Consider the following 47,538-nt stretch of genomic DNA (forward strand, 5'->3'; position numbering starts at 1 on the left):
GCCTGGGTGGTGGACGTAAAGCGAAGCAGTCCACCACCCAGGCCCCGGAGGCCCGCCACCGGCACCCACCACGAACAGCAAGCGGCCCCCGCCCAGACAACACCCTCCGCCGGAGGCGACCCGAGGGCCCCCGAACGTCACCCCGCCGCCGAAGGCGGCCCCGCGACCCCGAGCCGCAGGGGCCGTGTCCCCAGCACCAACGTCCCCAAGGCCGCGTCGAGGTCGGGCCCGAGGTACCAGTCGCCGGTGTGATCGAGGCTGTAGACGCGGCCCTCGGCATCGATGGCGAGGGCCGCCTGCGTGTAGGTGGTGCCGTCGGCGGTGAGCTCTTCGCGGCCGAGGGGGGCGACGTCGGTCTCCAGGGCGCGGCCGAGGTCGCCGAGGGTGCGGGCGAGGTGGAGGCCGTGCAGGGGGTTGATGGCGAAGGGGGTGGGGGCGATGTGGCGGCCGGGTCCGGGGCCGGTGAGGTGCAGGTCGCCGAATTCGGCCCAGGCCTCGACGGCGGCGGGGAAGACGGTGTGGCGGTGTCCGGCGGGGGAGGCGTGGGCGCGGAGGGTGTCGGCCCAGTGTTCCGCCTGCTTTATGTCCCAGCGGCCGGGCTGCCAGCCGGCTTCCTGGAGGGCGACGTCGACGGCGGCGGGGAAGCGGGTCGAGTCGGCGCGGTCGTGGGCCGGGGTGCGGGGGCCGGGGGTGGTGGGCGGCATGGTGACGGTCAGCTTCCTGTGGGCGTGGTGCCGCTGATGGGCATGACGCCGAAGTGGGCGAGGAGGGCGTCGCAGGAGCGGCAGGGCGGGGCGTAGCTGCCGTGCTGGGGGTCGCCGTCCTCGCGGATGTGGCGTGCGGTGATCTTGGAGTGTTTCAGGGAGCGGCGGGCTTCGCCATTGGTGAGGGGTTTGCGGGAGGCGCGTTTGCCGCGGTTGCCCTCGACGGCGGTGAGGTGGCGGGAGAGCAGGACGGCTTCGGGGCAGCGTCCGGTGAAACGTTCGCGCTGTGCGGTGGCGAGGGTGTCGAGGAAGTCCTGGACGAGCGGGTGGAGGACGGGGGGCTGTTCCGCCTTGCTCGCGGTGCAGGTGAGGGTCTGTCCGCGTACGGAGAGGGCGGCGCCGATGGTGGGGAGGATGCCGTCGCGGCGGTGGTGGAGGGCGGGCGCGCGATCGGCGTCGGCGGTGCCGCTCCAGCCGATGCGGGGGTCGCCGGCGGCGGTGCGGGGATCGCCTGCGGCTGAGTTGTGGTGGTGTGCGGTGGTGCTCATGGTGGTGCTTTCCCTCCCCGGATCCCCGTTGTGCTGGGGGTCTCCCCGCCGAAGGCGGGGGAGGGTCAGCCTGCCAAATGTGCTGGGTGTTGCGGTAGTCGGGCGGCCTGTCGGCGATGTCACGGTGAGCTGACGGGGCGTCGGCCGGGGTGGAACGGGGCTGGTCGGCGGGGTGGTGCGCGGGGGGCTCGGGGGTGGTGTGCCGGTGGGTGACGCCGGTGTGTCGCGGGGCTGACGTGTGGGGGCGGGCGGGCGGGGGCGGGTGTTGCGGTACGGCATAGGCTGTGCCCCAAAGCCAGCTTCAGCCAGGGGGCAACCGCGATGACGACAGGTCGGCAAGGGCTGGGGGCACACCCCGGCCCCCAGGTGGCGGGGGACACCGCCCCACCGAATGCGGCCTATGCCGGACAGGTCGTGCATTTTCCGGACCCGGTCCGAGCGACGCGGTACCCCGCCGGCGTGCGGATGGACGCGCGCGGCTTCCCGGAGTTCTCGCCGTATGCGCGTGCCGCGGCGGAGATCGCCGAGCCGCCGGAGGGCTTCGGCGTCGACGAGCTGCGGCTGACGGACTATGTGTCGGCGAACGCGGCGCTGCACGCGCAGGGGCACGAGCTGTGGATAGATGTGCCGGCCGTGGCGACGCCGCACGGCTGGACCTGGCATCACGTGGCCGGCACCCGGCGGATGGAGCTGATCCCGGTCGAGGTGAAGGCGCTGCTGCGCCATCACGCCGGGCTGGCGACGGCCGCGGCGGCGCACGACAGGCGCGGTACCCGGCCGTTGCAGGAGACCCGGCCGGTGCATTTCGGGCTGCCGCACCGTGATCTGTCGGTGGGTGAGGAGCAGGTGGCGCAGGCCGAGGAGGCGTTGGGCTATCGGCTGCCGGGTGCCTACCGGTCGTTCCTGAAGGCCGCGGGCGGCTGTGCCCCGGTGGGCGCGGCGCTGGACGCGGAGTTGGGGCTGCTGGTCGACCAGCCGTTCTTCACGGTGCGCGACGACGCGGCGGTCAACGATCTGATCTATGTGAACAAGTGTCTGCGGGACCACTTCACCAAGGACTACCTGGGCGTGGCGTTCGTCCAGGGCGGTGTGGTCGCGGTGAAGGTGCGCGGCGAGGCGCTCGGTTCGGTGTGGTTCTGCCCGTACGACGATGCGCGGGACCGGGACGGGTGGACGGTGCAGGAGCGGGTGGAGCGGCTGTTGTTGCCGTGCGGCACGGACTTCGATGACTTTCTGCAGCGGCTGGCGGGCAATCCGCCGGAGCTGGACACCGTGGCGAACCTGATGGTCGACGGCGGTTTTGCGTACGCGGTTGCGGTGGGGGGCTGAGCACGGTGGTGACGTTCGCGCAGGCGCAGGAGCGCGCGGAGCGGTGGGTGAACGGTGACGTCCCGGCGCCGCTGCACCGTGAGGTACGGGTGCGGGAGTTCGATCTGGGCTTCGTGGCCTGGGCCGAGGACCGGGAGGAAGGCCCCTCGACGGAAGGCGGCCGGTCCCGGCTGGTGATCGCGCGGGACAGCGGGGAGACCACGCTATGGCCGGGGCTGCCGGTGGGCGAGGTGATCCGGCGTTACGAGGAGGAGTACGGCGCCCCCGCGGACGGCGGGTACGCGCCCGAGGTGCCGCCGCAGCGGATCGACCTGGAGGCCACGTCGTTTCTGCTGACGCCGCCGGAGTGGCTGCAGGAGGCGGCCGACACGATCGGCGGGTCGGTCCGGCGGGGGGCCGGGGGCACGGGGGCCGGGGGTTCTGTGGGGTCCTCGGGCCCTGCGGGGTCTTCGCGCCCGGCGGGATCTGCGGGTGAGACCTCCGGTGTTTCGTCGGCGCCCGCTGCCGCGGCGTCGGCCTCGGACGCCTGGGCCGAGGTGAGTGTGAACGGCACCGAGGGCGGGGCCGTCGCCGGTGCGCAGGCGGATGCCGGTGCGCCGGAGCCGTGGGCCGGGGCGGACACGACCGATGGTGCGGGGGAGGACCGGTCGGTGGGGCTGCCCGAGACGGTCTTCGCGCCGCCGCTGGCCGGTTCCGACGAGGAGGACGCCGCCGCCCGGACGCCGCGTGTCCGGCCGGAGGCCAAGACCGAACTGCTGCAGGGCGGCAGCCAGTTGCCGCGTACGCAGGTGGCGCCCGCGCTGGAGATGCCGGACGCCGGTCGGCCGCGGCCGGCCGGCGGGCCGGGCGCGGTTCCGCTGCCGCCGCCGATGCCGCCCGCGCCGCCCGCGGGTGCGGGGCTGCCGGATCTGCCGCCGCCGTCGGGGCCGCCGGCCGTCGACGTACCGCCGCCCCCGGGTGTCGCCGTGCCCGGTGCCGGTACGCCCGCCGCGGCCGGGCCGGCCGCTCCCGGCCCCGGGACGCCGCCCCCGCCGCCCGCGGCCGGTGGGGTGCATGCCGCGGCCACGATGCTGGCCGACGGTTCGTCGCTGCCCGGGAACGCCGCCGCGGGACCGCCGCCGCCTCCGGGTGTGCCCGGTCCGCCCGGCGCGGGCCGTGACGGTGCGCCGCAGGACCCGCCGCAGGCCGTCCGGGCCGATGCGGGTGGTCCCGCGGCGTCCGGTCCGGGTGCGTCCGGTGCCCCGGCCGGTGGCTATGTACCGACGCAGATGGTCTCGCAGCTGGACGCGGCGGATCTGGATCTCAGCGCGGTGGACGGGCCGGGCGGGACGGGTGCGGCCGGTGGTTCCGACGAGGCCGGTGCCTCGGGTTCCGGATCCGGCGGTACGGGTTCCGGCGGTACGGGTCCCGGCGGCACGGATGCCCCCGGTCCCGTCTCCGGCGGCCCCGGCTCCGGTGGGGTGCACGCCGCCGCGACGATGCTCGCCGACGGCGCGTCCCTGCAGGCCGGGCTCGCGGGCGCGGGCGGGCCGGACGGCGCTGCCGGCGGCCCCGGCGTGGCACCGCCCGGTCCTCCCGGCCCCCCTGGTGCGCCCAGGCCTCCCGGTCCGCCCGGTCCTCCCGGCCCGCCCGGTGCTCCCAAGCCGCCCGGCCCGCCCGGCAGGCCCACCGCGTCCGCGGGCGGCCGGGGCTCCGGCGGCCAGGACGGTCCGCCGCCTCCGCCCTCCGCACCGCCCGCCGCCGGCGGCGGTGGTGGCGGGGTGCACGCCGCGGCGACGATGCTCGCCAGTGGCGCGGCGCTGCCCGGCGACGGCCCGGGCGGCCCCGCTGTGCCGCCGTCGGCCGGTCCTGCCGCTCCGCCCCAGGCCCCGCCCGGTCAGCCCACCCCGCCCGGGCCGCCGCCCGGCCCGCCCGCCGCGCAGGGCCCCGGTGGCTACGGCTATCCGCAGGCGCCCGGTGGTCAGCCGACCGTCGGCCCGGGCTATATGGCCGTGCTCAGCTACCGCGCGCCGGACGGCTCCGAGCAGAAGATCGTGCGGCGTTCGGCGCCGGGTACGCCGCACCCGGAGTGGCAGCTGCTGCACGAGCTGCGGGGGATGAACGTGCCGCCGCAGCAGGTGCTGGAGCTGCACACCGAGCTGGAGTGCTGTGATCTGCCGGGTGGCTACTGCGCGCGGATGATCCGGGACAACTGGCCGCAGGTGCGGATCAGCCACACCGCCGCGTACGGCAGGGACCACGCCTCGCGCCAGCAGGGCGTACGGCACCTCGTCGAGCACCAGGGCGAGTTGCACCAGGTCGCGGACGGTCCGGCGCGGCCGGCGCCGGTGCGGGCGCCGTTGCCGCATCCGTCGCAGGTGCAGCCGGTGCCCCCGGTGCCGCCGCAGCTGATCGGGCAGGAGCTGGAGCAGGCGTTCGGGCCGCAGGGGATCTTCCGTTTCGACCAGCGGGCGGTCTCCCGGCACGGGGTGCCCGATGTGGTGGCGCAGACCCTGGTGTGGTCCGGGCTGCCGGTCGACTTCGGGCCGTTCTTCTGGGCGCAGGCGCAGCCGGGCCGTCCGGTGCCGACGCTGGCGGAGCTCGCGGCGGAGCGGATGGTGCAGCCCGCCTCGGATGCCGGGTCGTACCTGGTGATGGGCAATGACTTCGGCCGTCAGCTGTGTGTGCAGTACGGGACCGCGCACATCGTGGCGGTGCCGATGGAGGCCGGGCCGGGCGGTGCGCCCGCGACGCCGCAGTTCGTGAACTCCGGTCTGCCGGAGTTCGCGCGCTGTCTGGCGATGCTGGGGCGGATGTGGCGGCTGCGCTACGGGCTGACGCCGGAGCAGGCGGGCCGCTGGACGGTCGACTTCCAGGCGCAGCTGGTCGCGCTGGATCCGCCGGCGCTGGGTTCGCCGGAGACCTGGTGGTCGGTGCTGCTGGAGCAGATGTGGGACGGGCTGCTGTAGGAGCGGTGCCGGGGTGCGGCCGGCCCGCCCGCGGGCCCGGCGCCGGCGCGCTCGACCTGCGGGACGGGCCGGGTGCCCCGACCATGCCTATATGGGCCGCCCGATACCCCCGCTGTCGCAGTCGTCGCCGTCGACGGCCGCGTACCGTTCGGGGCGTCCGCGCTGGTGGCACCGGCGGCGGACGGCCAGGTCGCTGCGCGGCCCGGGCCCGCCCCGGCGGCGCTGGGCGTGGCTGGTGTGGCTCCTGGTGGCGCTGCTGGTGCTGGTCGTCGCGGTGGTGGCGGTCGGCGCCTGGCTGTACGTCTCGGCGGGGCGGCAGTTGCGGCACATGGACGCCCTGGGCGACTACCCGGGGCGGCCGTCCGCGGGCAAGGGCACGAACTGGCTGCTGATCGGCTCGGACAGCCGTACCGCGCTGACCCCGCAGCAGCGCAGGGACCTGCACGTCGGCAACAACGACGTGCGCAACACCGACACCATCATGGTGCTGCACTACGGCGATCACGGGCCGACGCTGGTCAGCCTGCCGCGCGACAGCTACGTCCCGATACCGGGCCACGGCAACCGGAAGATCAACGAGGCCTTCGCGGACGGCGGGCCCCAGCTGCTCACCCGAACGGTGGAGCAGGCGACCGGTCTGCGGATCGACCACTACGCCGAGGTGAACTTCCTCGGCTTCGTGCGGGTCGTGGACGCGCTGGACGGGGTGCGGCTGTGCCTGGACAAGCCGCTGCGGGACGAGCGGTCGGGGGCCGACTTCCCGGCGGGCTGCCGGCGGATGAACGGCACGCAGGCGCTGGCGTATGTACGGGCCCGGTACGCGGACCCCGAGGGTGACCTCGGACGGGTGAAGCGCCAGCGGCAATTGCTCGGTGCGGTTGCCGACGAGATGGCCTCCCCGGACATCCTCCTGGACCCGACCCGGCTGCAGCGGGTGCTGGACACCTCGCTGGCGGCGCTGCGGGTGGACGACGGCACGGATATGGCGCGGGTGCTGGATATGGGCTGGTCGATGAAGCAGATCGCCGGGGGCGAAGGGCACGCGACGACGGTTCCGGTGATGCGGCCCGGGGTGATGGTGAACGGGGTCGGGTCGGTGCTGCGGTGGGACGAAACCGGGGCGAGGCGGCTGTTCCAGGCGCTGCGCGCAGATGATCGGATTCCGACTTCTGACACCAAATAACGCATCCTGGTGGGGTGGATGGGGTGGAGTGTCGTGAGCGTGCGGCTTCGGCCCGGTCCCCGGCAAGTGCGCGTCACTGCACGGTGCTGCACGGAAACATACGGATGGAAGCGGAACGCTGCGGGTCGCGCGCGTGCTGTGCGCGGCGGAGAGGGGCTTGAGGGATGAGTGCATCGGTTTCGCCTCACGGGTTCGAGACCGTACGAGGGCGTGGCTACCGGCCGGAGGACGTGGACCGCCGGGTCACGGGGCTCTCGATCGACCGCGACTCCTGCTGGGAGCGGGCCGCACGGCTCACCGTCCTGTCCAACGAGATGGAGGCCGAACTCGCGGAGCTGCGCGCCTATCTGGCACAGCAGCCGCCGCAGACGTACGAGTCGCTCGGCCGCGAGGCGCGGCTGATCCTGACGACCGCGGAGTCCGAGGCGGCGCGGCTGCGGACCGAGGCGGAGCAGGCGGCCGGGCAGGTGCGGGACGCGGCGGCCGAGTACGCGGACGAGGTGCGGGACGCGGCCGAGCGGGCGGGCTCGCAGGTGCGGGCCGAGGCGGACACCCGGGCCCGGCGGACGGACCGGGCGGCGCGCGGCGAGGCCGCGGAGCTGGCGGCCGTGGCGGCCGAGGAGGCCGAACGGCTGCGGAGCGAGGCGGCCGACGGGCTGGCGGAGGTGCGCCGGCGCACCGCGCAGCTGCTGAGCGACCAGGAGAAGCGGCAGACGGAGGAGTGGGAAGCGGCCGGGCAGGAACTCGCGGCGCTGGAGGAGGAGACGGACCGGCGCGTCGCGGAGCTGGACGCCCGCGGGAAGGCGGTCCGTGCCGACGCCCGGCGGCAGTACGCGGAGGCGGAGGAGACCGCCCGGCACCGCCAGGAGGACGGTGAGGACCGTGCTGCCGGGCTGCTGGCGCAGGCCCGTGCGGAGGTGGAGCGCCTGGAGCGGGGCACGGAGCGGATCCTGCGTGCGCACGAGGCGGAGCGCGAGGAGGCGCGCGTCCACATGACGCATGTCCGCAACAGCCTGGCGGTGCTGACCGGGAAGGCGCCGGTGGCGGAGGAGGACGACGAGGGCGCCGGGGGGCCGCAGGGCGGCGGCTCGGACGAGGCGGACACCCTGGAGACGCAACTGCCCCGCCGGGGCGGCGGCCCGGACGCCTGACCTCACCGGCCGCCGCGCGGCGCCTGCTTCCCGGCGGGCTCGCCGTCGTCCGTACCGCGGGCATCGGTGTGCACCGGGAAGTGCCGCGGCGCGAGCAGCAGCAGCGCGGCCAGGGCGAGTGCGGCGGCCGCCGCGGCGCCGAGGTAGACGTGGTCGACCGTGGTGGCGACGGCGCGGCGGAGGTAGTCGGTGGCGTGGGCGGTGAGGGCGCCGGGGTGCTGGAGGGTGTGCGAGACCGCGTCGAGGTCGCCGGGCAGGCCGGGGCGGATGTCCGAAGGGGCGTGGGCGAGGCGGTCGTTGAGGGTGGCGTTGGCGAGGGCGCCGAAGAGCGCGGCGCCCAGGGACTGGCCGACCTGGCGGCAGAAGAGTATGGAGGCGGTGGCGGTGCCGCGCTCGGCGTAGCCGACCGAGGACTGGACGCCGATGATCAGCGGGAGCTGGAAGAGGCCGAGGGACGCCCCCAGCGCCAGCATGATCAGGGCGGGTTGCCAGGCGGCGCCGGGGTGGGGCAGCAGGGGGAAGGCGAGCAGGACCAGTCCGGCCGCGCCGATGCCGAGCGCCGCGCAGGTGCGGATGCCGAGGCGGTTGTAGACGTGGCTGCTGAGGGCGGCCGAGACCGGCCAGCTCAGGGTCATGACGGAGAGCACGAAGCCGGCCGCCGTCGGGCCGAGGCCCAGTACCGCCTGGGCGTAGGTGGGCAGGAACACGGTGGGCGCGACCATCAGCAGGCCGAGGGCGCCGAGCGCGACGTTGACGGCGGAGATGGTGCGGCGGCGCCAGACCCAGCCGGGGATGATCGGTTCCGCGGCGCGGCGCTCGATGAGGACGGTGAGCGCGGCGCACAGCGCGCTGCCGGCGAACAGCAGCAGGGACGGCGCGGAGTGCCAGGACCAGGCCACGCCGCCCTGGACGAGGGCGGTCAGCAGCAGCCCGCCGCAGGCGAAGATCGCCAGTGCGCCGGGCCAGTCGACCCGGGCGCGGCGGGCCGGTGTGCCCGTCGTTTCCCGTGCCGGCTCGGAGAAGTGCCGCACGATCAGCCAGAGGGCCACCGCGCCCACCGGCAGGTTGACCAGGAAGATCCACCGCCAGCCGGCGTAGGCGGCGAGCAGTCCGCCCAGCGCGGGGCCGGCGACCGCCGAGGCGGCCCAGACGCTGGAGATCCTGGCCTGGATCTTGGGGCGTTCCTTCATCGGGTAGAGGTCGGCGGCGATGGTCTGGATGGTCCCCTGGAGGGCGCCGCCGCCCAGGCCCTGGACGACGCGGAAGGCGATCAGCGAGGCCATGTTCCAGGCGCCCGCGCAGGCCAGTGAGCCGGCGAGGAAGAGCGCGATGCCGGTGAGCAGGACGGGCTTGCGGCCGAAGGTGTCGGAGAGCTTGCCGTAGACGGGCAGGGTGACGGTGACGGCGAGCAGGTAGCCGGAGAAGAGCCAGGAGAAGACGGCGAAGCCGCCGAGGTCGCCGACGATCTGCGGGATGGCGGTGGCGATGATCGTCGAGTCGAGGGCGGCCAGCGCCATGCCGAGCATCAGGGCGGCGACGACGGGGCGCCGCCGCGGGTCCGCGGGCGCCGGGCCCGTCGTCCGTACGCCGTCGCGTTCGCTGTGGCCGGCAGGTCGCGCGCTGTGGCTCACCGTTCCCCCTCCGCAGGTCCTTGTACGCTGCACCCTTCCATGCGGCGGCGGACTGCGGAACCGCGCCGCCGGTCGCGGGGTGGCGCAACGGGCGGTGCGGCAGCTGCGGTCCGGCGTCCGCGGGGCGGGGAGTGGGCCACGTCACAGCCGGGACCGGGCGGCTGGAATTTGGGGGTATTGGTCCCGCTTCGCCTGTCGGGCGTATCCGGACATAGTGATCGACTTCATCCTTAATTCGCCTTGTCCGCTGCTGCGGAACATGGGATTCCTTCGAGGGGGTGCCGGGGCATTTCCTGTAATTCCCTCTGCGGTGCCGCGCCGGCGCGCTATTTTCCTCCCCGAAGCCGATTTCGTATACGGCTTCCCATGCAGCATGAAATCGGGGAAGGGAAACAAGTGAACACGATACGGACCTCCTTCGGAGGTGTCGTACTGGCCGGTGTCCTCGCTCTGGGGACGGCGGCACCCGCGCTCGCCGAGGCGCCGGCGGAAGGGGCGGCCACGACCGGGCCGTCCTCCGTGACGCAGCGGGCCTTCGCGGCGGACGTGGCCGGTCCCGCGGTCGGCGGGGCGTACCGGCTGAGGAAGCTCAAGGCGCTGACCAGCAAGGGGAAGACGTCCCAGGACGAGTGGTACAAGTACCTCGGGCTGTACCGCACGGGCTCGAACTACTTCCGGTTCAACTGGAGCACCAACGGCTGCAACAGCTCGCCGGAGAAGCTGCCGGGCGGCTACAACTTCTACCTCTCCTGCTACCGCCACGACTTCGGTTACCGCAACTACAAAACAATTGTGGGCAAGCCCGCCTGGCGTCGGGACCACAAGAAGCGTATCGACGACGTATTCCTGCAGGACATGCGCGGGGCCTGCCAGTACAAGCCGTGGGCCGACCCGTTCACCCCGGCGATGCGGAAGAAATTGAAGGCTGCCTGCCTCAAGACCGCGAACAAGTACTACACCCGCGGTCCGGGTCGCCGGCTGCCCCCGCCGCTCGCGGCCCGCGGCGCGCGCCGCGGGCCGCGAGCACGGCCCCGGCGCGTGTCCTGCCGGCGCACGCCGGGGCCGCTGCGGGCATGCGGCCCGCCCGGGTGACGGGCGGGCGTACGCTTGGCAACCCCGGCCCGTGCGACGTGTCGGGCTGCTGTGTTGTTCGCCTCGCTGGGACGGAAACCTTCTGATGAGCCTGACTGGCCTGCTCGACGCCGTCGTACGGGACCCGGCGCTCGCCGAAGCGCTGCAGGCCGCGGCCGACGGCAACCGGCCGCACGTGGACCTGGTGGGCCCGCCCGCCGCCCGCCCGCTCGCGCTCGCCGCGCTGGCCCGCCGGGCCGACCGGCCGGTCCTCGCGGTGACCGCCACCGGCCGGGAGGCGGAGGACCTCGCCGCCGTCCTGCGCAGCCTGATGCCGGCCGGCGAGGACAACGCCGTCGTGGAGTTCCCGTCCTGGGAGACGCTGCCGCACGAGCGGCTCTCGCCCCGCTCGGACACCGTCGGCCGGCGCCTCGCGGTGCTGCGCCGGCTCGCCCACCCGCGCACCGACGACCCGACGGCCGGCCCCGTCTCCGTCGTCGTCGCCCCCATCCGTTCGGTGCTCCAGCCGCAGGTCAAGGGGCTGGGCGACCTGGAGCCGGTCAGCCTGCGCACGGGGCAGACCGCCGACCTCGAAGAGATCGTCGACGGTCTGGCGGCGGCCGCCTACGCCCGCGTCGAGCTGGTCGAGAAGCGCGGTGAGTTCGCGGTCCGCGGCGGGATCCTGGACGTCTTCCCGCCGACCGAGGAGCACCCGCTGCGGGTGGAGTTCTGGGGCGACGACGTCGAGGAGATCCGCTACTTCAAGGTCGCCGACCAGCGGTCCCTGGAGGTCGCCGAACACGGCCTGTGGGCGCCGCCGTGCCGTGAGCTGCTGCTGACCGACGACGTCCGGGAGCGGGCAGCGGCGCTCGCCGAGCAGCACCCCGAGCTGGGCGAGCTGCTCGGCAAGATCGCCGAGGGGATCGCGGTCGACGGCATGGAGTCGCTGGCTCCGGTCCTGGTGGACGACATGGAGCTGCTGCTGGACGTGCTGCCGGCCGGGAGCATGACGGTGGTGTGCGACCCGGAGCGGGTGCGTACCCGGGCCGCCGACCTGGTGGCGACCAGCCAGGAGTTCCTGCAGGCGTCCTGGGCGGCCAGCGCCGGCGGGGGGCAGGCGCCGATCGACGTGGGCGCGGCCTCGCTGTGGGGCCTCGCGGACGTCCGGGACCGGGCGCGCGAGCTGGGCATGATGTGGTGGTCGGTGAGCCCCTTCGCGGCCGGTGAGGCGCTGGAGGGCGACGGCGACACCCTCAAGCTGGGCATGCACGCCCCCGACACCTACCGCGGCGACACCCAGCGGGCGCTGTCCGACACCAAGCAGTGGCTGGCGGACGGCTGGCGCACGGTGTTCCTCACCGAGGGGCACGGCCCGGCGGCCCGCACCGTCGAGGTCCTCGGCGGCGAGGGCATCCCCGCCCGCCTGGACGCCGACCTCCCCGAGCTCTCCCCGTCCGTCGTCCACGTCTCCTGCAGCTCCCTCGACAACGGCTTCATCGACCCGGAGCTCCGGCTCGCCGTCCTCACCGAGACCGACCTCTCCGGCCAGAAGGCGGCCGGCAAGGACGGCGCCCGGATGCCGGCCCGCCGCCGCAAGACCATCGACCCGCTGACCCTGGAAGCCGGCGACTTCATCGTCCACGAGCAGCACGGTGTCGGCCGCTACATCGAGATGGTGCAGCGCACGGTCCAGGGCGCCACCCGCGAATACCTCCTCGTCGAGTACGCGCCCGCCAAGCGCGGCCAGCCCGGCGACCGCCTCTACATCCCCACCGACCAGCTCGAACAGGTCACCAAGTACGTGGGCGGCGAGGCCCCCACCCTGCACCGGCTCGGCGGCGCCGACTGGACCAAGACCAAGGCGCGCGCCAAGAAGGCCGTCAAGGAGATCGCCGCCGACCTGATCAAGCTCTACTCGGCCCGGATGGCGGCGCCCGGCCACACCTTCGCCCCGGACACCCCCTGGCAGCGCGAGCTGGAGGACGCCTTCCCGTACGCGGAGACGCCCGACCAGCTCTCCACCATCGCCGAGGTCAAGGAGGACATGGAGAAGTCGGTCCCCATGGACCGGCTGATCTGCGGCGACGTCGGCTACGGCAAGACCGAGATCGCGGTCCGCGCCGCCTTCAAGGCCGTCCAGGACGGCAAGCAGGTGGCGGTCCTGGTCCCGACCACCCTCCTCGTGCAGCAGCACCTCGGCACCTTCACCGAGCGCTACGGCCAGTTCCCGGTCAACGTCCGGGCGCTGTCCCGCTTCCAGACCGACACCGAGGCCAAGGCCGTCCTCGAAGGACTGCGCGACGGCTCCGTCGACCTCGTCATCGGCACCCACCGGCTGTTCTCCTCCGAGACCAAGTTCAAGGACCTCGGGCTGGTCATCGTCGACGAGGAGCAGCGGTTCGGCGTCGAGCACAAGGAGCAGCTGAAGAAGCTGCGGGCCAACGTCGACGTCCTGACGATGTCGGCCACCCCCATCCCGCGCACCCTGGAGATGGCGGTGACGGGCATCCGCGAGATGTCGACGATCACCACCCCGCCCGAGGAGCGCCACCCCGTCCTGACCTTCGTCGGCCCCTACGAGCAGAAGCAGATCGGCGCCGCCATCCGCCGTGAACTCCTGCGCGAGGGCCAGGTCTTCTACATCCACAACCGGGTCGAGTCGATCGACCGGGCCGCCGCCCGGCTCCGCGAGATCGTCCCCGAGGCCCGGATCCAGACCGCGCACGGCCAGATGGGCGAGTCCCAGCTGGAGCAGGTCGTCGTGGACTTCTGGGAGAAGAAGTTCGACGTGCTGGTCTCCACCACCATCGTCGAGTCCGGCATCGACATCTCCAACGCCAACACCCTGATCGTCGAGCGCGGCGACAACTTCGGCCTCTCCCAGCTCCACCAGCTGCGCGGCCGGGTGGGCCGCGGCCGCGAGCGCGGCTACGCCTACTTCCTCTACCCGCCGGAGAAGCCGCTGACCGAGACCGCCCACGAGCGGTTGGCGACCATCGCCCAGCACACCGAGATGGGTGCGGGCATGTACGTCGCCATGAAGGACCTGGAGATCCGCGGCGCGGGCAACCTCCTCGGCGGCGAGCAGTCCGGCCATATCGCGGGCGTCGGCTTCGACCTCTACGTACGGATGGTGGGCGAGGCGGTCGCCGACTACCGCGCCTCCCTGGAAGGCGGCGTGGAGGAGGAGCCGCCGCTCGAAGTCAAGATCGAGCTGCCCGTCGACGCGCACGTCCCGCACGACTACGCCCCCGGCGAGCGGCTGCGCCTGCAGGCCTACCGGGCCATCGCCTCCGCCTCCTCGGAGGAGGACATCGCGGCCGTCCGCGAGGAGCTTCTCGACCGCTACGGCAAGCTGCCCGAACCCGTCGAGAACCTGCTGCTGGTCGCCGGACTGCGGATGCTCGCCCGCTCCTGCGGCGTCACGGACATCACCCTGCAGGGCTCCAACATCCGCTTCGGGCCGGTGGAGTTGCGCGAATCGCAGGAGCTGCGGCTCAAGCGGCTCCACCCCCGTACGGTCCTCAAGCCGGCCACCCGCCAGATCCTGGTGCCGCGCCCGGCCACCGGAAAGATCGGCGGCAAGCCGCTGGTCGGCCGCGAACTGCTGTCGTGGGTGGGGGAGTTCCTGGCCACGATCCTCGGTTCGTAGGCCACGGCCCGTGCCGCGCAGGGCGTGGAGCGCGGGACGTACGGGAGAAACGGCAGCGGCCGGGCGGTGGTCCGTCGATCCGCATCGACGGGCCGCCGGCCGGCCGTTCCGCGTTCCCGGGCGGGCGTCGATTGTCAGTGGTCCCGGCGAGAATGATCCGTATGACCTGGACGGTTCGGACGGCAGCCGGACGCCGCCTCCCGCGCGCACGCGGGGGCGGCGGCCTTCGGTTTTCCGTCGATTCTTCCGCCGATGTCCGACAGTGTCTGAGTATCCGGCACTCTCCTGCGCCATCGGCGGATGACGCCCCGCCGAACCCTTCGTCATCGCAGGTCAACTGGCGTCTGCTGAGGTCGGGAAGAGTCCCGCGAACTAGGTACGGCTACTCATGCGGGGCCGCTCGCAGGGATGTGACGGTGGTGTCGGTGGGGGAGCGGGCACGGCGCGGGACGACCCGGACCGGCCGGCGCGGAGACGCCGGCGAGCCGAGGTGCCGTACGGGACCGCGCCCTCGGCAGCACACGGGGAGACAGGAGGTGCTCCCAGCGAAGGAGGCCCGGGTGTGACGGCACCCGGGCGCGCGACAGCGGCAGTGGGACGGGGCGGCGCCCCGGACCGGGGGACGGTGCCGGACCACTGACGCGCCATCAGGGACCGGACGCGCGGTGTTCCGTCGTGCCGGGCCCGGACCAGGGGGAAAAAATGAAGACGTCCTTGCGTGCAAGGAACGGCATGCCGTGCCCGTACCAGGGGTCGGGCGACGGCCCGCTCGAAGGCCCGGTGGATCTCAGCCGGTTGACCGAGCGGGAGCGGCAGGTGCTCCTGCTCCTCGGCGGCGGGCCGTCCAACGGCGAACTGTCCCGGCGGCTGAGGATCTCCGAACGCACGGTCAAGGCGCATATCTCGCGCATCCTGATCAAGACCGGCCAGAGCACCCGGCTCCAGGCCGCCATGGTCTCCGCACTCCATCACGATCAGCTGTGCCCGTCGCCGAACTGCCGCTGGAGCCTCGCGGCCGGCTCGCCGCCCCATGACCCGGGGGCCGACGAGGTGTCCGCCGCCTGAGGGGTTCCCGGCCGGACGCGGGCGGCCCCCGCACCCGAGGGGGCGTCCGGTCCGGCCGCCCGCCGTGGGCCCCGGGCCCGGCTCCGGAACCCGGGCGGCGGCCCCGGATCCGGCCCCGGGCGCCCAGGAACCGGCCCCACCGCAGCTCCCGCGTCCCGCCCGCACGTGGTCCCGCAGGGAGGTGCACCAAAGGGCATCGCCCCAATGGCCAATATCGCCAACTACGTGCCGTTCTTAGGCTCTTGCTCCCATCGCCGGATCGAGAAGGGCACGCACCATGCATGTCTCACGCCTCACCCTCGCCTCCCTGGCCGGAGCGAGCCTGATCAGCCTTGCGACGGCGGCTCCCGCCCTGGCCACGGACGCGTCCGCCGGCCGGGCGGCGGCGCCGGCCCGCGCGACCACCGCCCCGGCGGCCGGGCACGACCGGGCGGCCCAGGCGGGTCCCAGCAAGAACACCAGGCTCAAGCGCCTGTACCAGCTGACCCGCGGCACCACCCAGAGCGCCGGCGAGTGGCGCCTGCTGCGCGCCCAGGCGCAGTCCGGCACCAACCCCTACCGGTTCATCTGGTCCACCGACTACTGCACCCGCCTCGCGGACAAGCCGGGCGGCTTCGACTTCCGGCTCTCCTGCGCCCGCCACGACTTCGGCTACCGCAACTACAAGGCGCTCCTGGGCAAGGAGGCGTTCAAGGGCTCGGCCCACGAGAAGCGCGTCGACAAGGCGTTCCTGTTCGACATGAACCGCCAGTGCCGCACCCAGTCAGGCAAGACCGCCGAGCAGCGCCGGAAGTGCCTGAAGACCGCCAAGGCGTACTACGACAGAGTCAGCTGACGGGGCCTCGGCGGTGTGCCGGCGGGCCGGGTGGCGGGGGTGCCCGCCGTCCGGCCCGCGTCCGCGCGGGCGTCGCCTCGGGAGCCAGGGGTCAGCGGGCGGAGGTCCGGTGCAGGACGAGGAGGTCGGAGGCGCCGCCGAGGATGACGTAGGTGGACCTGGGATGGCGGGCGGCGGCGTCCGCCAGCGCCTGGCGCGGGGTGCGGCCGTCGCGCAGCTGCACGGCGACGTAGTCGGGCGCCAGCCCCCCGGTGTCGCCGGTCCAGAAGACCCGGGTACGGCCGGTGAGACGGCTCAGCGGCCGGATGTCGGACTCCACGCTCGCCCCGTCCGGTATCCGGTCCAGCAGCTTCCCGGCGGCGACGGCGTCCGGCGGAGTGCGGTAGGTGGCGGCCTCGGTGAGGCGGGCCAGCGGCAGCGTGGTCGTCAGCGCGAGGGCCACGGACACCACGGCGGCCGGCAGGTGGTGGGCGTAGGAGCGCAGCCAGGGGCGGGTGGAGACCCGGGCCCGGGGCAGGGCGTCGATCAGGGCGAGGAAGACCACCGGCATCAGCACGGCGTTGTAGTGCCAGTCGATGCCCCAGTAGTGGGGTTCGTGGGACAGGAAACGCCAGCCCAGGGTGGGCAGCGCGACCAGCAGAAGCGGGGAGCGCAGCGCGAGCAGGCCGGTGGTGGGCAGCAGGACCCACAAGGTGGTGCGCACGGCCGTGTCGAGCGGAATGGTCAGCCCGCCGCCGTCGGAGCCGAACTTGCTCCAGTAGTCGTACGAGCCGGAGCCGTTGAACGCCGGTATGAGCACGCCGAGGGTGACGGCGGTGGCGGTGATGCCGAAGGCCACCAGGGCGATGGCCAGCGGGCTGGCCCGCCGGGTGCGTATCAGGGCGAGCGCCCCGATGACGGCCGCGGTCACCCCGAGGTCCTCCTTGACCAGCACCAGGGGCGCGGCCCAGCACACCACCGCCGTCCACCGTCCGCGCAGCACCGCTTCGAGGGCGAAGGCGATCAGCGGCAGCGCGAAGGCGATCTCGTGGAAGTCGAAGTCGACGGCCTTCTGCACGCCCCAGGACGTGCCGTAGGCGAGGCCGAGCGCCAGGCCCGGGACGCGGCCCAGCGTGCGGGCGGCGGCGCGGGTGACCGGTATCGCGGACACCGCGAACAGCGCGGCCTGCGCGATCAGCAGGGTCAGGGACGAGGGGAACAGCCGGTAGAGGGGGGCGAGCACGATCAGCACGGGGCTGAAGTGGTCGCCGAGGATGTTGGTGCCGGGGCCCTTGAGGTCCACGATCGGGGCCCGGAAGTGGGCGTAGCCGCGTATCGCCTGCTCGAATATCCCCAGGTCCCAGGAGGACGTGGACAGCGTGCGGAAGCGGCAGACGGCCAGCAGCGCGTAGGCGGCGAAGAAGAGCCCGGCCGTCCAGTAGGGGTCGAGGCGAGGGGCGCGCAACGGGGCGGTCCGGGTGCGCAGGCGGTGCGCGGCGTGCCGCAGCCGCCCGGGCAGGTCGGGCGGAGGCGTGCCGGTGCCGGCCGTCCCGGTGCCGTCCGGCCCGGCGGACCGCGGTGCCGGTACGGTCCCGGCCGAGGGGGCGGTCCGGGGCGGCGGTACGGCGCCGGTGTCCTCCCCAAGAATCCGTCCGGGGGCACCCCCGGCCGTTACTGCGGCCGTGTCCATGCGGATCCTCACTCTCAACTGTCGAAAAGATACTCGAAGCGGAGCCCCGGACCGCCCGGCGGACGAGGTGCTGCGACGGCGGGGTGGCAGTGGGTCAGACGCCGGTGCGGGCCGGTCCGTTCCCGGGAGGGGCGGGCGGTCGGTGGTACGGGAACGGCGGGGTCCGGCGCGGTGCGGCGGTCACCCGGAGCGGGCCGGCGGACCGGAATTGCCGCCTCCGCGCACCAGAAACCGAGCCCGCCCCAGATCGTTGGCCGAAGCAGTGGCCTGGGCCACGCCGACTCCATAGCATCGATCCACCAAGGTCGAGACTCCGTCGCACGATCTGCCGGGAGGCCATGTGTTCCGCCGTAGGACAGCGCTCTCCGTATCCGCCACCGCCGCCCTGCTGGCCGCGGCCCCGTTGCTCGCGGCCTGCGGCAGCGACGCCCGCCCCGGGGCCGCGGCCCTCGTGGACGGGAAGCGGATCACCGTCTCGCAGTTGCAGGCGAAGGTGAAGGACGTGCGTGCCGCGCAGGCCAAGTCCCCGCAGGGCGGCCAGCTCATCATGAACACCGGCCGGCTCAGCCTGGCCACCCTCAACGGCATGATCTTCGACGAGGTACTGGCCCGCGGCGCGCGGGACGCCAAGGTGACGGTCACCCGCCGCGACGTCCAGCGCTGGCGGGCCCAGGCGGAGCAGCAGGCCGGCGGCGCCGCGCGCCTGAAGGCGATGTGGCTCCAGCAGGGCGTCGCCCCCGACGAGATCGACGCCATGGTCCGCAACCAGCTGCTGCTCGACGGCGTCGCCCGGCACCTCGGCGCGGACCGCGGCAAGCCGCAGGGCCAGCAGAAGCTCGCCCGGGCGCTGGCCAAGACCTCCCGGTCCATGGGGATCGACGTCAATCCGCGGTTCGGCAAGTGGGACGACCAGCAGGTCATCCTCGGCGAGACCAAGGAGCCGTGGATCACCCGGGAGCCCGCGAAGCAGCAGGCCTGAGAGGCCGGGGCCCGGACCGGTCCGGGGCGGCCCGTACGGGGCGCGCGGCGCGGGGAACCGGGTGTGCCCGGGCCGTCGCCCACCGGCGCCGGGCCCGTCGGCGGGGTGCGTTACGTTCGAGACGTGAACGCTGACGCCTCTGCCGCCGACACCGGCGCCGCAGCCCGCCCCGAGGGCACCGGCACCGGACGCCTGGTCCTGCTCACCACCAGCCACCGGGTCGCCCCCGGGCTCCTGTCCTGGCCCGCCTGGCAGATCCTGCGCGGGGCGGACCGCGTGCTGTGCGCCGACCCCGACCACCCGCAGCTGCCCTATCTGCGGGAGGCCGGCATCGCGGTCGAGACGGCCGCCCCCACCGCCCGCGACCTGGTCGACTACTGCGTGCCCGGGGGCCGTACGGCCGTCGTCCTGACCTCCGCGGACGGCGAGAGCACGCTGACCGACGGCCTGGCCAGGCTGGCCGGCTCCGGCCGCGAGACCATGCCGGACCTCGAACTGCTGCCCGGCTCCTACGACCTGCCCGGCGCCCGGCTGCTCGACCTCGTCCAGGTCATGGACCAGATCCGCGCCGCCTGCCCCTGGAGCGGCATCCGTACGCACCGCGACCTCGCCAAGTACGGCATCGAGGAGGCGTACGAACTGGTCGAGGCCATCGAGGAGGGGGACCGCGAGGCGCTGCGCGAGGAGCTGGGCGATGTCCTCCTCCAGGTCGTCTTCCACGCCCGGATCGCCCAGGACGATCCCGACGAGCCCTTCTCCCTCGACGATGTCGCGGGCGGCATCGTCGACAAGCTGATCCACCGCCATCCCCATGTCTTCGGCGAGGCCGACGCGGCGACCCCGGAGGACGTCCGGGCGCACTGGTTGCGGACGAAGGCGGAGGAGAAGCGGCGCGACTCGGTGACCGAGGGCATTCCGCTGGCCCAGCCCGGTCTGGCGCTGGCGGCGAAGCTCTCCTCCCGCGCCCGCACGGCCGGGCTCGACGTCGCGCCCCCGGCGGGGGAGGGCATCGGCTACGAACTCCTGGCCCTGGCGATACGGGCCGAGACGGAGGGCGTGGACCCGGAAGCCGCACTGCGGGCGGCGGCGCGGGCCTACCGGGACGCGGTGGTCGCCGCCGAGCGCGGCGCCGGTCCGTGACCCTCCGGCGCGGCGGGGGCGCGTTCCCCGCCGCGGGGCCGGGCCGGCCCCGCCGCGGCGGCGCCCGGCTCGTCCGAGGGGCGGCCGCCGGGTTCCGGGCCCTCAGCGAGCCGGCGAGCCCGCCGCCTGTGCGGCGGTCACCGGCTCCCCCTGCCCCGTGGCGTGCGCCGCGGGGCGGCGGCGCAGCCGGTCGGTGAGCCAGAGCCCCACGACCGCCACCGCCAGTGCGGCGCCCAGCACGCACACGCCGTTCCAGCCCGCCGCGCCCCACACCAGCGAGGTCAGCGCGGAACCGGCGGCGCCGCCGGCGAAGTAGCTGGTCATATAGGCCGAGTTGAGGCGGTTGCGGGCCTCGGGACGGACCGCGTAGACCAGGTGCTGGTTGCTGATGTGGACGGCCTGCGCGGACAGGTCCAGCACGATCACCCCGGCCAGCAGGGCCGCCAGCGCCCGGCCGCCGCCCGCTCCGCCGAGCGCGAGCAGGCCCCAGGAGCCGAGCAGCGCGAACGCCGCGGCGCCGGTGACGGCGTGCGTCAGGCCCCGGTCCGCCAGCCGCCCGGCCAGGGAGGCGGACAGCGAACCGGCCGCGCCCACCAGCCCCAGCAGACCGATGGCCGACTCCTGCCAGCCGTAGGCCGGGCCGGACATCAAGAACGCCAGCGCCGTCCACAGCACGCTGAAGCCCGCGAAGGTCAGCGCGCCCAGCGCGCCCCGCCACCGCAGCACCGGCTCCCGGGCGAACAGCGCCAGCGTGGAGCGCAGCAGCGCCGGGTAGCGCAGCCCCGCGGTGGTCCGCAGCGCGGGCAGCTTGAGCCGCAGCAGCACCGCCATCAGCAGCATCAGTGCGGCGTTCACCCAGTACACGGTGCGCCAGCCGCCCAGCTCGGCCAGGAGCCCGGCGGCCGTACGGGCCAGCAGGATGCCCAGCAGCAGCCCGGTCATGACGGTGCCGACGGTCCGGCCGCGTGCGGCGGGCGCCGCGAGGGTCGCCGCGTACGGGACCACGACCTGGGCGGCGACCGAGGTCAGGCCGGTCAGCGCGGTGCCGGTCAGCAGCAGGGCGGCGTTCGGCGCACTCGCGGTGACGGTGAGGAAGACCGCGGTCGCCGCGGTCAGGGTGACGGCCAGCCGGCGCCGCTCCAGCAGATCTCCGAGCGGGACGAGCAGCAGCAGGCCGAGGCCGTAGCCGACCTGGGCGACGGTGACGACCAGGGCGGCGGTGGACGCGGAGAGGTGCAGGTCGCGGCCGATGACGTCGAGCAGGGGCTGGGCGAAGTAGTTGCCGGCGACGGACAGTCCGGCCGCCACCGACATCAGCAGCAGCATGCCGCGCCCCGGGCCCGGCCGTGGCTCGCCGGGCCCGGCCGCCTCCGGTATGCGTTCGGTCTCCATGACGCGCCTCCCCTGTACCGCCCGCGGCCACCGTGGCGGCGGGCGTCTCCCAGCCTGGGCCCGTGCCCGTCGATGAGTCCAACACATAGTTGTCATCGCATCCATCGTGAAGACAGATGCATGCTCCTAGGATCGGCGGTATGGAGCTCCAGCAGATGCGCTATGTGGTCGCGGTGGCCGAGACCGGTGGGTTCACCCGGGCCGCGGAGCGCTGCCATGTGGTGCAGTCCGCGCTCAGCCACCAGATCGCCCGGCTGGAGAAGGAGCTCGGCGCCCGGCTCTTCGACCGGACCAGCCGCAGGGTGCGGCTGACCGCCGCCGGCGCGGCCTTCGTTCCGGTGGCCCGGCAGGCGCTGGAGGCGGCCGAGCGGGCCCGCGCCGAGGTGGCGGCGGCCACCGGCGAGGTGCGCGGCCGGCTCGCGGTCGGCGCGATCTCCACCGTCGCGGCCGTGGATCTCGCCCAGGAACTGGGCGCCTTCCGGACGCGCTGCCCCCAGGTGCGGATCGGCCTGCAGATGGAGATGAGCGAGGCGCTCATCGAGCGGGTGCGGCAGGGCGTCCTGGACGTCGCCTTCGTGGGGCTGGTGCCGGGGGCCCGCCCCGTCGGCGTACGGGAGAAGGTGCTGGCGCACGGTGAGCTGGTCGCCGTGGTGCCGCCGGGGCATCCGCTGGCGGGGCAGGAGTGGACCACGCTGCCGCGGCTGGCGCGGGAGACGTTCGTGGACTTCACCGCGGGGTCCGCGGCCCGCCGGCAGCGCGATGACGCGTTCCGTGCGGCGGGGCTGACCGCGCAGGTGGCGTTCGAGGTGACCACGGTGGAGTTCCTGGCGAAGCTGGTGCGGGCGGGCCTGGGCGTCGGCACGGTGCCGGCGGCGATCGCCGCCGAACTGGCCGGGCTGCACACCGTGCGGCTGCGGCCCGCGCCCCAGCGCACCGAGCGGGTGGTGTGGAGCGGCCTGGGCCCGTCGCCGGCGGCCGTGGCGTTCCTGACCGGCCTCGGGGTGGATCCGAACGGCACCCCCTAGCCCGCGCACCCGCCGGGGCCCGGCCGGTGCGCGGGCGCGTCCGGACGCGCCCACCGGTTACGGTCGGAAGGTGCACGACAAGCCCCACACCCCCGCCGCCGACGCCCCCGCGGGCTGCCCCGCAGCCGCGCCCGCCCCCGCCCTGTTCACCTGGGAGTTCGCCGCCGACCCCTACCCGGCGTACGCCTGGCTGCGGGAGCATGCGCCGGTCCACCGGACCGAGCTGCCCAGCGGCGTCGAGGCCTGGCTGGTGACCCGCTACACCGAGGCGCGGCAGGCGCTCGCCGACGGCCGGCTGTCCAAGAACCCGGTGCACCACAGCGAGTCCGCGCACGGCAAGGGCAAGGTCGGCATCCCCGGCGAGCGCAGCGCGAACCTGATGACGCACCTGCTCAACATCGACCCCCCGGACCACACCCGGCTGCGCCGGCTGGTCTCGAAGGCCTTCACCCCGCGCCGGGTCGCCGCCTTCGCCCCGCGGGTCCAGGAGCTGACCGACCACCTCATCGACCAGTTCGCGGCGAAGGGCGAGGCCGACCTCATCCACGAGTTCGCCTTCCCGCTCCCGATCTACGCGATCTGCGACCTGCTGGGCGTGCCGCGCGAGGACCAGGACGACTTCCGCGACTGGGCGGGCATGATGATCCGGCACGGCGGGGGGCCGCGCGGCGGGGTCGCCCGGTCCGTGAAGAAGATGCGCGGCTATCTCGCCGAGCTGATCCACCGCAAGCGCGAGTCCCTGGGGGACACCGCGGAGGCGGACGAGGACCTGATCTCCGGCCTGATCCGGGCCTCGGACCACGGCGAGCACCTCACCGAGAACGAGGCCGCCGCGATGGCCTTCATCCTGCTCTTCGCCGGTTTCGAGACCACCGTCAACCTCATCGGCAACGGCATCTACGCGCTGCTGCGCCACCCCGCCCAGCGCGAGCTGCTGCAGAAGTCGATCACTGCGGGTGACACCGACCTGCTGACCACCGGCATCGAGGAACTGCTCCGTTACGACGGTCCCGTGGAGCTGGCGACCTGGCGGTTCGCGACCCAGGAGCTGACCCTGGGCGGGCAGCGGATCGCGCAGGGCGACCCGGTCCTGGTGGTGCTGGCCGCCGCCGACCGCGACCCGGCGCGCTTCGACGAGCCGGATGTGCTCGACCTGACCCGCCGTGACAACCAGCATCTGGGCTACGGGCACGGCATCCACTACTGCCTGGGCGCACCCCTCGCCCGGCTCGAAGGACAGACCGCTCTGGCGACACTGCTGACCCGCCTCCCGGACCTCCGGCTCGCCGCGGAACCCGACGCGCTGCGGTGGCGCGGCGGGCTCATCATGCGCGGACTGCGGTCGCTGCCGGTGGAGTTCCCGCCCGAGCGCCCTGACCAGCAACAAGGTCAGAAGTGACGCAAAGTCAGCCGCGTGACCATTACGTGATCCGCGCTACACCGACTTGTGACTACCCGTGACCCCGGCTACCTTTCCACCGACGATCGACGGGCTTCACCCGATCGGCCGAAGCGGTGATGTGGGGGACCGGTGTAACGGTGCGCCTCGTGCGCGTCGGCCGGGCGGGCAGCCCGTCGAACAGCTCGACGAGCTCGTCGTACAACTCAACCGCCGCGCGAAAGGCATCCGCATGCGTTCCGGGAACGGCCGACACCGTCGCCCCCGTCAGGCACCGGCCATCTTTGTCACGGCGGGAGTGACCGGCGCGGGTTTCGCCCTGCCACTGCTCGCCGCGAGCGGTGCGCACGCCGCCGACACCACGACCTGGGACAAGGTCGCCCAGTGCGAGAGCGCCGGCGTCTGGAGCGCGGCTCCGGGCAACGGCTACTACGGCGGGCTGCAGCTCACCCAGGAGTTGTGGGACAACTACGGCGGCGCGGCCTACGCCTCGCGCCCCGACCTCGCCAGCCGCTCCCAGCAGATAGCGGTCGCCGAGTCGATCCTCGACCACCGCGGCCCGGAGGTCTGGTCCGGCTGTGCGGCCGGCGCCGGCCTGGTCAGGGACGGCCGCGCGCCCGAGGTCGACCCGGGCAGTACCGCCACTCCCTCCCCCGCCCCGTCGGACGACTCCGCCGACCCCTGGGACTCCTCCGGCACGCCCGACGGCGCGGACTCCGCCGGCCCGGACTCCTCCGGGGCGCACGACGAGTCCGGCGACACCCCGGCCGATCCGGCGCCCTCGCCCGATCCTTCGGGCTCCGCCGGCTCCGACGACGGCGCCGGCAGCCCGGAGCCGTCGGGCTCCGCGACCCCGGGCGACCGGGACGAGGACCCGTCGCCGTCCGCCGACCCGTCCGACGGCGGCAGCCGCCCGGACACCACCGGCACCCCGCACGAGACGCCCACCAAGGGCAAGCACCGAGGCGACGCGGGCGACCAGGGCGCCGACGACGGCGGCAGGTCCGCCGGTGGCCGGCACGCCTCCCGCGGCGACGACGCGCGGACGGACCCGGCGGCGGACGGCGCGTACACCGTGCGCCCGGGTGACACGCTGTCAGCCATCGCCTCGGCGCACCGGCTGCCCGGCGGCTGGCCCGCCCTCTACGACCGCAACGAGGGCGTCGTCGGCACCGACGCGGACCTGATCAAGCCGGGCCAACTGCTCGATCTCGGGCACGCCGAAGGGTAATTCGCCGCCCTTCGCCCGCTTTTGGGAAAGTGAGACAAGGCTCTCGTTGACCCCGCTGAACCCCGGTGCGTCCGCCCTCGGCAAACCGGGGTTCACCTGCGGGTATGTGTCCCATCCGTGATCAAAAACGGTCAACTTGGTTCAGATGGTGGGGTTTGAACCCCAAGGGCATTACTGCTTAACGTCAGGACCGCTCGCCAAAGCGGGCCCTTCGATCACACGCCGAATCCTGCCGGTGGTCGGAGGCAACTGACGCGCAAGCGCCGAAGGCAGGAGCGGGGGACCCAAGGTAAGTGCCGGCCCCGCCCGTGAAAGCGGGTCAACCGGCTTGGGGTGAAGCCACGTGCGCACGCGCACGCGGCCGGGCGATTTCTCACAGCCCGAACCCGACAGCTCACCTCGTAGGCGTCGGTGAGGAAACGAACGAACCATGCTGATCATCAAGGGCAAGCACCGTCGTCCGTCCAAGGCCGTCCGCGTCGCCACCCTCGCCGGCATCGCCGGTGCTGCCGTGGCCGTCCCGCTGATGGGCGCCACCTCCGCCTCCGCCGCCTCGGTCGCCACCTGGGACAAGGTCGCCCAGTGCGAGTCCGGCGGCAACTGGTCGATCAACACCGGTAACGGCTACTACGGTGGCCTGCAGTTCTCCAACTCCAGCTGGGCCGCCGCCGGTGGCACCAAGTACGCCGCGCGTGCCGACCTGGCCACCAAGTCCCAGCAGATCGCCGCCGCCGAGAAGCTCCTCGCCATCCAGGGCCCGGGCGCCTGGTCCTGCGCCGGCGCCGGCAACCTGACCGCCGGCGGCCCGGCCGCGGACGTCGACACCTCCGGCTCCTCCGCGCAGACCAAGTCCGCGCCCCAGCAGGACCAGGGCAAGACCGAGGCGAAGAAGGCCCCGGCCGCCCCCGAGCACGCCTCGCGCTCCACCGAGCGCAAGTCCATGGGTCACGGCAACTACACGGTCAAGGCGGGCGACACCCTCGCCAAGATCGCCAAGGCGCACGGCGCCGACTGGAAGTCCGTCTACAAGGCCAACAAGTCGGTCATCGGCGGCAACCCGAACCTGATCTTCCCGGGTCAGAAGCTCAACGTCTGAGTCCACCCCTCACCGGGACTCCGGCGGGCCCGAGCGGCGGGCCCCCTTGCTCCGTGAGACCGCCCCGCCCGGCGCGCCCTTCCCCCGAGCGCGCCGCGGCGGGGTTCTCGCGTACGGGCCCGTGACCTGCGCCGTTCCGTGCTTTTACCCGTTCGGCGAACAATGCCCCAAAGGTCCAGCGAGCTGGTCCTTTGGGCTCTTCATTCCCTCATTCCGTCCCACGGAGCGGGCCAAGCGCAGGCGGAGGACCCCGGGGCCGTTAGGCTCATGCGCAGAACGCCAGACATCCACGAAGGAGACAACGTGCCGTCCATCGACGTCGTCGTAGCCCGCGAAATTCTCGACTCGCGAGGTAATCCCACGGTCGAGGTCGAGGTCGGCCTCGACGACGGCAGCACCGGCCGTGCCGCCGTGCCGTCCGGCGCCTCCACCGGCGCCTTCGAGGCCATCGAGCTCCGCGACGGCGACCCCAACCGTTACCTGGGCAAGGGCGTGGAGAAGGCCGTCCTGGCCGTCATCGAGCAGATCGGCCCGGAGCTCGTCGGCTACGACGCGACCGAGCAGCGGCTGATCGACCAGGCCATGTTCGACCTGGACGCCACCGACAACAAGGGCTCCCTCGGCGCCAACGCCATCCTCGGCGTCTCCCTCGCCGTCGCGCACGCCGCCTCCGAGGCCAGCGACCTGCCGCTGTTCCGCTACCTCGGCGGTCCGAACGCGCACGTCCTGCCCGTCCCGATGATGAACATCCTGAACGGCGGCTCGCACGCCGACTCCAACGTGGACATCCAGGAGTTCATGATCGCCCCGATCGGCGCGGAGTCCTTCTCCGAGGCGCTGCGCTGGGGCGCCGAGGTCTACCACACCCTCAAGAAGGTCCTGAAGGAGCGCGGGCTGTCCACCGGCCTCGGCGACGAGGGCGGCTTCGCCCCGAACCTGGGCTCCAACCGCGAGGCCCTGGACCTCATCCTGGAGGCCATCAAGCAGGCCGGTTACGCCCCCGGCCAGGACATCGCGCTCGCCCTGGACGTCGCCGCCTCCGAGTTCTACAAGGACGGCACGTACCAGTTCGAGGGCAAGGACCGCTCGGCCGCCGAGATGACCGAGTACTACGAGGAGCTCGTGGCGGCCTACCCGCTGGTCTCCATCGAGGACCCGCTGTTCGAGGACGACTGGGCCGGCTGGAAGGTCATCACCGACAAGCTCGGCGCCAAGGTCCAGCTCGTCGGCGACGACCTGTTCGTCACCAACCCCGAGCGCCTCGCCCGCGGCATCGAGGAGGGCTCCGCCAACGCGCTGCTGGTGAAGGTCAACCAGATCGGCTCGCTGACCGAGACCCTGGACGCCGTCGAGCTGGCCCAGCGCAACGGCTTCAAGTGCATGATGTCGCACCGCTCCGGTGAGACCGAGGACGTCACCATCGCCGACCTCGCCGTCGCCACCAACTGCGGCCAGATCAAGACCGGCGCCCCGGCCCGCTCCGAGCGCGTCGCCAAGTACAACCAGCTGCTGCGCATCGAGGAGATCCTCGACGACGCCGCGGTCTACGCCGGCCGCTCCGCCTTCCCGCGGTTCCGCCACGGGAGCTGACCGGCGCCGGCCCGCCGTCCCGGCGGACCGGGGCGGCAAGGGCTGATCGGGCGAGACAACCGCCCAGCACCCCGTACGTCCCCGGCAACGGTCCCGTACCGTTGCCGGGGACGCGTCTGCTTCAGCAGTCAGGCGTCTGTCAGTGAAGGGGAGACGACGTGCCCGCGGACCGGTTCTCGACCGCGACCCGACTCAAGGCGCTCGGCGAGCAGGCCGCCGCCCGCGTCTACCGAGCCCGCCCGCCCCGCCGCAACCGCCTCACCGGCCGTGCCGCCCTGCTGGCGCTGGTGATGTGCTCCCTGGTCGTTGCCCTCGCGTACCCGATAAGGCAGTACGTCTCCCAGCGCTCCGACATCGCCGACCAGCGCCGCAGGGCCCAGGACGCGGGCGCCGCCCTCGACCGGCTGCGCGAGCAGAAGGCCCGCTGGCAGGACCCGGACTACGTGCGCCAGCAGGCCCGCCGGCATCTGCACTACGTCATGCCGGGCGAAACCGGCTACATCGTCCAGGACGGCTCCCGCGCGGGCTCCGCGCCGAAGGGGCCGCAGGCGGCGCAGCGCCCCTGGTACGACAATCTGTGGGACACCGTCGACGCGGCCGACAAGCGGTAGCCCCGGCTGCCCGTACCGTCGCAGGACGCCGGCCCGTAGTGTCGGGACACGGCGGCCCGCCCCGCCGCCACCTCACCACTCACCTCACCGAAAGCGCACATGGACACCCCCCCGCCCCAGACCGAGCCCACCGAGCCGACCGACGCGGACATCGCCGCCTTCAAGCAGCAGCTCGGCCGCCCGCCGCGCGGCCTGCGCGCCATCGCGCACCGCTGCCCCTGCGGGCAGCCGGACGTCGTCGAGACGGCGCCGCGCCTGGAGGACGGCACGCCCTTCCCCACGCTCTACTACCTCACCTGCCCCCGCGCGGCCTCCGCGATCGGCACGCTGGAGGCCAACGGCGTGATGAAGGAGATGACCGAGCGGCTGGCGGCCGACCCGGAGCTCGCCGCCGCCTACCGCGCCGCCCACGAGGACTACATCCGGCGGCGGGACGCCATCGAGGTGCTGCAGGGCTTCCCCAGCGCCGGCGGCATGCCGGACCGGGTCAAGTGCCTGCACGTGCTGGTCGGCCACTCGCTGGCGGCCGGACCGGGCGTCAACCCGCTCGGCGACGAGGCGCTGGCGATGCTGCCGGAGTGGTGGAAGAAGGGGCCGTGCGTGACCCCCTGCCAGGACACCTCGGAAGCCCAGGACGCCCCCGAAGGAGACGCCACGTGAAGCGGGTCGCCGCCATCGACTGCGGTACGAACTCCATCCGGCTGCTGGTCGCGGACGCCGACCCGGCCACGGGTGAGCTGAAGGACCTCGACCGCCGGATGCAGATCGTCCGGCTGGGCCAGGGCGTGGACCGCACCGGGCGGCTGGCGCCCGAGGCGCTGGAGCGCACCTTCGCGGTCTGCCGGGAGTACGCCGCGGTGATCAAGGGCCTGGGCGCCGAGCAGGTCCGCTTCGTGGCGACCTCCGCCTCCCGGGACGCGGAGAACCGCGAGGACTTCGTCCGCGGCGTGGTGGACATCCTGGGCGTGGAGCCCGAGGTGATCACCGGCGACCAGGAGGCCGAGTTCTCCTTCAACGGCGCCACCAAGGAGCTCCTCGCCCGCGCGGATCTGGCCCGGCCCTTCCTGGTCGTCGACATCGGCGGCGGCTCGACCGAGTTCGTCCTCGGCGACGGGTCGGTGCGCGCCGCGCGCTCGGTCGACGTCGGGTGCGTGCGGATGACCGAGCGGCATCTGGTGCACGAAGGCGAGATCAGCGACCCGCCGACCCCGGGGCAGATCAGCGCCATCCGGGCCGACATCGCCACGGCGCTGGACCGGGCCGAGGAGACCGTCCCGCTGGGCGAGGCCGCCACCCTCGTGGGCCTGGCCGGCTCGGTGACCACGGTCGCCGCGATCGCGCTGGGCCTCGACCGGTACGAGTCCGAGGCCCTCCACCACTCCCGCATCCCGCTGGCGAAGGTCCGTGAGATCACCGACCGGCTGCTGGCCTCCACCCATGCCGAGCGCGCGGCCGTCCCGGTCATGCACCCGGGCCGGGTCGACGTGATCGGCGCGGGCGCGCTCGTGCTGCTGTCGATCATGGAGCGGACGGGTGCCGAGGAGGTCGTCGTCAGCGAGCACGACATCCTCGACGGCATCGCCTGGAGCCTGGCCGGCTGACGGCACGTGCCACTCGGCGGAGGTCGGCAACGGCCTCTGCCGAGTGGCTTTTTGAGCGGGTGGTGTGCCCGTCCGAGCGCCCTTCAGGGGGCTTCGGGAGGCTCCGCGGAGGGGTCGGCGAAGAAAGTTCGTGAAATCCTTCACATGAAAAAGCCTCCCGTTGGGCGAACAATCTGATCGTCCGACCCTCATTCGAAGGCTCACGGGCCCCTCGACCCGGAAAATGCCCGGCCGTCGTCGCGGGGGCCGCGCGCTCGCCGAGGCGGTGCTCCGGCCGTCCGGCGGCCGACAATCCCTGATCAACAGGGGTCTCCAACGCCTCGTGGCCTACGGTGGTTCCGCTTCACGCTATGGCGTCGGTCACGAAGGCGGCGGAGTGTAGCAGATGCCCCTTGCTTGCTTGTGAAGGGGCTCACGAGCGACCCCCCATGTGGGGGTGGATACTCGATTGCATGAGCACCACGGAGCGTCCCAGGATCCTCGTTGTAGGCGGTGGGTACGTAGGCCTGTACGCGGCACGCCGCATCCTCAAGAAGATGCGGTACGGCGAGGCGACCGTCACGGTCGTCGACCCGCGCTCGTACATGACGTACCAGCCCTTCCTCCCCGAAGCTGCAGCCGGCAGCATCTCCCCCCGCCACGTCGTGGTGCCGCTACGACGCGTGCTGCCCAAGGCGGAGGTCCTCACCGGCCGGGTCACCACCATCGACCAGGACCGCAAGGTCGCCACGATCGCCCCGCTGGTGGGCGAGGCGTACGAGCTGCCCTTCGACTACCTGGTCATCGCGATGGGCGCGGTCTCCCGTACCTTCCCGATCCCGGGCCTGGCCGAGAGCGGCATCGGTATGAAGGGCGTGGAAGAGGCCATCGGCCTGCGCAACCACGTGCTGGAGCAGCTGGACAAGGCCGACTCCACGACCGACGAGGACGTCCGCCGCAAGGCGCTCACCTTCGTCTTCATCGGCGGCGGCTTCGCGGGCGCGGAGACCATCGGCGAGGTCGAGGACATGGCCCGCGACGCCGCGAAGTACTACAACAACGTGAAGCGCGAGGACATGCGCTTCCTGCTGGTCGACGTCGCCGACAAGATCCTCCCCGAGGTCGGCCCGAAGCTCGGTGCCTACGGCAAGGAGCACCTCGAGGGCCGCGGTGTCGAGGTCTACCTCAAGACCGGCATGGACTCCTGCGTCGACGGCCACGTGAAGCTCAACAACGGCCTCGAGGTCGACTCCAACACCATCGTGTGGACCGCGGGCGTCAAGCCGAACCCGGCGCTGGCCCGCTTCGGCCTCCCGCTCGGCCCGCGCGGCCACGTCGACACCGGCACCACCCTCCAGGTGCAGGGCACCGACTACATCTGGGCCGCCGGCGACAACGCCCAGGTTCCGGACATGGTCGGCCGCAAGAACGGCAACGAGAACGCCTGGTGCCCGCCGAACGCGCAGCACGCGCTGCGGCAGGCCAGGGTCCTCGGCGACAACGTGCTCTCCGGCATGCGGGGCTTCCCGCAGAAGGAGTACAGCCACGCCAACAAGGGTGCGGTCGCCGGTCTGGGCCTGCACAAGGGCGTCGCGATGATCGTCATGGGCAAGGTGAAGATCAAGCTCAAGGGCCGTCTCGCCTGGTACATGCACCGCGCGTACCACGGCATGGCGATGCCGACGTTCAACCGCAAGATCCGGGTCTTCGCCGACTGGACGCTGGCGATGTTCCTCAAGCGCGAGGTCGTCTCGCTCGGCGCCATGGAGAACCCCCGCGAGGAGTTCTACGAGGCCGCCAAGCCGGCGCCGGCCCCGCCGACCGCCGCCGAGGCCGGGGACAAGACCAAGGCCAAGGCTTCCTGAATCCCCGGTCGGCTACTCCGACCAGCCCGAAGGGCGTCCGCCATCCGTGGGGCGGGCGCCCTTTGGCGTGTCCGCAGGCGTGTCCGCTCTGGCGAAAACCGTGCGGTGTGCGGTTCTCTTGCGTGTGAACGGGACTAACTGGGCGCCCCATTGGCGTTTACGTGGTGGGTGAAACTTCTTTGCCCGACTCGTCAACACGGAGGTGTGCGACATGGCCGACGCCGCTGGACGGCTCACCAAGCTCGCCGAGGAGGTGCTGGGAGCCCCGCTCCCGCTGCGCATCCGCGCCTGGGACCGCAGCGAGTCGGGCCCGCCGGGGGCACCCACGCTCGTCATCCGCCACCGCCGGGCGCTGCGCCGGCTGCTGTTCAAGCCGGGCGAGCTGGGCCTGGCCCGCGCCTGGGTGGCCGGCGACCTCGACATCGAAGGCGATCTCTACGAAGCGCTCGACCGGCTCGCCGGACTGATCTGGGAGCGCGACGACACCGCCAAGCCGCACCGCGCCGCCGTGCTGCGCGCGCTGGCCCGCCCGGAGATCCGCGCCGCGGCCCGGGAGCTGCTGGCCCTGGCCGGCGCGCCGGTGCCGCCCACCCCGCCCGCGGAAGAGGTCAGACGCCGCCGCGGCCCGCTGCACACCCTGCGGCGCGACAAGGAGGCCATCAGCCACCACTACGACGTCGGCAACGACTTCTATGCGCTGGTGCTCGGCCCGTCCATGGTCTACTCCTGCGCCTACTGGGGCACCGCCGAGGACGGCGTCGGCACCCTGGAGGACGCCCAGCGCGACAAGCTCGATCTGATCTGCCGCAAGCTCGGCCTCCAGGAAGGGCAGCGGCTGCTCGACGTCGGCTGCGGCTGGGGCTCGATGGTGCTGCACGCGGCCCGGGAGTACGGCGTGCGCGCGGTCGGCATCACCCTCTCCGAGGAGCAGGCCACCTTCGCCCGCAAGCGCATCGCCGAGGCCGGGCTGGCCGACCGGATCGAGATCCGGGTGCAGGACTACCGCGAGATCCGCGACGAGCCGTTCGACGCCATCTCCTCGGTCGGGATGGCCGAGCATGTCGGCCGGACCCAGTACGCGGAGTACGCCGGCGCGCTGTACTCCCTGCTCAAGCCCGGCGGGCGGCTGCTCAACCACCAGATCGCCCGGCGGCCGGTGTCCGACGAGGAGGCGTACCGCGTCGACGAGTTCATCGACCGCTATGTGTTCCCGGACGGCGAGCTGGCACCGCTCGGCCGGACCGTCGGCCAGCTGGAGGAGGCCGGGTTCGAGGTGCGGGACGTGGAGGCGATCCGGGAGCACTACGCGCGCACGCTCCGGCAGTGGGTCACCAACCTGGAGGAGCACTGGGACGAGGCGGCGCGGTACACCTCCGTGGGCCGGGCCCGGGTGTGGCGGCTGTACATGGCCGCATCCGCGCTGTCCTTCGAGCGCAACCGCATAGGAGTCAACCAGGTGCTGGCCGTCCGTACCCCGGAGCCCGGGGAGTCGGGCGTGCCGCTGCGGGCGCGCGACTGGCGCGCCGCCGGCCGCGGCTGACCGCCGCCCGCCCGCCCGCTGCCGTGACGGAGCGGGCGGGCGGGGCCGGGGCCGGGGCCGGGGGCGTTATTCGGCCTTGATGGCGGCCAGCATGTTCAGCCGCGCCGCCCGGAGCGCCGGCCACAGGGCGGCCAGGACGCCGACGAGCGCGGCCAGGCCGAGGAAGACGCCCATCCGGGCCCACGGCAGCACCAGTTCGTAGGTGGGCAGGTGGGCGCCGATCAGCTCACCGACCGCCCAGCCCATGAACACGCCGAGCCCGATGCCGAGCACCCCGCCGAACAGCGAGATGACCAGCGACTCCAGCCGCACCATCCGCTTGATGCCGCGCCGGTCCAGGCCGATCGCCCGCAGCATGCCGATCTCCTGCGAGCGCTCGAAGACCGACATCGCCAGGGTGTTGACGACCCCGAGCACCGCCACGATCACGGCCATGGCCAGCAGGCCGTAGAGCATGTTCAGCAGCAGGGTGAACATCGAGGCGATGGCGTTCGAGACGTCCTTCTTGTCCGCGACGGTGACCGCCGGGTTCTTGCCGAGCGCCTCGACCAAATCGTGCTTGTGCGCGTCGGTGGCGCCGCCGGCCATCTTGACCAGCAGCTGCTTGTCGCTGGGGTTCTTCTGGTGCGGCGCCAGGGTGCGGTTGTCCAGGAAGACGCCGCCCAGCATCTGGTTGCCCCGGTAGACGCCCGAGACCGTCAGGGTGGCGGTCCTGCCGTCCTCGAACGTCACCGGGAGCCGCGAGCCGGCCCGCCAGCCGTTGCCGTTGGCGGTGTCCTCGTCCACCAGGATCCGGCCGCCGCGCAGGGTGCCGAGCGACCCCTCGCTGATGTCGGGCCGTACGAGCGTGCCGAACCGGTCGCCGTCCACACCGGTCAGCGGGGTCGGCTGCCGGGCCGCGGAGCCCTTGCCGATCGTCGCCATGCTCTCGCGCAGCGGGGTGACGGCGGTGACACCGGGGACCTCGCGGACCTTCTGCTCCGTGCTGGTGGGCAGTTGGGTGCCGCCCTGCATCGAGATGGTGTAGTCGGCCTTCAGCGAGTCGACGGCCAGCTTGTCGATGCCCTTCTGGGTGCCGTTCGCGATCACCGTCATGCCGGTGATCAGGGTCAGCCCGATCATCAGCGCCGAGGCGGTGGTGGCCGTGCGGCGCGGGTTGCGCAGCGCGTTCTGCCGGGCGAGGAGGCCGGCGATGCCGAAGGCCCGCAGGACGGGCGCGGCCAGCGCGATCAGCGGCCGGGACAGCAGCGGCGCCAGGATGAACACCCCGATCAGCAGCAGCATCCCGCCGCCGCCCAGCAGGAACCGGCTGGTGTCGTCGCCGTCGTACCCGGAGGCGGCGACGAGCACCGCGGCCGTGCCGGCGCCCGCGACGAGCGCGCCGAGGGTGTTGCGGACCACCAGCGACTTGGTGGTGGCGGCGGCGTGCACGCTGTTCATCGCCGCGACCGGCGGGACCTTCGCGCCGCGCCGGGCGGGCAGCCAGGCGGCCAGCACCGTGATGACGGTGCCGATGCCGAGAGCGGTGCCGACCGTGGCGGGCGAGACCACCAGCGGCCCCTCGGGGAACTTCGCGACGAAGCCGTTCAGCACCGTGCGCAGCAGGGCGGCGATGCCGATGCCGGCGGCCAGGCCCGAGACCCCGGCGATCGCACCGACGACGAACGCCTCGGCCAGCACCGACCGGGTGACCTGGCGCCGGCTCGCGCCGACCGCCCGCAGCAGCGCCAGCTCCTTGGTGCGCTGGGCGACCAGCATGGTGAAGGTGTTGGTGATGAGGAAGATGCCGACGAAGAGCGCGACGGCGGCGAACGCCAGCAGCGCGGTCTTCATGCCCTGCATGTTCGCGTCGATCTCCTCGGCCTCGCGGTCGGCGAGTTCCTTGCCGGTGGCGGTGGTGGCGCTGCCGTGGGGGAGCGCCGTGTCGACCGCGTGGCGCAGGGCGGCCTGGGACGTGCCGGCCGCGGCCTCGACGTCGATCTCGTGGTATCCGCCGGACGTCTTGAACAGCTTCTGCGCGGTCCTGGTGTCGAACAGGGCCAGCGAGCCGCCGGCGGCGACCCGGCCGTCGTCGGTGGTGAAGATGCCGGTCAGCTTCTGCTTCCGGACCGGCCCGTCGGCGGAGATCCGGACGGTGTCGCCGACGTGGTAGCCGCCCTTCGCGGCGGTGCCCGCGTCCAGCGCGAACTGGTCGGCGCCGGTGGGGGCCGTGCCCTGCCGCATCGGATAGCGGGCGTCCTTGCCGTCCTTGCCGGGGACGTAGTTGCTGCCGCGGCTGCTTTGGCCCTGGGCGATCAGGTTGCCGTCCTTGTCGCCGATCCCGGTGAAGCCGTCGACGGTGCCCGTGACGGAGGCGGCGCCGGGGAGACGGGCCAGGGTGTCGAGCGCCCTGCCGTCGAGCCGGGGTTCGCCGGCCCGGGCGGCACCGGGCCCGCCGGGCGACGCCGGCCGTACGGCGACGTCGACCTTGTCGAAGCTCTTGTGGGAGCTGGTGCGGAACGCGTCGGAGATGGTCGAGGTGAAGACCAGGGTGCCGGAGACGAAGGCCACGCCGAGCATCACGGCGAGGACGGTCATCAGCAGCCGGGCCTTGTGCGCGAGCACATTGCGCAAGGCGGTACGGAACATGGTGGGTCAGTCCTGGAGGAGAGGTCCGAAGTGCGGGCGGCTGCTGGTCAGTTGGTACGGCCCTTGGAGTCGAAGCCCTTCATGCGCTCCAGCACCAGGTCGGAGGTCGGGCCGGCCATGTCGTCGACGATCCGGCCGTCGGCGAGGAAGACCACCCGGTCCGCGTAGGAGGCGGCGACCGGGTCGTGGGTCACCATCACCACGGTCTGGCCCAGTTCGCGCACGGAGTTGCGCAGGAAGCCGAGGATCTCGGCACCGGAGCGCGAGTCGAGGTTCCCGGTGGGTTCGTCGGCGAAGATGATCTCGGGCCGGGAGGCCAGCGCGCGGGCGACCGCGACGCGTTGCTGCTGGCCGCCGGAGAGCTGGCCGGGCCGGTGCTTGAGCCGGCCGGCCAGTCCCACGGTCTCCACGACGCGGTCCAGCCAGGCGCGGTCGGGCTTGCGGCCCGCTATGTCCATGGGCAGGGTGATGTTCTCCAGGGCGCTCAGGGTCGGCAGCAGGTTGAACGCCTGGAAGACGAAGCCGATCTTGTCGCGCCGGAGCCGGGTGAGGTTCTTGTCCTTGAGCCCGTTCAGTTCGGTCTCGCCGATCAGGGCGGAGCCGCCGGAGATCGAGTCCAGCCCCGCCATGCAGTGCATCAGCGTCGACTTGCCGGACCCGGACGGGCCCATGATCGCGGTGAACTCGGCCTGACGGAACTCGACGGAGACCGCGTCCAGGGCGACCACCTGGGTCTCGCCCTGTCCGTAGACCTTGGTGAGGTCCGTGGCGCGGGCGGCCGCCGCGGTGGTGCGGGGAGCGGTGGCGACGCCGGAGTGGGTGGTGGTCACGGGAAGGGGCTCCTGTCGGACGAAGGACCATCGGCCCGCGGCGGCCACGAGGGCGTCTGCCGCAGGCGGAAGCGGACCTTCCCATCGTGGGACAGCCCAGGGGGCGCGGACGTCAACCCCTGTGTCCGTCCTGTGCCACACCTGGGAGGTAGCCGGGGAGCGCGGGTCATCCCTGGGGAGGAGCCGAACCCCGACGGGCACTACTGCGTACGGAGCGGTCGGACGCTCGGCGCCGCGGCGGCGAGGGGGGTCCTGAGGGGGCGTCGAGTTTCCGTCAATTCGGGCACGGAATTGCGTTGCGGCGCGTCCTGGCGAAGGTGGGCTTCAGGCATGTGCCCAAGGCCTGTACCCGGCGCTGATGCTCCCTCAGTTGCCAATAAAATAAGACAACCTCGGGAAGAGCGGCCGAACTCTGTGGTGCGCTGCGGGCTACGCTCGTGCTGCCTCTTTGAGGTGGCATGGGGGATCCCAGGCCCGGATGGTGGAATGCAGACACGGCGAGCTTAAACCTCGCTGGCCTACGGGCCGTGCCGGTTCAAGTCCGGCTCCGGGCACTGCGCAGCCGCAGCTTTGAGACCTTGAACAAACAACCATATAGATCCGGGGCTCTGGCTGCTCGCCCGAACACGCGGAGAACGCATGTGCCTTTGACGGTGTGCGCGTGCGAGTCCGCGGTGGAATGCCGTGCCGGAAATATCATGGGTTACCGAGTGAAGTACGGCGATGCCGGTACCCGGAAAATGCTCCGGAAGTCTGCGGGCCCGTCCGGACGAAGCCGCCCGGACCTGCTGAAATGCCGTCAACTCGGCAGCATTGCACCGTTCTTCGGGAGGCATCCCGGCGGTGCGGGGGAAGCGGGGGAGTGCCGCCGGGGCGGCGGTCGGCCGCGCGGCGGGTTCCTGCCTTCGCGATGCGGTGTGCGCCTCGCGCGGACACCGAGGCGCCTACCCCGGATGCATACCCGAGGTAACTTTAATTTTGGATTTTTCTGCCGTCGATGCGTGCGGAAACCCGGCACGGCGCACTTCCTCTCCGGCGTGCTCCGCCTGCCCGCCCGGCGGCTCCCCATTCTTTCGCCGTAAGCCGGCCCCGTCGCGGGGCGGAATCCTCGTGAACGCGCCGAGAGCCGTGCGTCGGGCGCCGCGTGCCGGGCGTCGCGCTTTCGTGAGTTCCGCGGCGCGAAAGGAAAGTGCGGAATCGCCGTGAGAGGGCGGCGGCGCGGCGGCGGTGCGCGACGGAGAGGGCGCGCGGTGAAGGCGGTGCGCGGCGGCGCGAGTGCGCGCACGGATACCGGGATACGGGGCCGGGCCGCCGGATCGGGCGGCCCGGGCACACTTCCGCCGGGCGCCCGGAACCGCGCGCGATTGTGGAATGCGTACAACTCTCCGACGCCGAAATCGGTCTGCCTCTCGCCTGTTTGCCGAGCTGATAGCTGAGATGATCTCTGCGGGATCGTCAAGGATTTTTGTGCAGTTTCCATGAGATCAGAGGAGGCGGAGATGACCGAGAACGGTCAGGTGCTGGTGACGGGTGTCGGAGCGAGGACCCCCGTCGGCGCCGATGCGTCATCGTCCTGGTCGGCGCTGCTGGCGGGGAAGTCCGGCGTGCGCGCCCTGGAGGAGGAGTGGGCCGCGGACCTCCCGGTGAGCGTCGCGGCCGGACTCACCGAGGACCCGGCCGCCGCGCTGCCGCGTACCGAGGCCCGGAAGCTGGACCGCAGCGAGCAGCTCGCGATACTCACCTCCCGCGAGGCCTGGCAGGACGCCGGCGCACCCGAGGTCGAGCCCGAGCGGCTGGCCGTGGTCATCGGTACCGGCACCGGCGGTGTGCTCACCACCCTCGGCCAGGACGACCTCTTCGAGAAGTCCGGGGCGCGCCGGCTCTCGCCGTTCGCCGTCCCGATGCTCATGCCCAACGGGCCGGCCGCCTGGGTGAGCATGGACCTGGGCGCCAAGGGCGGGGCCAGGACGCCCGTCAGCGCCTGTGCGTCCGGTGCCGAGGCGCTGGCGATGGGCCTCGACCTGCTCCGCGCCGGGCGGGTGGACGTGGTGGTCGCGGGCGGCGTCGAGGCCTGTCTGCACCCGTTCACCCTCGCCGCCTTCGCCCAGATGAAGGCGCTCTCCACGCAGTACGAGGACCCGGAGTCGGTGTCCCGCCCGTTCGATGTGGCCCGCAGCGGCTTCGTGATGGGCGAGGGCGCGGGGATCATGGTGCTGGAGCGCGCCGGGTTCGCCCGGGCCCGCGGCGCCAGGACGTACGGCACGCTGGCCGGCGCCGCCGTGAGCTCCAGCGCGAACCACATCACGGCCTCCGACGCGGCGGGCCAGGTCCACGCGATCGAGACGGCCCTGCGGGACGCGGAGCTGACCCCGCGGGACATCGGCCATGTGCACGCCCACGCCACCTCCACCGAGTCCGGCGACCTGGCCGAGGCCGAGGCGATCGGCCGGGCCGTGGGCACCCATGCCGCGGTCACCGCCACCAAGTCGATGACCGGGCACATGCTGGGCGCCTCCGGCGCGGTGGGCGCGCTGGCGGCGCTGCTGGCGCTCAAGGACGGCGTGGCGCCCGCCGTCCGCAACCTCGACACCCTCGACCCGAGGATCGAGCTGGACGTGGTGCGGGGCGGGCCCCGGACCGGTCAATGGAACGCCGCACTGGCCAACTCCTTCGGCTTCGGCGGCCACAACGTGAGCCTGGTCTTCACCACGTGACCGAGCGGCCGTGACCACGAGGGAGCCGGCCGCGCGGGAAGGGCCGCCGGGGAAAGCCCCGGCGGCCCTTCCCGTTCGTACGCGGGCGCCCCGGCGCTCAGCGCTCCACGAGGCTGAAGAGGCTCTCCCAGCGGGCGACGATCTCGTCCGTGGAGAACCGCTGGATGTTCTCGCGGGCGGTGTCGCCCATGGTGTCCCTGAGGTCCTTGTCGGACATCAGGGTGTCGAGGTGGCGGGCGAACTCGGTGATGTTGCCCGGGGGAGCGAGGAGGCCGTCCACGCCGTCCGAGACGATCTCGTGGACCCCGGGCGCCACATCGAACGCCACACACGGCACGGCCGTCGCCATGGCCTCCATGGGGGCCAGCGGGAAGCCCTCGCCGCGGGAGCTGAGCGCGAAGACCGCGCTCTCCCGCAGGGCGCCGGGCACATCGGCCGTGCGGCCCATCCAGGCGACCGTGTCGGCGATCCCCAGCTCGGCGGCCTGCTTGCGCAGCGCCTCTTCCTCCTCGCCGGAGCCGTAGATCCGCAGCGTCCAGTCGGGGTGCCGCGGCGCGACCCTCGCCCAGGCCTCCAGCAGCAGGTCCACGCCCTTCTCCTCGTGGAGCCTGCCGATGCTGACCACGCACTTGTGGGAGCGGTCCGAGGGGACATCGGGGAAGAACGGCAGCGGGTTCGGCATGAAGCCGACGTTGTCCATCCGCTGCCGGATCCAGCGGTCGGCGTCCTCCCGGGTGAGCGTCAGCATCCGGTCGACATCCGCGTAAAACCGCTTGACCCGGCCGAAGCGGGACGACTTGCGGCAGGTGTCGAACGACTCATGGCTCATTCCGATCACCGTCAGTCCGGCGGTGTCGGCCAGCGCGACCCACTCCATCGCCCACACCTGCGTGACGATCACCACGCCGCCCGGCTTCGCCGCCCGGAACAGTGCGCTCATCTTGGCCGCCTGCTCCTGCATGCCGGCCTCGCGGGCGGCGCGGCGGCGCTGCTCGACGAGGTTGAGCCGGCCCTTGAGGCCCCGGGCGGGGCGGACGGTCGGCGGATGCTCGGCGTAGAGCGTGGTCGTCTCGAACGGCAGGCCGTCCGCCAGCTCGTGGACCCGCCCCTCGGGAGGCGGCACCACGCCGACGATGTGCACTCGGTGGCCCCGCTCGCTGAACAGGCGCGCCATCTGGTGCGACCAACTGGTGATGCCGCCCATCTCGTTGACGCTGTTGGAGACGAAGAAGATGTCCCGCGGCTCGGCTGCGTACGACTCGGTCATCAACGGCTCCACTGCGCGAAAAACTGATCGACGATGCTCTGGGCGGCGGTGCCCTGGTCGAATTCGCCGAACTTGGCGACGAATTCCTTGCGGCTCTCGGCGTATTCCGCGGACTGCGACTCGAACGACTTGATCGCCTGGTAGAAATCTTCCTCGGTGCGGACCACCGGGCCCGGAGCGTGCTCCAGCAGATCGAAGTAGGTGCCCCGGCCCTCGTGCACATACTCGTCGTAGTCGTAGGTGAAGAACACCAGCGGCCGGTCGAGCAGCGCATAGTCGAACATCACCGAGGAATAGTCGGTGATCAGTCCGTCGGCCAGCTCCAGCAGCGGCGTCACATCGTGGTGCGCCGATACGTCGATGACCCGGCCCTCCACGGTCGGCGGCAGCACCACGTGATTGAGGTAGTGCGAGCGCACCAGGAGGACATAGCGGTCGCCGAACCGGTCGGCGAACCGCTCCACGTCGAAGGGCAGGGCGAAGCGCCCGTGCCGACCGCCGGCCTTGCGGAACGTCGGTGCGTAAAGCAGCACGGTCTTGTCGGCGGGAATACCCAACTCGGCCGCCAGTGCTCCGCGTTCGCGCTTTCCGAGGGCCGATTCCCGCTGCCGGGCGCGGACCAGCGCGTCATTGCGGGGGTAGCCGACCCGCAGCAGGGTCTTCTCCTTGAGCCGGAAGGCCTTGGCGAGGGTGTGCACATCGTGCTCGGAACGGATCAGGAACCGGTCGAAGCGGTCCAGCGAGCGCTGCTGCTCCTCCTGCTGCCGGCGGGTCTGCGCCTTCAGCGCCGGCTGGTCGAAGCCCATGTTCTTCAGCGCCGAGCCGTGCCAGGTCTGGATGTAGGTGGTCTCCGGGCGCTTGGTGAGCTTGAGCGGGTAGCTCTGGTTGTCCACCCAGAACTCCGCCTGCGCCAGCGCCTTGAGGTAGGGCAGCGACCAGCGCCGTACGAGCGTGACGCCCTTCGGGAAGTTCTTCGGGGACCCGGCGTACGACCAGATCGCCTCGAACTCCAGGCCCTGCCGGCGCATTTCCTCGTAGATCGCGCGCGGGCTGTCGCTGTACTGCTTGCCCAGGTGGCTCTCGAAGACCACCGTGCGCTTCTTGATCGGCAGGCGGCTGAAGACCTCGTGGTAGGCGCGGAGTTTGTTGTCGCCGGAGGTGACCTTCTTGCGCAGCTCCTTCGCCTTGCGGTAGCCGGTCTTGGCCAGCGTCCCCGGCCTGCCGTGCACCCCGCGGGTGATCAGCTCCTGGACGCGCTCGGCGTTGCGGTTCTCGCTGACCAGGCGGAACGCCAGGTGGCCCTTCGCCGAGACATGCGGTTCGAGGTGGTCGGCGACCATCCGCGACAGCCGCGGCCGCACCGGCAGCCCGCCGGACAGCTCGGTGTCGGCGACGGTGAGGCGGCTCGTGGTGCGCACCCCGCCGACATCCAGGCGCAGCCGGACGTCCCAGATGGTGTCCACGATGCCCAGCGGGCGCAGCTTCGCGGTGAGGTCGGCGGTGGTCTCCCAGTGGACGGTGTCGCCCTCGTGGCGCAGCACCCGCACCGGGAAGTGGAAGGACTGCAGGCTGCGCCGCCGGGCGCTGAACTCCAGCTCGCCCTTGAGCTGCGCTCCGGGCGGGATGATGCCGAGCGGGTTGGTGATCCGGCCGGTCAGCGACACGGACCTGCCGGATGCGCCGAAGTGCGTGAGCTGGTTGCGCAGGAAGAGCTGGTTGACCGACTTCTCGTGGTAGCCGATGTCGGTCACGTCCAGCACGCCGCGCCCGAACGGATCGTCGGTGTAGCCGTCGCACCAGTAGATCCGCCCGTCGTGCTCGGCGAGCGGCGAGGAGAGCTTGTCGCGGTTGATGAGCGTGTCGACGGCCGGGATCAGGTGGTCCCAGTCACCCTGCTGGAGCAGGTACGCACAGATGGCCTGTATCGGCTGCACACGCTCGTACGCCTCGGGGGCGATGCTCGCGAGGTATTCCCGGGAGAGTTCGGCGAACTCCCGGCGGTAGGAATCGTCGCGGAACGGCAGGTCCCGCAGATGCAGCACCAGGTCGTGCTTGAGGAATTTGACGTCCTTGGCGAGCTTCATTTCGCTCAGCCCGCGCGCCGCCAGCAGCGCATCGATACGCCGGTGGATTTCCAGCCGGTGGGCGTAGTTGCTCATTTCGTGGCGACGGTTCGTCACCGACTTCACGGCGGCCCGCTCATGGACGTGCCAGAAATAGACCTGATTGGGGATCAGGGTGATGCGCCGGGCCGCCAGATACGCGTCGGCGATAAACATCAGGTCCTCGTAGAACATCCCCTTGGGGAATCGGAGATTGTTCTCGATGAGGAAATCACGGCGGTAGCACTTGTTGGTGGAAAGGGTGTCCCACACGAACAGGTCCGGCAATTCCGTGACGGATTCCAGCGTACGGGTCGTGGAATACAGCCAGGCGTACCACTCGTCCCGCTTCTGGTTGCGGGTGTCCATGTGCAGCCGGACGCACAGGCCGGAAACAATGTCCGACCCGGTTTCCTCGGCCGCCTCCAGCATATTTCTGCACGCATTGTGTTCCAGGACGTCATCACTGTCCAGGAACATGACGTACCGGCCCTCGGTGTGCTGGATGCCGGCATTCCGCGGCTCGCCTCCCGCACCGCTGTTCTCCGGCAGCTGGAAGGCTCTGATCCGCCCGGGATGACCGGCCGCGAGTTGCTGCGCCACTTCGAAAGAACGGTCGGTGCTGCAGTCGTCGACGATCACCACCTCGACGTCCCGGAGCGTCTGGTCCAGCACGGACTGGACCGCGGTCGGCAACCGGTCGGCGTCGTTGTAGACGATGACGACTACTGAGACGTCAGGCACAGGCACCTCAACCCTCTTTCGCTACTGTTTCCCGCCAGAATAGCCCTGTCTGTCCCCCAGGATTGCAACCGATCGCATCCATGATGCTACGGACCGTGAGTCACGGAGGTATCGGGAAGGGCGCTTCGGCGTTCGGATCGTGACCACACGTCAGCCTTGCGATCCACCTGCCGGGGCAGGTTCCGGCCAGCAGGGAAGACGGGTGCCCCCGCGAATCGGTTGCCTGTCGGGTTCGGGCGGCGCCCGTTGCGATCAGACATTTATCGGATTCCGTACCGAGCGGAGCGGGAAGGCGCCGCCGGAGAAGCGGAAGGAAATGACAGTTCGAGCACGGGGAGATCGCGCCACGACAACGGAAGAGAACGGACGGGGGCAAGGCGGCGACACGACAGTGACAAGCAGGCGGCAAGAGGGCGGCAAGAACGCGGTGAGAGCGCGACGCGGCAACGGGAAGAGCACAGCAGGGGATCGAATTCCCGGAATGGTGGTGACGAGGCGGCGCGACGGTGTAGCGGCAGGAGTGCCGGCCGGCCGCGCGCCGTGCGCCCGGCCCCCGGTCCGGGCACCTCTCCGCGCTCCCGTACGTCCTCCTCATGGAGGAGGTGCCGGCGCGAGTTCGGGGAAAGATCCTGCTCAAGAACTAGCGACGCCCCTTTGCCAAGCCATTACGCTTGCCGTCAAGGCCGCGCACGGCGGCCATGGAGGAGTGAGATGAGGAGCAGCAACCCGGTCTTCTCGCGTCGGGGGTTCAGCCGCGACACCGGCTACGCGGGCTTCAACGCGCCGCCGCAGGCCGGGGGCGCCACGAACCCGTACGCCGGAACGAACCCCTACGCGCAGGGCGGCAACCCCTACGCCCAGGACCCGCAGCAGGCCACCCAGGCGCCGCCGCAGTACGCGCCGCAAACCCGCCCCATGACGATGGACGACGTCGTCGCGCGCACGGGCATGACGCTCGGCACGGTCATCGCGGGCGCCACCGTCGGCTGGCTCTTCCTGACCGAGAACCTCGGCTTCGCCGTCGGCGCCGGTCTGGTCGCGATGGTGCTGGGCTTCGTCCAGTCCTTCAAGCGCAAGCCGTCGCCCGCGCTGATCCTGGCGTACGCGGCCCTGGAGGGAATCTTCCTCGGCGCGCTCAGCGGCTACATCAACATGCTGCCGAACATGAACGGCGCCCCCATGCAGGCGGTGCTGGGCACGATGGCGGTGTTCGTGGCCATGCTGGTCGCCTACAAGACGCGGATCGTGCGGGTCACCGCCCGCTTCACCCGCTTCGTGATGATCGCGGCCCTGGGCTTCGTCCTGCTGTCGCTGGTCAACGTCCTGTTCATGGCGTTCGGCGGCGGTGAGGGCCTCGGCTTCCGCAGCGGCGGCCTGGGCATCGTCTTCGGCATCGTCGGCGTGGTCCTCGGCGCGCTGTTCCTGGCCCTGGACTTCAAGCAGGTCGAGGACGGCATCGCCTACGGCGCTCCGCGCGAGGAGTCCTGGCTCGCGGCGTTCGGTCTGACGCTGACGCTGGTGTGGATCTACATGGAGATGCTGCGGCTGATCTCGATCCTCCGGGGCGACTGACCCGGAGCGGCGCCGGGCGCACCGTGCGCCATCACCGCCGTACGAAGGGCCCGCGGGCATTGTGCCCGCGGGCCCTTCGGCGTGGTGAAAGAGGAGTGTCCTGAGCCGGACCGGGGCCGGGCCCCGTCACCGGGGCTCAGAACTTGCGCGCTGCGCGCCTGAGATCGTGTTCATGGACGATTGCCTTGGCGTGCCCGTAGGCGAGGTTGTGCTCGCCGCGGAGCCAGCTGACCTTTTCGTCGAAGCGGAAGAGAGCGGGACCCTCCTCAACGGTGCGGAGCCAGTCGGAGATTTCCCGGCCGGTGCAGTGCGGGATACGAGAGAGCATGTTCCGGTGGGTCTCTTCGGAGAAGAGCTGAGACATCGGCGCCTCCGGACGCGGTCGATGCTGGTTCTTCAGCCCACCGTGCCTGAGGGTTCGGGCGTTGGCAACCACCCCGGGGTGGCGCATAGGCTCACGGCGTGCTTGACGTGACCCCCTTGCAGACCGCCGTCGACGCTCTCGCCGACCGCCTCAGGTCGCTGCCGCAGAGCAGGCTCCACCACGGCGCAGCGGCCGAAGGACTGTCGCTGGCGCGGCAGTTGACGACCCGGGCGCAGCTGATCGAGCGGCCGGGGGAGACCCCGCACGAACTGCCGGACGCCGGCGTGTTCGCGGTCGGCGACCAGCTGGCGGTGGCCGGCCACGACCTCGTCGAGGCGCTGCGGTCCGCCGCGCTGCGGATGGCCGACGGAACGGGGGATCCTGACGCAAAAGCGGCCCCCGCCGAGGAACTGGCGGAGGCCGTGCGATGGGTCCGGGCGGCGGCGGAGCGCTGCTGACGCGCGCCGCCGCGCCGGGTCAGAGCGAGGCGATGACGCGGTCCGCGAGGACGTAGACGCTCTGCTCGCGGCTCTCGCCCCAGGAGAAGGTCAGCGCGTACGCACCGGAGATGCCGGAGCCGCCCAGCAGGACGGGGGCGTGCCCCGCGTGCAGGGCGCCGGCCACGCGCTCCGCGGTCTCGCGCTGCCCGGGGGTCAGGCAGAGCGTGGTGCCGTCGGTGAAGACATAGACGTCCAAGGTGCCCAGCGGGCCGGGGCGCACGTCCGCGAGCGGGGTCGCCTGCTGCGCCAGCTCCTCCAGGCGGGCGACGGTGCGCTCGTGATCGCTGATCGCCGGGGACGGGGAGAAATCGGGGTGCGAGGGGTGGCGCCGGCGCGCGGCGGCCAGCTCGGCGGACTCGGTCTCCTCGACCGGCTCCAACTCCGGCGCGTCCAGGGCGTCCATGGACTCCAGCGCGTCCATCGCCTCCATGGCGTCCGGGCCCAGCAGCGGTTCGAGCCCGGCCAGGTCCGCCTGGCGGGGCAGGAACGGCTGGATGTCGAGCCGGTCGGAGTCGCGGTCGGGCAGCTCGCGCTGGTCGGCGCGGGCGTCGAGCAGCCCCTCGTCGCCGAGGCCGACGAGGCCGCCCAGCAGCGACGGGGCGTCGGCGGCGTCCCGCGCCTCCTGCGCGGCCCAGAAGGCGCGGGCCTCGGCGAGTTCGCGCTCCCGCTCCTCGGCCAGGGCATCGGCGACGGCGGCACGTATGTCGGCCAGCGGGGTCTCGGCGGCCGGGCTGGTGCGGGCGGCCGGGATGGCCGCCGCGGCCGGGTACGCACCGGCCCCCGCGGCGGCGTCCTGCCGGGCCGCGCCGAGCTCGGCGTGCAGCTCGGCGATCTGGCGGCGCAGGGCGCGGGCGGTGTGCAGGGCGGCGGCGCCCAGCGCCACGGCGACGGCCGCGGCCACTAGCAGGACGAGGGTGGTGACGCTCATGCCGAAACCTCTCTCCGTTCGGTCCCGCATGCGCGAGACGCGCACCGTTCGATGCCTCGCTGGTGGCGCTCGCTCATGCGTCCTCCCCACTTCGCTCGGCGGCCCTCTTCGCGCGGGCCGCGCATCGGTTCGCGGACTGGCCCCGGCCTGCGGCCGGAACGACCCCCTTGATGCGCTCGCTCACGGGATCACTCCTGGTAGCGCCTCGCTGACCGGCGTACTCCCGTTAGCAGAATGTTCTCCGACTTCCTACATCAGGCTGCCGGTGGTCGGCGACCGCTCCGGGTGCGCTATGTCCCGAAAAGGCGGGGAGGTGGGGGCACCTGCACCCGAGCGCCCCCCTGCTGACCTGCAAGAACGCCTCTCCCTCAGGGCGTTGGTCACAATCCTGGGGGGGATTGGGTCGCGATCTCGTTAACGAGTGGCGCGGGTCACGCCGTGTCGCCGCCCGTATCCGGACGACAGCGAAGGGTGTGCGCCGGGCGGGAGTTGGTCCTTTTTGTCGCGCTCCCTCGCGAGCGGCGCGGGACGCGGGCGTCCGCGCCGGGGGAGCGTCACGCCCCTACTGCGGGTGAGGGCCCGGGGCGTTTGCGCCGCGCACCGGCCTCCCTCGGCTCGGCTCGGCCGCGCGTGTTCGCAGGTCGCGCTGATGGTC

34 protein-coding genes, 1 tRNA gene and 1 riboswitch are annotated in these 47,538 nt (G+C 72.5%); of the genes, 24 read left to right on the forward strand and 11 right to left on the reverse strand.

Features of this window, described 5'->3' with window-relative positions; all coding sequences use genetic code 11:
* Positions 1–137: 137 nt before the first annotated feature.
* Together AB0411_RS27555 and AB0411_RS27560 are read right to left on the reverse strand one after the other, a co-directional pair.
* Entirely contained in the window at positions 138–704 is a 567-nt protein-coding gene (locus tag AB0411_RS27555; RefSeq protein ID WP_366419976.1) for an SUKH-3 domain-containing protein, read from the reverse strand.
* 8 nt (positions 705–712) lie between these two features.
* Positions 713–1,252, reverse strand: coding sequence for a YwqJ-related putative deaminase (locus AB0411_RS27560; protein WP_366419977.1), 540 nt, complete (start codon positions 1,250–1,252; stop codon positions 713–715).
* 321 nt (positions 1,253–1,573) lie between these two features.
* Here AB0411_RS27560 and AB0411_RS27565 point away from each other — a divergent pair, with 321 nt between their 5' ends.
* From AB0411_RS27565 to AB0411_RS27580, 4 genes are all read left to right on the forward strand, one after another.
* Positions 1,574–2,581 carry an HNH endonuclease gene (locus AB0411_RS27565; RefSeq protein WP_366419978.1) on the forward strand — a complete coding sequence of 336 codons (1,008 nt, stop codon included), beginning with the start codon at positions 1,574–1,576 and terminating at the stop codon, positions 2,579–2,581.
* 5 nt (positions 2,582–2,586) lie between these two features.
* Entirely contained in the window at positions 2,587–5,529 is a 2,943-nt protein-coding gene (locus AB0411_RS27570) for an SUKH-4 family immunity protein (protein ID WP_366419979.1), read from the forward strand.
* A gap of 247 nt (positions 5,530–5,776) precedes the next feature.
* Entirely contained in the window at positions 5,777–6,712 is a 936-nt protein-coding gene (locus AB0411_RS27575) for an LCP family protein (RefSeq protein ID WP_366420066.1), read from the forward strand.
* Between the two features lie 164 nt (positions 6,713–6,876).
* The gene (locus AB0411_RS27580; RefSeq protein WP_366419980.1) at positions 6,877–7,863 is read left to right on the forward strand and encodes a cellulose-binding protein; all 987 of its coding nucleotides are present in this window, start codon (positions 6,877–6,879) and stop codon (positions 7,861–7,863) included.
* Between the two features lie 2 nt (positions 7,864–7,865).
* On the opposite strand, the gene AB0411_RS27585 is transcribed toward AB0411_RS27580, so the two are convergent.
* A complete protein-coding gene (locus tag AB0411_RS27585; RefSeq protein WP_437043576.1) occupies positions 7,866–9,494 on the reverse strand; it encodes an MFS transporter in 1,629 nt (542 codons plus the stop codon).
* Positions 9,495–9,890: 396 nt separating this feature from the next.
* On the opposite strand from AB0411_RS27585, the gene AB0411_RS27590 reads away from it, so the two are divergent.
* From AB0411_RS27590 to AB0411_RS27605, 4 genes are all read left to right on the forward strand, one after another.
* Positions 9,891–10,586: a phospholipase A2 gene (locus AB0411_RS27590; protein ID WP_366419981.1), complete on the forward strand. Its 696-nt coding sequence runs from the start codon at positions 9,891–9,893 to the stop codon at positions 10,584–10,586.
* Positions 10,587–10,671: 85 nt separating this feature from the next.
* Positions 10,672–14,217: a transcription-repair coupling factor gene (gene mfd, locus AB0411_RS27595; RefSeq protein WP_366419982.1), complete on the forward strand. Its 3,546-nt coding sequence runs from the start codon at positions 10,672–10,674 to the stop codon at positions 14,215–14,217.
* 732 nt (positions 14,218–14,949) lie between these two features.
* Complete coding sequence (locus AB0411_RS27600; protein WP_366419983.1) at positions 14,950–15,282, forward strand: helix-turn-helix transcriptional regulator; 333 nt, start codon at positions 14,950–14,952, stop codon at positions 15,280–15,282.
* 277 nt (positions 15,283–15,559) lie between these two features.
* Positions 15,560–16,117 (forward strand): phospholipase A2, encoded by a 558-nt coding sequence (locus AB0411_RS27605; RefSeq protein ID WP_366419984.1) that lies wholly within the window; start codon positions 15,560–15,562, stop codon positions 16,115–16,117.
* 91 nt (positions 16,118–16,208) lie between these two features.
* Here AB0411_RS27605 and AB0411_RS27610 read toward each other — a convergent pair whose 3' ends face one another.
* Complete coding sequence (locus tag AB0411_RS27610) at positions 16,209–17,786, reverse strand: DUF2079 domain-containing protein (protein WP_366419985.1); 1,578 nt, start codon at positions 17,784–17,786, stop codon at positions 16,209–16,211.
* 340 nt (positions 17,787–18,126) lie between these two features.
* Between AB0411_RS27610 and AB0411_RS27615 the strand changes: the two genes are divergently transcribed.
* Positions 18,127–18,765, forward strand: a complete 639-nt coding sequence (locus AB0411_RS27615) for a SurA N-terminal domain-containing protein (protein ID WP_366419986.1) — start codon at positions 18,127–18,129, stop codon at positions 18,763–18,765.
* 123 nt (positions 18,766–18,888) lie between these two features.
* Positions 18,889–19,905 (forward strand): nucleoside triphosphate pyrophosphohydrolase, encoded by a 1,017-nt coding sequence (locus tag AB0411_RS27620; protein ID WP_366419987.1) that lies wholly within the window; start codon positions 18,889–18,891, stop codon positions 19,903–19,905.
* 102 nt (positions 19,906–20,007) lie between these two features.
* Here the strand turns inward: AB0411_RS27620 and AB0411_RS27625 are convergent, their stop codons facing one another.
* The gene (locus tag AB0411_RS27625; protein WP_366419988.1) at positions 20,008–21,297 is read right to left on the reverse strand and encodes an MFS transporter; all 1,290 of its coding nucleotides are present in this window, start codon (positions 21,295–21,297) and stop codon (positions 20,008–20,010) included.
* A 140-nt stretch (positions 21,298–21,437) separates the two neighbouring features.
* Between AB0411_RS27625 and AB0411_RS27630 the strand changes: the two genes are divergently transcribed.
* The 10 genes from AB0411_RS27630 to AB0411_RS27675 all read left to right on the forward strand — a co-directional run bounded on the left by AB0411_RS27630 (position 21,438) and on the right by AB0411_RS27675 (position 33,234).
* Positions 21,438–22,322 carry a LysR family transcriptional regulator gene (locus AB0411_RS27630; protein ID WP_366419989.1) on the forward strand — a complete coding sequence of 295 codons (885 nt, stop codon included), beginning with the start codon at positions 21,438–21,440 and terminating at the stop codon, positions 22,320–22,322.
* A gap of 70 nt (positions 22,323–22,392) precedes the next feature.
* A complete protein-coding gene (locus AB0411_RS27635; RefSeq protein WP_366419990.1) occupies positions 22,393–23,721 on the forward strand; it encodes a cytochrome P450 family protein in 1,329 nt (442 codons plus the stop codon).
* 298 nt (positions 23,722–24,019) lie between these two features.
* Positions 24,020–24,952 carry a transglycosylase family protein gene (locus tag AB0411_RS27640; protein ID WP_366419991.1) on the forward strand — a complete coding sequence of 311 codons (933 nt, stop codon included), beginning with the start codon at positions 24,020–24,022 and terminating at the stop codon, positions 24,950–24,952.
* A 251-nt stretch (positions 24,953–25,203) separates the two neighbouring features.
* Positions 25,204–25,375, forward strand: a riboswitch (cyclic di-AMP (ydaO/yuaA leader).
* 7 nt (positions 25,376–25,382) lie between these two features.
* A complete protein-coding gene (locus tag AB0411_RS27645) occupies positions 25,383–26,048 on the forward strand; it encodes a transglycosylase family protein (protein WP_366419992.1) in 666 nt (221 codons plus the stop codon).
* A 267-nt stretch (positions 26,049–26,315) separates the two neighbouring features.
* Complete coding sequence (gene eno / locus AB0411_RS27650) at positions 26,316–27,638, forward strand: phosphopyruvate hydratase (RefSeq protein WP_366419993.1); 1,323 nt, start codon at positions 26,316–26,318, stop codon at positions 27,636–27,638.
* Between the two features lie 158 nt (positions 27,639–27,796).
* Positions 27,797–28,249 (forward strand): FtsB family cell division protein, encoded by a 453-nt coding sequence (locus tag AB0411_RS27655; protein ID WP_366419994.1) that lies wholly within the window; start codon positions 27,797–27,799, stop codon positions 28,247–28,249.
* Between the two features lie 99 nt (positions 28,250–28,348).
* A complete protein-coding gene (locus AB0411_RS27660; protein WP_152104884.1) occupies positions 28,349–28,909 on the forward strand; it encodes a DUF501 domain-containing protein in 561 nt (186 codons plus the stop codon).
* The gene (locus tag AB0411_RS27665; protein WP_366419995.1) at positions 28,906–29,850 is read left to right on the forward strand and encodes a Ppx/GppA phosphatase family protein; all 945 of its coding nucleotides are present in this window, start codon (positions 28,906–28,908) and stop codon (positions 29,848–29,850) included. The genes AB0411_RS27660 and AB0411_RS27665 overlap by 4 nt, the downstream gene beginning before the upstream one ends.
* 452 nt (positions 29,851–30,302) lie before the next feature.
* Positions 30,303–31,694, forward strand: coding sequence for an NAD(P)/FAD-dependent oxidoreductase (locus AB0411_RS27670; protein ID WP_366419996.1), 1,392 nt, complete (start codon positions 30,303–30,305; stop codon positions 31,692–31,694).
* A 211-nt stretch (positions 31,695–31,905) separates the two neighbouring features.
* A complete protein-coding gene (locus AB0411_RS27675) occupies positions 31,906–33,234 on the forward strand; it encodes a cyclopropane-fatty-acyl-phospholipid synthase family protein (RefSeq protein WP_366419997.1) in 1,329 nt (442 codons plus the stop codon).
* Positions 33,235–33,300: 66 nt separating this feature from the next.
* Here the strand turns inward: AB0411_RS27675 and AB0411_RS27680 are convergent, their stop codons facing one another.
* Both AB0411_RS27680 and AB0411_RS27685 read right to left on the reverse strand, forming a co-directional pair.
* Positions 33,301–35,862 (reverse strand): ABC transporter permease, encoded by a 2,562-nt coding sequence (locus AB0411_RS27680; protein ID WP_366419998.1) that lies wholly within the window; start codon positions 35,860–35,862, stop codon positions 33,301–33,303.
* A gap of 47 nt (positions 35,863–35,909) precedes the next feature.
* Positions 35,910–36,692 carry an ABC transporter ATP-binding protein gene (locus AB0411_RS27685; protein WP_366419999.1) on the reverse strand — a complete coding sequence of 261 codons (783 nt, stop codon included), beginning with the start codon at positions 36,690–36,692 and terminating at the stop codon, positions 35,910–35,912.
* Positions 36,693–37,164: 472 nt separating this feature from the next.
* Here AB0411_RS27685 and AB0411_RS27690 point away from each other — a divergent pair.
* Both AB0411_RS27690 and AB0411_RS27695 read left to right on the forward strand, forming a co-directional pair.
* Positions 37,165–37,246: transfer RNA gene (locus AB0411_RS27690), tRNA-Leu, on the forward strand.
* A gap of 945 nt (positions 37,247–38,191) precedes the next feature.
* Positions 38,192–39,406, forward strand: a complete 1,215-nt coding sequence (locus AB0411_RS27695) for a beta-ketoacyl-[acyl-carrier-protein] synthase family protein (protein ID WP_366420000.1) — start codon at positions 38,192–38,194, stop codon at positions 39,404–39,406.
* Between the two features lie 97 nt (positions 39,407–39,503).
* On the opposite strand, the gene AB0411_RS27700 is transcribed toward AB0411_RS27695, so the two are convergent.
* On the reverse strand, positions 39,504–40,673 hold the full coding sequence (locus AB0411_RS27700) for a glycosyltransferase (protein ID WP_366420001.1): 1,170 nt from the start codon (positions 40,671–40,673) through the stop codon (positions 39,504–39,506).
* A complete protein-coding gene (locus tag AB0411_RS27705) occupies positions 40,673–43,519 on the reverse strand; it encodes a bifunctional glycosyltransferase/CDP-glycerol:glycerophosphate glycerophosphotransferase (RefSeq protein WP_366420068.1) in 2,847 nt (948 codons plus the stop codon). Before AB0411_RS27705 ends, AB0411_RS27700 begins: the two co-directional genes overlap by 1 nt.
* A 711-nt stretch (positions 43,520–44,230) precedes the next feature.
* On the opposite strand from AB0411_RS27705, the gene AB0411_RS27710 reads away from it, so the two are divergent.
* Positions 44,231–45,091 carry a Bax inhibitor-1/YccA family protein gene (locus AB0411_RS27710; protein WP_366420002.1) on the forward strand — a complete coding sequence of 287 codons (861 nt, stop codon included), beginning with the start codon at positions 44,231–44,233 and terminating at the stop codon, positions 45,089–45,091.
* A 136-nt stretch (positions 45,092–45,227) separates the two neighbouring features.
* Here the strand turns inward: AB0411_RS27710 and AB0411_RS27715 are convergent, their stop codons facing one another.
* Positions 45,228–45,455: a DUF4287 domain-containing protein gene (locus tag AB0411_RS27715; protein ID WP_030088455.1), complete on the reverse strand. Its 228-nt coding sequence runs from the start codon at positions 45,453–45,455 to the stop codon at positions 45,228–45,230.
* 98 nt (positions 45,456–45,553) lie between these two features.
* On the opposite strand from AB0411_RS27715, the gene AB0411_RS27720 reads away from it, so the two are divergent.
* Entirely contained in the window at positions 45,554–45,913 is a 360-nt protein-coding gene (locus AB0411_RS27720; protein ID WP_366420003.1) for a hypothetical protein, read from the forward strand.
* A gap of 19 nt (positions 45,914–45,932) precedes the next feature.
* Here the strand turns inward: AB0411_RS27720 and AB0411_RS27725 are convergent, their stop codons facing one another.
* Positions 45,933–46,883, reverse strand: coding sequence for a hypothetical protein (locus AB0411_RS27725; protein ID WP_366420004.1), 951 nt, complete (start codon positions 46,881–46,883; stop codon positions 45,933–45,935).
* Between the last annotated feature and the right edge of the window lie 655 nt (positions 46,884–47,538).

Source organism: Streptomyces angustmyceticus, from assembly GCF_040701845.1.
Taxonomy (GTDB): Bacteria; Actinomycetota; Actinomycetes; order Streptomycetales; family Streptomycetaceae; genus Streptomyces; species Streptomyces angustmyceticus_A.

Excerpts from the sequence above, each read along its gene's own strand:
- AB0411_RS27555 (WP_366419976.1), bottom strand. The coding sequence starts at position 704 with ATGCCGCCCACCACCCCCGGCCCCCGCACCCCGGCCCACGACCGCGCC.
- AB0411_RS27560 (WP_366419977.1), bottom strand. The coding sequence starts at position 1,252 with ATGAGCACCACCGCACACCACCACAACTCAGCCGCAGGCGATCCCCGC.
- AB0411_RS27565 (WP_366419978.1), top strand. The coding sequence starts at position 1,574 with ATGACGACAGGTCGGCAAGGGCTGGGGGCACACCCCGGCCCCCAGGTG.
- AB0411_RS27580 (WP_366419980.1), top strand. The coding sequence starts at position 6,877 with ATGAGTGCATCGGTTTCGCCTCACGGGTTCGAGACCGTACGAGGGCGT.
- mfd (WP_366419982.1), top strand. The coding sequence starts at position 10,672 with ATGAGCCTGACTGGCCTGCTCGACGCCGTCGTACGGGACCCGGCGCTC.
- AB0411_RS27600 (WP_366419983.1), top strand. The coding sequence starts at position 14,950 with ATGCCGTGCCCGTACCAGGGGTCGGGCGACGGCCCGCTCGAAGGCCCG.
- AB0411_RS27605 (WP_366419984.1), top strand. The coding sequence starts at position 15,560 with ATGCATGTCTCACGCCTCACCCTCGCCTCCCTGGCCGGAGCGAGCCTG.
- AB0411_RS27610 (WP_366419985.1), bottom strand. The coding sequence starts at position 17,786 with ATGGACACGGCCGCAGTAACGGCCGGGGGTGCCCCCGGACGGATTCTT.
- AB0411_RS27625 (WP_366419988.1), bottom strand. The coding sequence starts at position 21,297 with ATGGAGACCGAACGCATACCGGAGGCGGCCGGGCCCGGCGAGCCACGG.
- AB0411_RS27630 (WP_366419989.1), top strand. The coding sequence starts at position 21,438 with ATGGAGCTCCAGCAGATGCGCTATGTGGTCGCGGTGGCCGAGACCGGT.
- AB0411_RS27645 (WP_366419992.1), top strand. The coding sequence starts at position 25,383 with ATGCTGATCATCAAGGGCAAGCACCGTCGTCCGTCCAAGGCCGTCCGC.
- eno (WP_366419993.1), top strand. The coding sequence starts at position 26,316 with ATGCGCAGAACGCCAGACATCCACGAAGGAGACAACGTGCCGTCCATC.
- AB0411_RS27660 (WP_152104884.1), top strand. The coding sequence starts at position 28,349 with ATGGACACCCCCCCGCCCCAGACCGAGCCCACCGAGCCGACCGACGCG.
- AB0411_RS27670 (WP_366419996.1), top strand. The coding sequence starts at position 30,303 with ATGAGCACCACGGAGCGTCCCAGGATCCTCGTTGTAGGCGGTGGGTAC.
- AB0411_RS27675 (WP_366419997.1), top strand. The coding sequence starts at position 31,906 with ATGGCCGACGCCGCTGGACGGCTCACCAAGCTCGCCGAGGAGGTGCTG.
- AB0411_RS27680 (WP_366419998.1), bottom strand. The coding sequence starts at position 35,862 with ATGTTCCGTACCGCCTTGCGCAATGTGCTCGCGCACAAGGCCCGGCTG.
- AB0411_RS27695 (WP_366420000.1), top strand. The coding sequence starts at position 38,192 with ATGACCGAGAACGGTCAGGTGCTGGTGACGGGTGTCGGAGCGAGGACC.
- AB0411_RS27700 (WP_366420001.1), bottom strand. The coding sequence starts at position 40,673 with ATGACCGAGTCGTACGCAGCCGAGCCGCGGGACATCTTCTTCGTCTCC.
- AB0411_RS27710 (WP_366420002.1), top strand. The coding sequence starts at position 44,231 with ATGAGGAGCAGCAACCCGGTCTTCTCGCGTCGGGGGTTCAGCCGCGAC.
- AB0411_RS27715 (WP_030088455.1), bottom strand. The coding sequence starts at position 45,455 with ATGTCTCAGCTCTTCTCCGAAGAGACCCACCGGAACATGCTCTCTCGT.
- AB0411_RS27725 (WP_366420004.1), bottom strand. The coding sequence starts at position 46,883 with ATGAGCGTCACCACCCTCGTCCTGCTAGTGGCCGCGGCCGTCGCCGTG.